Annotated in this window: 50 protein-coding genes, 2 tRNA genes, 1 other RNA gene and 1 pseudogene (1 of these 54 only partly in view); 30 read left to right on the top strand and 24 right to left on the bottom strand. The window is 71.2% G+C overall.

All coding sequences use genetic code 11. From position 1 onward, the window contains the following. Window positions 1-39, top strand: the 3' portion of a protein-coding gene (locus PPSIR1_RS10615; protein ID WP_006971041.1) for a PH domain-containing protein. 543 nt of this gene lie to the left of the window's left edge; 39 of the gene's 582 nt are visible here — the last part of the coding sequence; its start codon lies beyond the left edge, outside the window; it ends in the stop codon at window positions 37-39. After that, window positions 36-1280 (top strand): penicillin-insensitive murein endopeptidase, encoded by a 1245-nt coding sequence (locus PPSIR1_RS10610; RefSeq protein WP_157595410.1) that lies wholly within the window; start codon window positions 36-38, stop codon window positions 1278-1280. Before PPSIR1_RS10615 ends, PPSIR1_RS10610 begins: the two co-directional genes overlap by 4 nt. Window positions 1281-1430: 150 nt before the next feature. Here the strand turns inward: PPSIR1_RS10610 and PPSIR1_RS10605 are convergent, their stop codons facing one another. Continuing rightward, window positions 1431-2879, bottom strand: coding sequence for a UDP-N-acetylmuramoyl-tripeptide--D-alanyl-D-alanine ligase (locus PPSIR1_RS10605; protein WP_006971039.1), 1449 nt, complete (start codon window positions 2877-2879; stop codon window positions 1431-1433). A 419-nt stretch (window positions 2880-3298) separates the two neighbouring features. Between PPSIR1_RS10605 and PPSIR1_RS10600 the strand changes: the two genes are divergently transcribed. Beyond that, window positions 3299-3826, top strand: coding sequence for an HNH endonuclease (locus tag PPSIR1_RS10600; protein ID WP_232296459.1), 528 nt, complete (start codon window positions 3299-3301; stop codon window positions 3824-3826). 28 nt (window positions 3827-3854) lie between these two features. Here PPSIR1_RS10600 and PPSIR1_RS10595 read toward each other — a convergent pair whose 3' ends face one another. The 3 genes from PPSIR1_RS10595 to PPSIR1_RS10585 all read right to left on the bottom strand — a co-directional run bounded on the left by PPSIR1_RS10595 (window position 3855) and on the right by PPSIR1_RS10585 (window position 7312). Further along, entirely contained in the window at window positions 3855-5066 is a 1212-nt protein-coding gene (locus PPSIR1_RS10595) for a leucine-rich repeat domain-containing protein (RefSeq protein WP_006971037.1), read from the bottom strand. Next, window positions 5063-6550, bottom strand: a complete 1488-nt coding sequence (locus PPSIR1_RS10590) for an FAD-binding oxidoreductase (protein WP_006971036.1) — start codon at window positions 6548-6550, stop codon at window positions 5063-5065. The genes PPSIR1_RS10595 and PPSIR1_RS10590 overlap by 4 nt, the downstream gene beginning before the upstream one ends. Window positions 6551-6976: 426 nt before the next feature. Beyond that, the gene (locus tag PPSIR1_RS10585) at window positions 6977-7312 is read right to left on the bottom strand and encodes a hypothetical protein (RefSeq protein WP_006971035.1); all 336 of its coding nucleotides are present in this window, start codon (window positions 7310-7312) and stop codon (window positions 6977-6979) included. A 75-nt stretch (window positions 7313-7387) separates the two neighbouring features. Here PPSIR1_RS10585 and PPSIR1_RS45895 point away from each other — a divergent pair, with 75 nt between their 5' ends. Both PPSIR1_RS45895 and PPSIR1_RS10575 read left to right on the top strand, forming a co-directional pair. After that, window positions 7388-8218: a TatD family hydrolase gene (locus PPSIR1_RS45895; RefSeq protein WP_086001204.1), complete on the top strand. Its 831-nt coding sequence runs from the start codon at window positions 7388-7390 to the stop codon at window positions 8216-8218. A 12-nt stretch (window positions 8219-8230) separates the two neighbouring features. Then, the gene (locus tag PPSIR1_RS10575) at window positions 8231-9970 is read left to right on the top strand and encodes a leucine-rich repeat domain-containing protein (RefSeq protein WP_157595408.1); all 1740 of its coding nucleotides are present in this window, start codon (window positions 8231-8233) and stop codon (window positions 9968-9970) included. A 7-nt stretch (window positions 9971-9977) separates the two neighbouring features. Here the strand turns inward: PPSIR1_RS10575 and PPSIR1_RS10570 are convergent, their stop codons facing one another. Together PPSIR1_RS10570 and PPSIR1_RS10565 are read right to left on the bottom strand one after the other, a co-directional pair. Next, window positions 9978-10877, bottom strand: coding sequence for an alpha/beta fold hydrolase (locus tag PPSIR1_RS10570; RefSeq protein WP_006971032.1), 900 nt, complete (start codon window positions 10875-10877; stop codon window positions 9978-9980). Between the two features lie 65 nt (window positions 10878-10942). Then, window positions 10943-11866, bottom strand: a complete 924-nt coding sequence (locus PPSIR1_RS10565; RefSeq protein WP_006971031.1) for an alpha/beta hydrolase — start codon at window positions 11864-11866, stop codon at window positions 10943-10945. A 45-nt stretch (window positions 11867-11911) separates the two neighbouring features. On the opposite strand from PPSIR1_RS10565, the gene PPSIR1_RS10560 reads away from it, so the two are divergent. Both PPSIR1_RS10560 and PPSIR1_RS10555 read left to right on the top strand, forming a co-directional pair. Next, window positions 11912-12274 (top strand): thioredoxin family protein, encoded by a 363-nt coding sequence (locus PPSIR1_RS10560; protein ID WP_006971030.1) that lies wholly within the window; start codon window positions 11912-11914, stop codon window positions 12272-12274. Between the two features lie 15 nt (window positions 12275-12289). Next, complete coding sequence (locus PPSIR1_RS10555) at window positions 12290-14113, top strand: CRTAC1 family protein (protein ID WP_157595407.1); 1824 nt, start codon at window positions 12290-12292, stop codon at window positions 14111-14113. A gap of 768 nt (window positions 14114-14881) precedes the next feature. On the opposite strand, the gene ffs is transcribed toward PPSIR1_RS10555, so the two are convergent. The 4 genes from ffs to PPSIR1_RS10540 form a co-directional block, all read right to left on the bottom strand. After that, window positions 14882-14966: signal recognition particle sRNA small type (ffs, locus tag PPSIR1_RS45890), an RNA gene on the bottom strand. A 23-nt stretch (window positions 14967-14989) separates the two neighbouring features. Next, a tRNA-Ser gene (locus PPSIR1_RS10550) sits at window positions 14990-15074 on the bottom strand. Window positions 15075-15158: 84 nt separating this feature from the next. Continuing rightward, a tRNA-Ser gene (locus PPSIR1_RS10545) sits at window positions 15159-15243 on the bottom strand. Between the two features lie 113 nt (window positions 15244-15356). Then, entirely contained in the window at window positions 15357-17078 is a 1722-nt protein-coding gene (locus tag PPSIR1_RS10540) for an ATP-binding protein (protein WP_006971028.1), read from the bottom strand. A gap of 253 nt (window positions 17079-17331) precedes the next feature. Here PPSIR1_RS10540 and PPSIR1_RS10535 point away from each other — a divergent pair, with 253 nt between their 5' ends. From PPSIR1_RS10535 to PPSIR1_RS10510, 6 genes and pseudogenes are all read left to right on the top strand, one after another. Further along, on the top strand, window positions 17332-18891 hold the full coding sequence (locus PPSIR1_RS10535) for a YifB family Mg chelatase-like AAA ATPase (protein WP_006971027.1): 1560 nt from the start codon (window positions 17332-17334) through the stop codon (window positions 18889-18891). A 41-nt stretch (window positions 18892-18932) separates the two neighbouring features. Then, a pseudogene (gene nth / locus PPSIR1_RS10530) lies at window positions 18933-19559 on the top strand (endonuclease III); the annotation flags it as partial. A 264-nt stretch (window positions 19560-19823) separates the two neighbouring features. Further along, window positions 19824-20552: a site-2 protease family protein gene (locus PPSIR1_RS10525; protein ID WP_006971025.1), complete on the top strand. Its 729-nt coding sequence runs from the start codon at window positions 19824-19826 to the stop codon at window positions 20550-20552. A 164-nt stretch (window positions 20553-20716) separates the two neighbouring features. Further along, window positions 20717-21064 carry a hypothetical protein gene (locus tag PPSIR1_RS10520; protein WP_006971024.1) on the top strand — a complete coding sequence of 116 codons (348 nt, stop codon included), beginning with the start codon at window positions 20717-20719 and terminating at the stop codon, window positions 21062-21064. Window positions 21065-21159: 95 nt separating this feature from the next. Next, window positions 21160-21807 carry a hypothetical protein gene (locus PPSIR1_RS10515; RefSeq protein ID WP_157595406.1) on the top strand — a complete coding sequence of 216 codons (648 nt, stop codon included), beginning with the start codon at window positions 21160-21162 and terminating at the stop codon, window positions 21805-21807. A 98-nt stretch (window positions 21808-21905) separates the two neighbouring features. Further along, window positions 21906-22511, top strand: a complete 606-nt coding sequence (locus PPSIR1_RS10510; RefSeq protein ID WP_006971022.1) for a hypothetical protein — start codon at window positions 21906-21908, stop codon at window positions 22509-22511. A gap of 247 nt (window positions 22512-22758) precedes the next feature. Here PPSIR1_RS10510 and PPSIR1_RS10505 read toward each other — a convergent pair whose 3' ends face one another. Further along, window positions 22759-23862 carry a S1C family serine protease gene (locus PPSIR1_RS10505; protein WP_086001202.1) on the bottom strand — a complete coding sequence of 368 codons (1104 nt, stop codon included), beginning with the start codon at window positions 23860-23862 and terminating at the stop codon, window positions 22759-22761. Between the two features lie 52 nt (window positions 23863-23914). Next, the gene (locus PPSIR1_RS10500) at window positions 23915-24286 is read right to left on the bottom strand and encodes a hypothetical protein (RefSeq protein ID WP_006971020.1); all 372 of its coding nucleotides are present in this window, start codon (window positions 24284-24286) and stop codon (window positions 23915-23917) included. Between the two features lie 261 nt (window positions 24287-24547). Between PPSIR1_RS10500 and PPSIR1_RS10495 the strand changes: the two genes are divergently transcribed. The 12 genes from PPSIR1_RS10495 (at window position 24548) to PPSIR1_RS10445 (ending at window position 37743) form a co-directional block, all read left to right on the top strand. Then, window positions 24548-25552, top strand: coding sequence for an AAA family ATPase (locus tag PPSIR1_RS10495; protein ID WP_045115777.1), 1005 nt, complete (start codon window positions 24548-24550; stop codon window positions 25550-25552). Window positions 25553-25567: 15 nt separating this feature from the next. After that, window positions 25568-26545 carry a DUF58 domain-containing protein gene (locus PPSIR1_RS10490; RefSeq protein WP_006971018.1) on the top strand — a complete coding sequence of 326 codons (978 nt, stop codon included), beginning with the start codon at window positions 25568-25570 and terminating at the stop codon, window positions 26543-26545. Next, window positions 26542-27846 (top strand): hypothetical protein, encoded by a 1305-nt coding sequence (locus PPSIR1_RS10485; protein WP_006971017.1) that lies wholly within the window; start codon window positions 26542-26544, stop codon window positions 27844-27846. Before PPSIR1_RS10490 ends, PPSIR1_RS10485 begins: the two co-directional genes overlap by 4 nt. Then, a complete protein-coding gene (locus PPSIR1_RS10480) occupies window positions 27843-28895 on the top strand; it encodes a VWA domain-containing protein (RefSeq protein WP_006971016.1) in 1053 nt (350 codons plus the stop codon). Before PPSIR1_RS10485 ends, PPSIR1_RS10480 begins: the two co-directional genes overlap by 4 nt. Further along, window positions 28892-30157: a VWA domain-containing protein gene (locus PPSIR1_RS10475; protein WP_006971015.1), complete on the top strand. Its 1266-nt coding sequence runs from the start codon at window positions 28892-28894 to the stop codon at window positions 30155-30157. Before PPSIR1_RS10480 ends, PPSIR1_RS10475 begins: the two co-directional genes overlap by 4 nt. Then, entirely contained in the window at window positions 30154-31065 is a 912-nt protein-coding gene (locus PPSIR1_RS47665; protein WP_006971014.1) for a tetratricopeptide repeat protein, read from the top strand. Before PPSIR1_RS10475 ends, PPSIR1_RS47665 begins: the two co-directional genes overlap by 4 nt. Further along, on the top strand, window positions 31062-32912 hold the full coding sequence (locus PPSIR1_RS10465) for a BatD family protein (RefSeq protein ID WP_006971013.1): 1851 nt from the start codon (window positions 31062-31064) through the stop codon (window positions 32910-32912). The genes PPSIR1_RS47665 and PPSIR1_RS10465 overlap by 4 nt, the downstream gene beginning before the upstream one ends. A gap of 41 nt (window positions 32913-32953) precedes the next feature. Beyond that, window positions 32954-33817, top strand: a complete 864-nt coding sequence (locus PPSIR1_RS10460) for an SH3 domain-containing protein (protein ID WP_006971012.1) — start codon at window positions 32954-32956, stop codon at window positions 33815-33817. Window positions 33818-34097: 280 nt separating this feature from the next. After that, window positions 34098-34259: a hypothetical protein gene (locus PPSIR1_RS47660; protein ID WP_006971011.1), complete on the top strand. Its 162-nt coding sequence runs from the start codon at window positions 34098-34100 to the stop codon at window positions 34257-34259. A 56-nt stretch (window positions 34260-34315) separates the two neighbouring features. Further along, window positions 34316-35554: a class I SAM-dependent rRNA methyltransferase gene (locus PPSIR1_RS10455; RefSeq protein ID WP_006971010.1), complete on the top strand. Its 1239-nt coding sequence runs from the start codon at window positions 34316-34318 to the stop codon at window positions 35552-35554. 286 nt (window positions 35555-35840) lie between these two features. After that, complete coding sequence (locus PPSIR1_RS10450) at window positions 35841-36731, top strand: tetratricopeptide repeat protein (protein WP_157595405.1); 891 nt, start codon at window positions 35841-35843, stop codon at window positions 36729-36731. Between the two features lie 7 nt (window positions 36732-36738). Further along, window positions 36739-37743: a hypothetical protein gene (locus PPSIR1_RS10445; RefSeq protein ID WP_006971008.1), complete on the top strand. Its 1005-nt coding sequence runs from the start codon at window positions 36739-36741 to the stop codon at window positions 37741-37743. Between the two features lie 7 nt (window positions 37744-37750). On the opposite strand, the gene PPSIR1_RS10440 is transcribed toward PPSIR1_RS10445, so the two are convergent. Beyond that, entirely contained in the window at window positions 37751-38833 is a 1083-nt protein-coding gene (locus PPSIR1_RS10440) for a DUF4185 domain-containing protein (RefSeq protein WP_045115776.1), read from the bottom strand. 376 nt (window positions 38834-39209) lie between these two features. Between PPSIR1_RS10440 and PPSIR1_RS10435 the strand changes: the two genes are divergently transcribed. From PPSIR1_RS10435 to PPSIR1_RS10425, 3 genes are all read left to right on the top strand, one after another. Further along, the gene (locus PPSIR1_RS10435; protein ID WP_006971006.1) at window positions 39210-40970 is read left to right on the top strand and encodes a zinc metalloprotease; all 1761 of its coding nucleotides are present in this window, start codon (window positions 39210-39212) and stop codon (window positions 40968-40970) included. 52 nt (window positions 40971-41022) lie between these two features. Beyond that, complete coding sequence (locus PPSIR1_RS10430; RefSeq protein ID WP_006971005.1) at window positions 41023-42519, top strand: M20/M25/M40 family metallo-hydrolase; 1497 nt, start codon at window positions 41023-41025, stop codon at window positions 42517-42519. Between the two features lie 84 nt (window positions 42520-42603). Beyond that, entirely contained in the window at window positions 42604-43257 is a 654-nt protein-coding gene (locus PPSIR1_RS10425) for a hypothetical protein (RefSeq protein ID WP_157595404.1), read from the top strand. A 178-nt stretch (window positions 43258-43435) separates the two neighbouring features. On the opposite strand, the gene PPSIR1_RS10420 is transcribed toward PPSIR1_RS10425, so the two are convergent. After that, entirely contained in the window at window positions 43436-44227 is a 792-nt protein-coding gene (locus PPSIR1_RS10420) for an SIR2 family NAD-dependent protein deacylase (RefSeq protein WP_006971003.1), read from the bottom strand. A 40-nt stretch (window positions 44228-44267) separates the two neighbouring features. On the opposite strand from PPSIR1_RS10420, the gene PPSIR1_RS10415 reads away from it, so the two are divergent. Further along, window positions 44268-44480 (top strand): hypothetical protein, encoded by a 213-nt coding sequence (locus tag PPSIR1_RS10415; protein WP_006971002.1) that lies wholly within the window; start codon window positions 44268-44270, stop codon window positions 44478-44480. A 723-nt stretch (window positions 44481-45203) separates the two neighbouring features. Here the strand turns inward: PPSIR1_RS10415 and metF are convergent. The 5 genes from metF to PPSIR1_RS10390 form a co-directional block, all read right to left on the bottom strand. After that, window positions 45204-46136, bottom strand: a complete 933-nt coding sequence (gene metF, locus PPSIR1_RS10410) for a methylenetetrahydrofolate reductase [NAD(P)H] (protein ID WP_006971001.1) — start codon at window positions 46134-46136, stop codon at window positions 45204-45206. Continuing rightward, window positions 46115-46993 carry a biotin--[acetyl-CoA-carboxylase] ligase gene (locus PPSIR1_RS10405; protein ID WP_006971000.1) on the bottom strand — a complete coding sequence of 293 codons (879 nt, stop codon included), beginning with the start codon at window positions 46991-46993 and terminating at the stop codon, window positions 46115-46117. The genes metF and PPSIR1_RS10405 overlap by 22 nt, the downstream gene beginning before the upstream one ends. 16 nt (window positions 46994-47009) lie before the next feature. After that, the gene (locus PPSIR1_RS10400) at window positions 47010-48056 is read right to left on the bottom strand and encodes a polysaccharide lyase family 7 protein (protein WP_198154488.1); all 1047 of its coding nucleotides are present in this window, start codon (window positions 48054-48056) and stop codon (window positions 47010-47012) included. A gap of 136 nt (window positions 48057-48192) precedes the next feature. Next, window positions 48193-49869, bottom strand: a complete 1677-nt coding sequence (locus PPSIR1_RS10395) for a two-component system sensor histidine kinase NtrB (protein WP_006970998.1) — start codon at window positions 49867-49869, stop codon at window positions 48193-48195. A gap of 73 nt (window positions 49870-49942) precedes the next feature. Next, window positions 49943-51409 (bottom strand): dihydrolipoyl dehydrogenase, encoded by a 1467-nt coding sequence (locus PPSIR1_RS10390; protein ID WP_006970997.1) that lies wholly within the window; start codon window positions 51407-51409, stop codon window positions 49943-49945. A 115-nt stretch (window positions 51410-51524) separates the two neighbouring features. Here PPSIR1_RS10390 and PPSIR1_RS10385 point away from each other — a divergent pair, with 115 nt between their 5' ends. Continuing rightward, window positions 51525-52520, top strand: coding sequence for a ribonuclease Z (locus tag PPSIR1_RS10385; protein WP_006970996.1), 996 nt, complete (start codon window positions 51525-51527; stop codon window positions 52518-52520). 5 nt (window positions 52521-52525) lie between these two features. Here PPSIR1_RS10385 and PPSIR1_RS10380 read toward each other — a convergent pair whose 3' ends face one another. From PPSIR1_RS10380 to PPSIR1_RS10360, 5 genes are all read right to left on the bottom strand, one after another. Then, complete coding sequence (locus PPSIR1_RS10380) at window positions 52526-53479, bottom strand: DUF4846 domain-containing protein (RefSeq protein ID WP_086001199.1); 954 nt, start codon at window positions 53477-53479, stop codon at window positions 52526-52528. A gap of 70 nt (window positions 53480-53549) precedes the next feature. Beyond that, window positions 53550-54032, bottom strand: a complete 483-nt coding sequence (locus PPSIR1_RS10375) for a hypothetical protein (protein ID WP_006970994.1) — start codon at window positions 54030-54032, stop codon at window positions 53550-53552. A gap of 36 nt (window positions 54033-54068) precedes the next feature. Further along, window positions 54069-55211 carry a tRNA-queuosine alpha-mannosyltransferase domain-containing protein gene (locus PPSIR1_RS10370; RefSeq protein ID WP_006970993.1) on the bottom strand — a complete coding sequence of 381 codons (1143 nt, stop codon included), beginning with the start codon at window positions 55209-55211 and terminating at the stop codon, window positions 54069-54071. A gap of 11 nt (window positions 55212-55222) precedes the next feature. Next, window positions 55223-56041 (bottom strand): alpha/beta fold hydrolase, encoded by an 819-nt coding sequence (locus PPSIR1_RS42380; protein WP_006970992.1) that lies wholly within the window; start codon window positions 56039-56041, stop codon window positions 55223-55225. 190 nt (window positions 56042-56231) lie between these two features. Continuing rightward, window positions 56232-56703: hypothetical protein (locus tag PPSIR1_RS10360; protein WP_006970991.1), on the bottom strand; the 472-nt coding region annotated here is incomplete at its 5' end.

Raw genomic sequence — 56703 nt, 5'->3', positions numbered from 1 at the left:
CAAGAGGGCGAGGACGGGGCGCTCGAGCAGCTCGCGTGAGCGCGCGTCGCCGGGTGCTGGCCGGGCTCGGCCTGGCGGGGGCGGTGCTCGCCTGTGACGCGCAGGCGGCCTCGGACGGGCCGCGAGGTCGCGCCGCGGTCGAGCTCGCCGCGGTGGTCGAGGCCCCGCTCGCGGTGGAGACGGCGACGGTCGAGCCGGACGCTCCGAGTCTTCCGGAGCCCGCGGTCGAGCCCGAGCCCGCGGTCGAGCCCGAGCCCGAGCCCGAGCCGACCTGGCGCATGCCCGCGCACGATCCGGGCGAGCTGCCCCGGTGGATCCGCCACGAGACCCTGCCCCGGGAGACCGTCGCCCAGCTCGCGATTCGCTACGGCGTGCGCGAGTCGAGCGTGCGCAACTGGAACGAGCTCGGCGACGACGAGGAGCTCCACCCACGCAAGCCCGCGCGGCTGCGGATCTACGCCCAGCGCTTCCCGCCGCCCCGCGAGGCCCTGAGCCACCGCGTCGTCGAGGGAGACAGCTGGGGCTCCATCGCCCGGCGCTACGGCGTCGACACCTCGCGGCTGCGCGCCTGGAACGTCGGCGCGATCGGGCGCAGCCTCGAGCTCGGCGAGGCCGTGACGGTGTGGATCGATCCCCTCGTCTACGCCTCGATCGTCGACGACGTGCCCCAAAACGCCCGCGCGGCCCTGGTCCCCCCGGGCGCCCACGGCATCGGCACGCCCCAGGCGGGGGTCCTCGTCGCCGCCGTGCAGCTCCCCCCGGGCCCGGGCTACGAGCGGCGCTACCCCAACTCCGCCTGGGGCACGACCTGGGCCGTGCGCCACACCGTCGCCGCCCTCGACCACTTCGCGGCGCGCTCCGACTACCCCAACCCGATCCGGGTCGGGACCATGAGCCGGCAGCGCGGCGGGAAGATCGGCGGGCACATCTCGCACCAGAGCGGCCGGGACCTCGACATCCGCCTGCCGCTGCGCCCCGAGGTCCCCCAGAGCCTGCCGCCGACGCTGCGCCGCGTCGACTGGCCCGCGACCCTCGAGCTGATCCAGGCCTTCGCCGACACCGGCTTCGTGTCGGTGATCTTCCTCGACTACAAGGCCCAGCGCCGGCTCTACAAAGCGGGCCAGGAGGCGGGCCTCGACGACGCGACCCTCGGCGAGCTCATGCAGTACCCGCGGGGCTCCGCGGCGAGCCTGGGCCTGGTCCGCCACTCGCCGGGCCACGCCGACCACATCCACGTCCGCTTCCCCTGCGGGCCCGCCGAGCCCGAGTGCGGCGAGTAGGCTCTGGCCATTTTGAATCCACGCCCCCGCTTACGGGGGCGACCACGAGCCTTCTCCAAGGCACGAACTGCATTGCCCACCAAGCCAAAGCGGAGGAGCGGAGCGACAAAGCGCCCCCGGTCCCAGCCGGCTGTGGGGGCAAAACAGCACTCAGCCGCGCAGGGCCTCGACGACGCGCTCGAGCTGGATGCCGCGGCTGGCCTTGAACAGCACGGCTCCGGGCTCGCTGGCGCCTTCGAGGCGGGCACGGATCCACGCGCAGGCCTCGTCGACGGCGTCGCGCTCGACCGCGTGGGCGACCAGGCCAGGCTTGGCGTCGGCGGCGGCCTCGGCGATGGCGCGGGCCCGGGGCCCCACTCCGAGGACGGCGTCGATGCCCAGGCGCGCGGCCTCGGTCCCCACCTCGCGGTGCAGCGCGTCCTCGTCGGGTCCGAGCTCGAGCATGTCGCCGAGCACGGCGACGCGGGGGCCGTCGAGCATGGCGAGGCTGCCCAGCGCCGCGCTCATCGAGCCGGGGTTGGCGTTGTAGCAGTCGGCGATGAGGGCGTGGGTGTGGCCGCCGAGCTCGAGCTCGAGCAGGCGCCCGCGGTCGCCGACGGGCTCGACGGCCTCGAGGGCTCGAGCGACGGCGTCGAGGTCGAGGCCGAGGTGGGCGGCGACGGCGACGGCCGCCGCGGCGTTGCGGGCGTTGTGGGCCCCGAAGGTCCGCAGGCTCAGGCTCAGCGCCCGGTCTTCCTGGCCGTCCTCGCCGCGCAGGCGCAGCACGGCGCGGGTGCGGGCGCCGACCTCGACGGCGACGATCGCCACGTCGAGGGGCGCTCCGATGGCGGCGTCGGGCGAGCCAAAGCGGAGCACTCGCAAGCCCGAGTCAGGCCCGGGCAGGTGCGGCACGAGGGCCGGCTCGTCCCCGGGCAGGACCGCGAGGGGGCGGTGGCCTCCGCTCGCGCGCAGGTGGGCGAGGGGCTCGGCCTCGGCGGCCGCGATGGCCTCGAGGCTGCCCATGAACTCGAGGTGCTCGAGGGCGATGGAGGTGATCACGTGGACCGAGGGGCCGGCGACCTGGGCGAGGTGGTCGTTCTCGCCGGGGGCGCTCATGCCCAGCTCGAGCACGGCCGCGCGCGGGGGCTCGGTGCCCGCCACCCCACCCACCAGCGTCAGCGGCAGGCCGAGGTGGTTGTTGAAGTTGCCCTGGGTGCAGATCAGCGGGTCGAAGGCGGTGCGCAGCGCAGCCTCGACGAAGGCCCGGGTCGTGGTCTTGCCGTTGCTGCCGGTGATCGCAACCACGGGCCCGTCGAGCTGCGCGCGAGCGTCCCGGGCCAGCTGCGTCAGCCCCTCGAGGGTGTCGCCGACCTCCACGACGGTGAAGTCACCCTCGGGCACGGCCTCGCCGCGGCCGGGGCCGACCAGGGTCGCGCTCGCTCCCGCGGCCAGGGCAGCGGGGATGAAGTCGTGGCCGTCGCGCGCGGCGACGATGGGCACGAACAGGCCGCCCGGGGTGGGCGTTCGGCTGTCGATGAAGGCCGCTTGGATGGGCCGCGTGCCCGCGCGGAGCAGGCGGCCAGAGGCTGCGGCGGCGAGGCGTTCGGGGCTCCAGCGCACGGCTCACGATAGCCCGCGATCTGTCACCTTGCACCGCCCGAGCACGACCCCCGAGCGCAGCCGGAGCCGGCGCATGTGTCGGAGCAATTCCGAGTTGCGCTGTGTAGCAATTCTCTTTCAGGCTCGTCGCGGGCGTCGGGCGCCGCGGCTCGAATCGTCTCCAAACATGCACACGATGCATTGGAGACAGGCTTCGTGTGTGACGCTCGGCGCCCTCGGTCGGGCCGGGAGGGCGCCCTGGAAAAGCCTCGATTCGTCCGTGCCCATTTGGATTCGCATGCTAGAGTCTCGACGCTCGTCGGGATGGATGTCGTTCACAGAGTCCTCAGGGACGCTTTAGACAGACCGCGTGTCCGGTTCATGGGAGCGCCCACAGGGCGAAACGGACACGCTGACCTCGCTCCTGGATGGTTGAAATCGTGAGTATCCGAGACACCTTGTTGCTCGATCAGGGCTACCAGCCGCTGCGCGTGATCCCATGGCAGCGGGCGATCTGCATGAACTTTCTGGGCAAGGTCGAGCTCGTGGCCGCCCACGCCCGCCCCGTCCGCACGGTGAGCCGCGACTACCCGGCGCCGGCCGTCGTTCGCCTGCTCGGGCCTTACCGTCCGCAACAGTACATCGTCCGCTTCTCTCGCCAGGGCGTGCACGTCCGGGATCGTCACACTTGCCAGTACTGCGGCGTTCGGCTGCCGCGCCGCGAGCTGACCCTCGACCACGTCATCCCCCGGCACCGCGGCGGCCCGACCAACTGGGAGAACATCGTCAGCTCGTGCTCGCCCTGCAACCTGAAAAAGGGCGGGCGGACCCCGGAAGAGGCGGGCATGCACCTGGCGAGCGAGCCCCGTCGGCCCCGCTGGACGCCGCCCAACATGTCCGGCCTCGACGAGGTCCCGCCGCCGTGGCTCGACTGGCTGCCCAAGAGCGCGAGCACGGACGCGGCCTGAGCCGACCGCCCGAGCAGACCAATGGCTGCTACACGCCGAAGATCTCGACGGGCCGGTTGACCTCGGCCCGGGCCTTGCGGAAGCGATCGATCAAGCGCTTGACGTCGTCGCGCAGGGGGATGCCGTAGACGCTCAGCCGCGACAGGTGGTCGTTGGAGTACAGCGACTCCGGGAGGCTCGAGATCGGGTTGCCGTCGAGGCGCAGGGAGACCAGGCGAGGCAGCTCGAACAACCACCCCGGGACGGTGTGGATGTTGTTCTTCGAGATGTCGACGTTGGTCAATTTGCTCAAGCGGTTGCCGCTGTCGGGGAGCTCGACCAGGCTGCGCGTGTCCGAGACGCTGAGGATCTTGAGCGAGTGCAGCCGCCCGATGTCCGCCGGGAGGTTGCGCATCCGGCTGCCGTCGACGTCGAGGCGCTCGAGGTGGCTCAGGGCGCCGATCTGCGGGGGCAGCTCGTAGATCGGGTTTTGGCCGAGGACGAGCTCGCGCAGGCTGACGAGGCCGTCGATGGCCGGGGGCAGGGTAGCGAGGCGGTTCTCGGACAGGTCGAGCTTGCGCAGCCGGGCGAGGCTCACCCAGCCGTTGGGCAGGTGGTCGACGCCGCAGCGACGCAGGGTCAGGCTGCGCAGCTCGGTCAGCTTGAGCAGGGCCTTGGGCAGGCTCGACATCCGCCAGTTGGAGATCGCCAGCTCCTCGAGGTGGCGCAGCCCGGGGAGCGCCGCGGGCAGGCCCTCCGGGGGCTGCTTGCTGCTCACCGCCTCGATCACCAGCACGCGCAGGTTGGGCAGGGACAATAGGCCCATGGGGATCTGCTCGAGCCGGGAGACTCGCAGGCGCAGGACCTCGAGGCGGTTGAGCTCGGCGAGGGCCGTGGGCGCCGTCTCGACCGTCGACACCTCGAGCTCGAGGTCTCTGAGTCGAGTCAGCTTGGCGATGACCGGCGGGAAGGCGCCGGAGCTGCGCAGCACCAGGCGACGCAGGGTGTCGAGGTCGCCGAGGCTCTCGGGGATCTCTTCGAGCTCGCCGTCGATCTCCAGGGTCTTGAGCCCGCGCATCCGGCCGATCCACGGCGGGAGCTGCACGGTGCCCTGGGGGCAGACCACGCGCAGGGTCTCCAGCTCCGTCAGCGCGACCAGCTCCGTGGGGAAGCTGTCGCCGTACTCGAGCACCAAGTCGAGTTCGCTGCAGGTCTCCTTGGACTCGAGCGCGGCTTGGAGATCGTCGAAGACGGCGGTCATGCAGACTCGGGGGGCAAGAGCTTACCGGGGTTGAGGATACCCTGTGGATCGAAGACTCGCTTGATCCCTCGCATCAGCTCGATCTCCCGCGGACTGCGCGAATGACCAAGGTAGTCACGCTTGAGCAGGCCGATGCCGTGCTCGGCCGAGATGCTGCCGCCGTGGGCCTGGACGAGGGCGTAGAGCTGGCCGTCAAAGCCATGGCAGCGTCCGAGGAAATCCTCGAGCGCCATGGTCGGCGGGCGCAGCAGGTTGAGGTGCAGGTTGCCGTCGCCGACGTGGCCAAAACACAAGGCCGGAATCTCGGGCAGGGCCTCGGCCACCGCAGCGCGCCACCGCTCGACGAAGCGCGCGACTTCACGCACGGGTACGGACACGTCGGCCTTGTGGGGCGTAGACGGGTGCAGGGACTCGGAGATGTCCTCTCGCCAGGCCCACAGCTCGCGGGCCTGGGCCGCGCTCGCGGCCAGGACGGCGTCGAGGAGCTCCTCGGCCTCCATGGCGTCGCCGAGCACGGCCATCAGCTGTTCCCGGGGGCTGTGGGTCTCTCCCTCGCCCTCGTCCCGTTGTTCGTCCTCGTGGACGTCTCGGTCCGAGAGCTCGATCTCGACGAGGACCTGCATGGGCCCGAGCTCGGCGAGCGGGCCCGCCTGGTCGACGCCGCGGTGGGCGATGACCTGGTCCACGCAGCCGCGGTCGAAGCACTCGAAGGCCGAGAGGGTCAGCGGAGACCGGCGCAGGCGGGCGAAGAGCTCGAGCACGGCGGCGTCGCTGGCCACGGAGCACAGCGCGACGAGCTGACCTGCAGGTCGGGGGCTGAGCTTCAAGGTCAGCTCGACGAGGACGCCGAGGGTCCCCTCGGAGCCGATGAACAGCTGGCGCAGGTCGTAGCCCGTGTTGTCCTTGATCAGCTCCCCGCCCACGCGCAGGCGCTCGCCGTCGGCGAGCACGACCTCGAGGCCGGAGACCCAGTCGCGCGTCAGCCCGTGGCGGATGACCTTGACCCCGCCGGCGTTGGTGGCCACGGAGCCCGCGATGTGGGCCGAGCCCTTGGCCGCGAAGTCGACGGGGTACATCAGCCCGTGCTCGGCCGCGGCGAGCTGCACCGCCTCGACCGTCGCCCCGGCCTGGCACCGGAGCATGCGGCTGGCGGGGTCGACCTCGAAGATCGCGTCGAGGCGCTCGAGGGAGAGGACCAGCTCGCCCGCCGTGGCCGTGGCCGCCCCGGTCAGGCCCGTGCGCCCGCCCGAAGGCACGATCGCCACGTCCCACTGGGCGCACAGCCGGACCAGGCCCTGGATCGCCTCGATGTTCTTGGGCAGCACCACGACCCCCGGCGCGACGGGCCAGCCTCCCTTGCAGCGGTCGCTCCCGTAGTGCTGGAGGTCGTCCCCCTCGGAGATGACCCGCACGTCGACCTCGTCGCCGAGGGTGCGGAGGGCTGCGAGGAAGTCGGGGTCATCGGCCCGGCGCTTGGCGGACATGCCGGGAAGCTACGCCAGCTCGCCGATCTGCCGAACTGCCGCTCTCGCCGTGCTCGAAGAAATCCAAATATGCAGTCTGGAGCACCTTTTTCAGGGCATCTAAACGAGCGCGCGCGTTCAACCCAAAGCTGCGGATGCTCACGTACCAATGGCCACTAAAAACGCTTTTTTTGGGTCGAGCGTTCAACACATCGAGGGTGCGCAAGATCCTCCGGTTGATCGCCTCGAATTCGGGCCAAAGACCAAGTGGCCGGCCCTTCGGCCAGGTCGCAGTCGGTGGCCGTCGATGGTGGATGACCCATCCGCTGATGCGATTCGACCCACCCTCTCAAAAAACGAAACGCGCGACTCGGGGCATGAGTCGCGCGTTGATCGTTCGGTTGATCCCGTCCTAGGACCGCCCGAAGGTTGGGGCAAAAGGTGGATTCAGACAGTCGCCGTGGGCTTGGGCTGGCGGGGACGCAGAAGCTGCCTCACCATGCGCACGACCGACTTCACGACCGGATGGCCCTTGATGAAGACGACGCCGACGACGTGCTTGTCGTCACCGGAGACGAGGACGGCGTGGTCGCCCACGAGGACGCGGACGGAGGGCTCACCGGCGATTTGACGGAGCTTCACGGCTTCCATCACGATGGGGTTCCAGCGATCATCACCCACCCACTCGGGCTCGCCGCCACCTTGGGCGGGATCAGTGAACCAGTCGAGGACGGCGATGATGCCGTCGTGGCGGAGAACGCGTTCAATCTTGCTGTTGGCCATTTCAGAACTTCCTGGGCTGAAGGACAGGGACCTTTTACAGCGGCTTTTTCGTAGCGTCAAACGCGCGTACATTCAGTGAGAGTGTATTTTTTTGACACACATGCACACATACAGCGTTCGCGGCGAGCGCATGTGCAGGAATTGCCTAACCTGCTCCAAAATGCCACAGATGCCGGGGTACGCGCGATTTTAGTGCCAGCGGTGTCACCGGAGGACTGGCCAGAACTGCCCAAATTGGTCCAATTGACAGGACCCAGGATGGTCTTCTCGTTAGGTTTGCACCCATATTGCGTGAGTGAAATCAAGTCTGAAGCGCTGGGAGATCTCCTTTCGAAATTACAGTTTCAGCTGAGTTCGGTGCTTCCAGCTGCCCATGCAGTGGGGGAGTGCGGACTCGACTTTCGACAGGCGCCGGGCGCTCCGGCCCGGGCGCACCAGGTGGCCTGCTTCCGCGGCCAACTCGAGATCGCCCGGACCCTCGGTCTGCCCCTGACCCTGCACTGCGTCGGCGCTCACGGGGCGATGCTCGAGCTGCTGCGCGAGCGGCCGACCCCGCCCTCGGTGCTGCACGCCTTCTCCGGGAGCGCCGAGGTCGGTCGCCAGCTGGTCGCGATGGGCCACTACCTGTCCTTCGCGGGCAACCTGTGCATCCCGGGGGCGCGCAAGGTCGTCGAGGCGGCGAGGTCCGTGCCGGCCGAGCGCATGCTCATCGAGACCGACGCGCCGGATCAGACCCCGCCTGGGCGACGTCCAGCGCCAAACGAGCCCGCCTTCGTCGTCGACGTCGCCGCGCGCCTGGCCGAGGTCCGGGGCGAGAGCCTCGAGTCGGTGGCGGCGCAGACCTGGACCAACGCCTGCCGCGTGTTTGGACTGGCAGATGATGATCTCGCCGCGCGAAACGAGTAAAAGCGTGCCTCCGTGGCCTGGCTTCGCCCCATCCCCAAGGCGCCCGGGAGGCGCCGCGCCGCCTCCCGACTTGGGCTGTGCCTGCTGCTGAGCTCGACGCTCGCCGCGAGCGCGTGTCGCTGCGGGGTGGACGAGGGCGAGGTCGGCGAGGCGGACGGTGCCCCCGCGGCCGAGGCTGAGGCCGACGATGGTGCGGCTGCAGACGAGGCGGGGGGCCGGTCCGAGGGTGAGGTCGAGACCACACCGCGGAGCCTGACGATCGAGCACGCCAGCGAGCTCGAGGGCGTGGACCTGTCGAAGGTCGAGCGCCTGGACCTGGCCCTGTCCGAGCGGGACATCCACGTGCGCTCGGGGGCGAGCCAGGGGGACAGCTCGGGCGAGGACAGCGGCTCGGGCGAGGACTCCGAGGGCACGGGGGTCGAGGTCGCGCGCCCGTCTCACCCGCGCTGTGAGGGCCTCGATCTCCACGCCCTCGCCGAGGCCACGCCGCGGCTCACCGCGCTGCGCATCAGCGGCTGCCAGGGGGCCGTGCACGCCGGCTTGTCTGCCTTTGGCGCCCGGCTGCGCGAGCTCGAGCTCGTCGACATCGAGCTCGACGCCGTGACCGTGGCCCGGCTCTCGCAGCTGCACGGCCTCGACACCTTGATCTTGACCCGCGTGCGCGCCGAGGCCGAGGCCCTCAACCCCCTCGCGCGCAAGATCTCGCCGAGCACCGTGACCCTGCGCGAGCTCGACAAGGACAGCGCCGTCGTCGAGCTGGTGACCCTGCTCCGGGATCTGCACCACCTGCGCCTCGAGGGCGCGTGGGTCGGCCACAACACCATGCTGCGCGTGGCCAAGGCCAAGAGCCTGCAGAGCCTCGCGGTCATCGACACGGCCCTGACCAACTACTCGCTGCACCCCCTCAAGGGCCTCGATCACCTGCACCGCATCGAGTGGAGCGGGCAGGGCTGGTCGAACACGAGCCCCCAGTACCTCCGCGACCTGCCCATCGACGAGCTGATCTGCGACTGCCCGCGCTTTGGCGACCGCGGCCTGTTCATGCTCCGCTACCTCGAGGGGCTGCAGGTCCTCGAGCTCGAGCGCTCGGCGGTGACCTCCGCGGGCCTGGTCCACCTCGCCGAGAACCCGGCCCTCGAAGACCTGACCCTGCGCGGCTGCGACCTGGACTCCGAGGGCTTCACCGCCCTGGCCGCGCTCCCGCGCCTGCGTCGGCTGATCGTCGGCCCGGCGAGCTTGCTCGACGGCAAGGCCGAGGGCCTGGGCCTGCTCGTCAGCCTGCGCGAGCTCGAGCTCGGCCTCGACGGCTTTGGCGACCGCGCGGCCCAGGAGCTCGCGCCCCTGGTCAACCTCGAGCGACTGGATCTCGGCAACACCGCGGTGTCCGACGAGGGCCTCGAGCACCTCGCCGGCATGGTCCGGCTGCGCGAGCTCGAGCTGCACCACACCCGGGTGACCCGCCACGGCCTCGAGCACCTCCAGGGCCTGAGCGCCCTCGAGATCCTCGAGCTCGACCACACCGACGTCGTCGACGAGGGCGTGGCGCACCTTGCCAAGCTCGGCGCGCTCCGGGAGCTGCGCCTCGACAACACGCTGATCACCGACGTTGGCGTGGCGCACCTGGCCAAGCTCAGCGACCTCGAGCGCCTCAACCTCGCCAACACCGTGGTCACCAGCGAGGGCGTCGAGGTGCTCTCGGCTCTGCCCCGCCTCGAGGTGGTCAACCTCGCGGGGACGCGGGCGCGAGATTAGCAGGCTGCTAGCCCCGAAGCAGTTTGTCGAGCACTTCGTCGGCGATCGCCAGGCCGCCCAGGTGGCTGTGCCCGGGCTGGATCGTGAAGCTCGACTCGCGCACGAGGGCGGCCTGGTGGCGGCCGTGCTCGAGGGGCACGAAGGGGTCGTCGTCGCCGTGCCAGAAGTGGACGGGCGTGTCGATGTCGACGAGGCGAAAGCCCCAGTCCCGGGAGAACAGCAGGTAGTCGTAGATCAGCGAGCGCAGGCCCTTGCTGCTCGCGCGCAGCATGTCGTCGAGGAACATCTCCTTCATGCCCGGGGAGCCGAACACCTCGCGGTCGCCGGGGCGGGAGAAGCTCATGAACAGGTCGAAGGCCGGGGAGGCGAGGGGATGGGCCGAGCGCACGGCCAGGGACAGGGCGGCGCCGAGGGGCTCGTGCAGGGCTTCGATCAAGGGCGCGAACAGGGCGAGGGTCGTGACGCCGCCGGCGATGGCCTCGGGTCCGCGGGAGGGGGCCACGCCGCCGAGCACCCCGCAGGCCTCGACGCGATCGAGGCCGTGGGCGCAGGCCAGGGTGTAGGGGCCGCCGCCGGACAGACCCACGACCACGGCGTGCTCGACCTCGAGGTGGTCGAGGACCGCGCCCACGTCCTGGGCGAAGCCGCGGATGTTGAGGTGCAGGTGCGGCGTGGAGTCGCCGATGCCCGGGCGCTCGACGCCGATCACGCGCACGCCCTCGCGCTCGGCGAAGCGCCGCGCGGCCGGGGGGATCTGCCGCCGCCCGCCCGGGGTGCCGTGGAGCCAGACGACCGCCGGGGCGCCTCGGCTGTCGGGGGGGTCGCCGAACACGGCGAAGCCGAGGGTGCGACCGTCGGCGAGGCGCAGGACCTCCTCGCGCGTGGGCTGGGGCAGGGGGGCGCTCACGAAGGGCAGCCTACCGCGCTGCGCTGGCGCGCGAGAGGGTCGCCGCCGCTTCGACGTGCCTCGACCTAGCGCGCTGCGGTGGCGCGCAAAAAAGCAGCGACTTGTTCGGTGTGCCGCGGCCCGCTGAGGTGCCCCTCGTTGTGGTCGCCGCTGAGCTCGACGTAGATCGCCTCGGGGCTCTGCCCGCCCTTGGCCGCCTCGAACAGCGCCTCGCCGTGGCTCACCGGCACGAGGGTGTCGTCCTTGGAGTGGGCGACGAGCACGGGGGCGGTGACCGTCGAGATCAGGTCCTTGGAGGGGTAGTCGAGCTTGCGGCCGAGGGTCCGCACGGGCAGCCAGGGGTAGACGGCCTCGCCGATGTCGAGGGTCGAGGTGAAGGTCGACTCGACGATCAGCGCCCGCGGCGGGGTGCCCTGATCGCTCACCCGGGCGGCCTGGTCGATCACCACCGCGCCGCCGAGGGAGCGCCCCCACAGCACGATCGAGTCGGGCTCGTGGCCGCGGATCGCCACGAGGTGCATCCACGCCGCGTCGATGTCGAGGCGCGTGCCCTCCGTCGTCGCCCGGCCGGTGCTGTCTCCAAAGCCGCGGTAGTCGAAGATCAAGATGGCCAGGTTGAGCTCGTCGAGGGCGCGCAGCCCCTCGAGCACGCCGAGGCGGTCGCCGATGTTGCCGGCGTTGCCGTGGGCGTAGAGGATCACCCCCTCGGCTGCTTTTGAGGGGGAGGGCGGCGGCAGGTACCACGCGCCGAGCGCTTCGCCGTCCTTGGTCACCAAGGTCACGGCCTCGTAGTCCCAGCCCCGGGCCTCGGGGGTCTGGGCGACGTGGGGCTTGGGGTGGAAGAGCAAGAACTCGGGGCGCGCGGCGAGCAGGCCGAGGGCGGAGACGATCAGCACCGCCGTTGCGACGAGCGACCAGCGGAGGAACTGTCGCAGCAAGCTCTTGGGCGCGGCCTGGTGATCCGGCGGGGTCTGCTCGGCTGGGGACACGCCAAGGCTTTACCCCAGCCGCGCCGTCTCGCCCATACTGTCGCCATGGCCCTCGCCATCGAGCCCGCGGACCCCGTCGATCCGGCCGCCTTCTACGGCGCCCTCGAGGCCGCCCCCGTGGCCCTGCTGCTGCTCACCCGGCGCAGCTGCGGGGCCTGTCGCGCGATGAAGCAGGCCCTGGTCCAGCTCCCGGCGAGCCTCGGCGCGCACGGGGCCCTGCGCGTGTTCGAGGCCGACGTCGAGGACAGCCCGGAGCTCGTCGAGGAATTCGAGATCTTCCACCTGCCCGGGCTGATCGCGTGGCGCGGGGGCGAGTACCACGCCAAGATCCAGGCCCGCGCGACGCCGGCGGCCCTCGAAGCCGCTTTGCTCGAGGCCCTCGCGCGACCTGCCGAGCCCGAACCCTGAGTTAGACTGAGACCAGTGCTCCGCGCCCGTTGGTCTGTTTTCGGCGTCGCCGCGTTGCTCGTCGCGTGCCGGGGCCCGAGCCTCGGCCTGGACGACGAGGCCGGGAGCAGCACCGACCCGACCGGCGTCGAGGCGGGCACGGACACCGGCGTCCCGGGCTGCGAGCCCTGGCCCGAGCCCCCCAGCGCCCTCGGCATGGGCCCGACCATGCCCCTGAGCTTCGTCGACGTGAGCGTCGAGGCGGGCCTGGTCGGCGTCGACTACTACGAGGGCACGTGGCCCGACGGCTGCGACCCCAACGGCACCGGGGTCGTCGAGGCGCCGTGCAAGATGATCCTCCAAGGCGGCGGCGCGGCGGCGGGCGACGCCGACCTCGACGGCTGGCCCGACCTCTACCTGACCCGCCTCGGCGCGCGCGATCAGCTGTGGCTCAACCAGGGCGACGGCAGCTTCACCGAGCTCGGCGACGCGCTGGGCCTCGACGCCGTGTTCGACGGCAACGGGGCCGCGTGGGTCGACGTCGACGCCGACGGCGACCTCGACCTCTACGTCACCACCTTCGGCGACCCCGAGCGCTACCGCTTTTACCGCAACACGCTCATCGAAGACGGCGCCCTCGCCTTCGTCGAAGAGGGCAGCGAGCGCGGCCTCGCCCTCGACGACGGCCTCCCGCACTGGGGCTTCTCCGTCGCCGTCGGCGATTACGACCGCGACGGCTGGCTCGACCTCTACACCAGCGAGTGGCGCCCGGGTCCTTCCGTCCTGCCCGAGACCAGCCACGCCCGCCTGCTCCGCAACCGCGGCGCCGCGGCCCCGGGCGTGTTCGAAGACCAGACCCTCGACGCCCAGGCCTCCACCCTCGCCATCAACCCCGCCGGCACCTACGTGTTCGCCCCCGCCTTCGTCGACCTCGACGAGGACGGCTGGCTGGACCTGGCCGTCGTCGCCGACAACGGCACCAGCAAGCTGCTGTGGAACGCCGGCGACGGCAGCTTCATCGACGGCACCCCGACCGCCAAGGTCGGCATCGAGCGCAACGGCATGGGCAGCGCCTTCGGCGACCTCGACGGCGACGGTCACCTCGACTGGTACGTCAGCGCCATCTTCTCCCCCGACGACGAGGACACCGACTGCGGCAACTCGGTGTGCGGCAACGGAGGCAACCGCCTCTACCGCTCCTTCGGCCCGCGCTGCTTCGAAGAGACCAGCCGCGACCTCGACGTGCACGTGGGCGGCTGGGGCTGGGGCACGGCCGCCTGGGATCCCGACAACGACGGCGACCTGGACCTCGTCGAGGTCAACGGCTTCCACGTCCCCCACGGCCCGCCGGGGGGCGCCTTCCTCAACCACCCGATGCGCCTGTGGCAAAACGGCTCCGAGTTCATCGGCGAGACCGCCTTTAGCCATGTCGCCGACGCCTCCGGGCTCGACGACCCCGGCCAGGGCCGAGGCCTGCTCACCTTTGACTACGACCGCGACGGCGACCTGGACCTGCTCGTCGTCGACAACAAATCCGGCGCTCGCTTGTGGCGCAACGAGCTCGGCCAGGAGAACGCCTGGCTCGACGTCGAGCTGCGCGGCGATCCGAGCTCCGGCAACCTCGCCGGCGTCGGGGCCCGGGTCGAGCTCATCCGCGACGTGGACGCTGCGACCCAGGTCCGCGTCATGGGCGTCGACACCCACTTCCTCGGCCAGGGGGAGAACCGCGTGCACTTTGGATTGGGGCCGAGCGAGGCGCCCGTGACCGAAGTGCGGGTCGTGTGGCCGACGACGGGGGAGGTCAGCGTGCGGACGAACGTCAGCGCTCGGCAGGTGCTGGTGATCGACGAGGCTGGTTGAGCCGGCCGCTCGAGGGGGCTGAGGTTGGGTTGGCGGGGAGCTGGGCTTCGATGGGGTCGGGCACGGGGCGGGAGGGTCGGATTTCCCGCTGTCGCCTGTGGGAGAGGGGTGTTGCGATCTCGGGGGATGTCTTTGGTGTGGGGTTGGGCTTCGAGGGTCGTTGGATCGGCTCCCAACGCCGGGAAATCCGACCCTCCCGCCCTTTTTGTGCCCGCTTCGTTGGCGAAGATCTCGGTGGTTTTGCTCGAAGGGGCGACGTCTCGTGTCTGTTGCTCGTCGAAGCTCAGACCGACGGGGGCGCGCGGACTGTTTGACGACGTCCTTCCTCCGAGTGGCCTACTTTGGGTTCGCAAGGGAACGCCTGGTTGGTTGAACCCGTGCTGTACTAGTGGCGAAGTTCTCCGGGCCGTTCGGGCGCTGTTGCATGCGGCGGGGTTGTCCGACCACCGCTGCATGCTGCCCGAGTTGGAGAGCAGGATTGTTTTGGCGGACCTCCAACTGGCAGTGGTTGGCGAGCCCGCCAACGAACGCTTCCTCGCTTCCTCATCCCCGTCAAAGAACGCCAGACAACGCCAGACAACGCCCCCTCACCCCCGCCAAACCAACACCCCCCGAAGGGGGGTGACCACATGCCCCCTAGAAGGCACGAACCCCATTGCGGACAACCCAAAGCGGAGGAGCGGACAGCGACGAAGCGCCCCCGGTCCGAGGAGACTGCGGGGGCATGACAGAGAGCGCCCCCGGTCCGATCCCCCTGCGGGGGCATTAAAGAACCCCGGGTACCCGCCCTCCCCGTTACCGTTGCTGCCGTCAGGCCCTGGCGGAGTTGGGGGGAGAAGCGTCACCCGGGGCATGAACAGTTCCGTATGGAACCGGCGGAGAGGGCGGGATTCGAACCCGCGGTGGGTTGCCCCACACATGAATTCCAGTCATGCACCTTCGACCACTCGGACACCTCTCCAGAGACCTGGCACTTGGGGTGCCGCGGTCCGAGCTGAACGCCGCTTCTCAGGCGACGTTCGTCGGGTTTCTTGTTTTCAGGTAGCGGAGAGGGAGGGATTCGAACCCTCGGTGACTTTCGCCACACCAGATTTCGAGTCTGGCACCTTCAACCACTCGGACACCTCCCCGAGGTGGGCGCGGAACATAGCAACTGTCGTCGTCCCTGCCAAAGGGTCGCGGGCCTTTCCGGTCAACGCGCATGAGAGCTTGCGCATGTTGGCCCGGCGCGTCTGGCTGGCGTCTAGCTGGCCTTGGCCTCGTCCTGGGAGGCCGCGTGGACGTGGGCGAGGAGCTCCTGGGGAGAGAAGGGCTTGTGCAGCAGGGGGAGGCCCTCGCGGCGGACGAGGTCGCGGAGCTCGGGCTGGTCGGCGTAGCCGGTGAACACCAGCGCGGCGCCCTCGGGGATGCGCTGGCGGTAAGCGCGGAGCACATCGGCGGCGGTGCCATCGGGGAGCAGACCGTCCGTGCACAGGAGATCGAAGCGAGCGGTCGGGTGATCGGCCAGGTGCGAGTCGAGCAGGGCGCGCGCTTGGCCGACGCTGGTGGCGAGGCTCGTGGTGCACCCGGCGGCGTGGAGGCTGCGCTGCATGACGCGGGCGACCTCGGGCTGGTCCTCGACGAGCAGGACGTTCAGGTCGAGGCGCAGGGTCGAGCGAAGCCGCGCGCTGCCCTCGGCTTCGATGATCTTGACGATCTCGGGCCAGGCGAAGGTGAAGGTCGAGCCCTCGCCGGGCGCGGTGTCCAGGTGGATCTGCCCGCCGGACTGGCGGACGAGCTCGTGGATGGTGGCCAGGCCCAGGCCCGTGCCGCCCTCGCCCTTGGTCGAGAAGAAGGGCTCGAACACGCGCTCGGCGACGGCGGGGTCCATGCCCTCGCCGGTGTCGCGGACGATGAGCTGGCCGTCGCCGTTGGCCGCCCGCGCGCAGCCGACGAGGATCGTGCCCTGGCCGTCGATGGCGTCGCGGGCGTTGAGCACGAGGTTGAGGATGATCTGGTCGAGGGTCGAGGCGGGGATCGGCAGGTCCGGGCAGGGCTGGACGGCGGCGGCGAGGCTGACGGACTCGGGCAGGACCCGGGCCATGGTCCGCACGAAGCGCTCGATCACCGGGCCGGGGCTGCACGCGCTGAGCTCGGCCCGCTCCCGACGCACGAAGCCGAGGAGCTGGCGGGTGGTCGCGGCGGCGGCCGAGATCGCGGCGACGCCCTCGGACACGAGCTGGCCGCGCTCGTCCGCGGGCATGGGCTCCTCGAGCATCTCGATGGTGCCCTGGAGGACGAGCAGGGAGTTGTTGAAGTCGTGGGCGACCCCGCTGGCGACCCGGCCCACGGCCTCGAGCTGCTGCGCTGCGCGGGCGGCCTCGAGGGCCCGCTCGCGCTCGCGCCGGGCCTGGTCGCGCTCGTCCTCGGCTTTGAACTCGGCGATCACGGCCTGGCGCATGAACTGCTGCAGGCGCGAGTTGACGAACACGATCGAGGTCAGCACGCCGAAGGTGGTGAGGTTGAGGCGGATCCAGTCCTCGGGCCCGGTCGGCGCGTTGCGGATGCTGAACAGCTCGAGCTGGCTGCCGATCGCCGAGGCCAGGACCACGCCGCTGAGCGCGGTCAGGCTCGCGAGGGCGCCGCGCTTGCCGTGGAGAAAGCTGACCAGCAAGGCCGCGCCGGCGAACAGCAGGCCGACGCCGAGCAGGGGGCCGAAGTGGAGGTAGGCCCCGAGGGCGTAGCTGACCAGGCCGACGCTCACGGCCGTGGTCGCGTGGGCCTTGCCCTGCCCGCGGATCGCGAGGGCCATCACGATCGCCGCGGCGACCATGAGCGGCAGCCACGGGGAGCCCGAGCCGCGGAAGAACTCGAGCGCCGCGAAGGCGACCGTGCCGGGGACGGCGAGGGTGAGCAGGACGGGACGCAAGGCGCGGATGACCTGCGCCTCGGTCTTGGCGATCACCGCCTCCGCGCTGTGCTCCACACCATCCATCCCCATCGTTCAGAGTAGCCCCGTAGACCACCAAATGCGACGTGAGGCGCGGCGCCACAGAGGGGCAATCTGGTCATTTAAATCGTCATAGTTCAATTGCGCTCGGGCGATTGGTGCTCGTCACCTGGCCCGGTTTTGGGACGGGTGGCCGGCCAGCTGGACGCGGCGACCTTGGCGTCCCTCGCAACTATCTGAAATCACGCGACTGGCCCCAGGCACGGCGCTCGCAATCCCTGCGTCGCCCATGCTCAGCCGCACCTATTCCGCAGGCATCCTCGGCGTCGAGGGCTACGTGATCACCATCGAGGCCGACGTCGGCCTCGGCTTGCCCTGCCTGACCCTGGTCGGGCAGGTCAGCGGTGCGCTGCACGAGGCGCGCGAACGTGTCCGCAGCGCCCTGAGCCACTGCGGCCACGCGATCCCGCCGCGCAAGCAGATCGTCAACCTCGCGCCGGCCGAGGAGCGCAAGGACAGCCCGGGGCTCGACCTGGCCATCGCCTGTGCGTTGCTGGCTAGCCACGGCGTGATCCCGGCGGAGGCGCTGGCGGGCAGCTTGCTGTGGGGGGAGCTCGCCCTCGACGGCGTGCTGCGGGCGGCGGCGGGGGCCCTGGTCGTCGCCGACACGGCGCGGCGCTCGGGCTTCGAGCGCGTCTTCATCGCGGCGGACAACGCGAGGGAGGCCGCGCTGATCCCCGGGCTCGACGTCGCTCCGGTGCGCTCGCTGCCCGAACTCATCGCCCACCTGCGCGGTGAGGGGGCGCTCGGGCCCGCGCCGGAGGCCGTCGAGGCTTCGGGGGCGGGCGCGGGCGAGACTTCGGCGGCTTTGCAGGGCCTGCCGGACATGGCCGACATCCGCGGCCTGGCCCTGCCCCGGCGCGCCGTCGAGGTCATGGTCGCGGGCGGGCACAACCTCTTGCTGCACGGGCCGCCGGGGGTCGGCAAGAGCATGCTCGCGCGGCGGGTCGCGGGCTTGATGCCGCCCCTCGACACGGAGTCGGCGCTCGAGGTGACCAAGGTCCACGGCGTCGCGCGGCGGCGCATGCCCGGGGGCTTGCTGCGTCGGCCGCCGATCCGCATGCCGCACCACACCGTCTCGACCGCGGGCCTGCTCGGCGGGGGCAGCCCACCCCGGCCGGGGGAGGTGAGCCTCGCGCACCGGGGGCTGCTCTTCCTCGACGAGCTGCCCGAGTTTCCCCGGGCGTGCATCGAGGGCCTGCGCGAGCCCCTCGAAGACGGCGACGTGACCCTGGTCCGGGCGCGCTACGCCGTCCGCTATCCCGCGCGCTTTCAGCTGATGGCGGCGATGAACCCGTGCCCGTGCGGGTGGCTCGGCCACCCCGAGCGCGCGTGCACGGACAGCCCCCACGCCGTGCGTCGCTACCAGGGTCGGGTCTCGGGGCCCTTCCTCGATCGCATGGACCTGGTCGTGCCGGTGACCCCGCTGAGCCCCGAAGAGCTGGCCCAGGCGGCCCCCGGAGAGCCGAGCGCGGTCGTGCGCGGGCGGATCGTCGCGGCCCGGGAGCGCCAGCGCGAGCGCCTGGCCGAGACGGGCTGGGTGTGCAACGCCGACGTGCCGGCGAGCGGGGAGGCGCTCGAGCGGCTGTGCCCCCTCGAGGACGACGCGCGGGCCCTGCTCGAGGCCCTGGCGACGCGGCGGCAGCTGAGCATGCGGGCCATGCATCGCCTGCGCCGGGTCGCGCGGACGCTGGCCGACCTCGACCCCGACGCGGATCCTCGGGCGCCCATCACCCGGCCCCGGATCGCCGTGGCCGCCCGGCTGCGCCAGCTTCCCGAGAGCTTGTGAGCCGGCTTTGTTCGGCGATCGAGACCAAGTAGGCTCCCTCGGTGCGCCGCGCCGACAAGGCCCAAAAGATCCTCGCGCAGCTCGACGAGCTCTACCCCGAGCTGCCGATCCCCCTCGATCACCGGGACGCCTTCACCCTGCTCGTGGCGGTGCTGCTCTCGGCCCAGACCACCGACGCGCGGGTCAACGAGGTGACCCCGGCGCTGTTCGCCGACGGCCCCGACCCCGCGACCATGGCCGCCCTGCCGGTCAAACAGATCCTCGGCCACATCAAGACCCTGGGCCTGGCGCCGACCAAGGCCAAGCGGGTCAAGGCCCTCGCGCAGCAGCTCGTCGACGAGCACGACGGCGAGGTGCCCCAGGACATGGCCGCGCTCGAGCGCCTGCCGGGGGTCGGGCACAAGACCGCGAGCGTGGTCATGGCCCAGGCCTTTGGCGTGCCGGCCTTCCCCGTGGACACGCACATCCACCGCCTCGCGGCGCGCTGGGGCCTGTCCAACGGGACCACCGTCGAGCGCACGGAGGCCGACCTCAAGCGCCTGTTCCCCGAGGACCGGTGGAACGACGTGCACCTGCAGTTCATCTTCTTTGGCCGGGAGTACTGCCCGGCCCTCTATCACGAGCTCGCCGACTGTCCGATCTGCGGGTGGGCGGCGACAAAGAAGCGGGTGCTCGAGGAGCGCCGGGCCAACGACGCGGCCCGGCGCGAGGCCGCGGCCCGGATGGCCAAGAAGAAGGCGGCCAAGAAGAAGACCGCCAAGAAGAAGGCGGCCAAGAAGAAGGCGACCAAGAAGAAGACCGCGAAGAAAGCGGCCACCAAAAAGAAGGTCGCCAAGAAGAAGACGGTCAAAAAGAAGGCCGCCAAGAAAAAGGCGAGCTGAGCGGCGCGAGCCCGCCGTGGGATCCCCGGGTCGAGCTGCTAAGCTCCCCGGGTGTTCGCCGAACCGCCCAAGTCCGACTTCGACGTCCACTTTCGCGTGGGCAAGATCCCCGTTCGGGTCCACCCGCTGTTTTGGCTGATCGCCATGGTCTTCGGCGCCCTCGCGGTGCGCGGCTCGAACACCCACGTGTTCGTGGGCATGGCGCTGTGGGCAGCGGCGACCTTCGTGTCGATCCTCGTCCACGAGCTCGGCCACGCGATCGCGGCCAAGCTCCACGGGTGGCCGCCGCGGATCGTCCTCTACAGCATGGGGGGCCTGGCGATCTACACACCCACGCGCATGAGTCGCAGGGCTCGGATCCTCATCGCCTTTGCCGGACCCGGGGCCGGGTTCGTGCTTGGCGCGCTGATCCTCGTCGCGGTTTTGCTCACGGGACACAGTGTGCCCTTGCCGGGCTTGCCGCTGACCATCGGGAGTGGTGAGGCCTTTACCGCAGGCGGGGGCCGGCTCGAGCTCTTTGTCGTCTTCCTGCTCTACGTCAACATCTTCTGGGGCCTGCTCAACCTCGCGCCGATCCAACCGCTGGATGGAGGCGCGATCGCCAAGGCCGTGATGGACGAACGCCGTCCTCAGGACGCCTGGCAGATGACCTGCAAGGTGGGCGTGGCGACTGGAGCGATCCTCGCGGTGGCCGGCTTTTTGGTCTGGAACAGCACCTTCTTGGCGATCATGTTCGGCATGCTCGCCTACAACAACTGGCAGATGATGCAGCGCGGCTGAGCTTGCGCGAGTTGCACGAGCTCGCGGGAGGTCCAGCGGCGAGTCGCGCAGCTTCGATCGCGGGGCCGATGTAGGGTCGTATCCGGTCGCGTACGGGAGAATCGACGCGTATGCTCCCGACTCTCGACCGGCGTCGGGCCGGCTTCGAGTTCCCGAGATCAACGATGAAACTCCCCAAGTTCCTGACCACTGGCCTGCTTGCGTTCGCCCTCGCCCTTCCCCTCGCTGCCTGTGACGGCGGCGACGACGAGGGCACCTCCGACGAGAACGCCGACGAGAACGCTGACGAGAACGCCGACACCGAAGAGGGCACGATGGACATCACCTGCGACGTGTTCTGCGAGGCCTACATCAGCGGCTGCGTCCAGGCTGACCCGCCCTCGGACGAGTTCGAGACCAACGACATCTGCCTCGAGGCCTGCGGCATGTGGGACCAGGCCGGCGTCAACTGCCGCTTCGAGCAGATCCCCGCCGCCTGCGACCAGGCCGGCAACATGGGCTCGGCCTGCTGAGCTCGCGCCGCCCCGCCTAGGGCTTTCGAGGGCCGCTTCCACTGCTGGGGGCGGCCTTTCGCCTTGGTTCCAGGTCCTGACGCTATGATGGGGGCGTGCCTGCTTTGCGTCTGCCGTCGAGCCTCGCGCTGACCCTCGGCGCGCTGCTCGTGCTCGCGCCGGGCTCGGTCCTCGCGGCGCCGCCAGAGCAACCCCCGGCGCCCTTTGGCAAGGGCACGATCGTCCCGCGGCTGGGCCTGGGCGTGAACCTCGGGGACGACGTCAGCTCGGTCAACTGGGCCCTCGGCGCGGGCTACTTCGTGGTCGACGGCCTCGAGGTCGGGGCGCGCGTATCGGGCCTGCACCTGATTTGGGACGCGGGGCTGAAGTCCGAGCTGCCGGGCATCGAAGACGAGCTGCCGGGCACGCTGGTCGACGTCACGCCCCTGCTGCGCTTCGTGTTCTTCCGCAGCCCCTACTTTTCGCCCTACGCCTTCGGCGGCGCGGGCCCGACCTTCGTGACCAACAACGCCCCCGCGCCGGTCATTGGCCACTGGACCGCGGGGCCCGGCGTGGCGATTGGCTTTGGCGCCCACGTGTTCCTCGACATCTCCGTGAGCTTCTCCGGGCGCATGACGGTGGCGACCTGCGAGGAGGCCTTCACCGACACCTTCGAGTCCGCCGAGGGGCCGGTGGAGTTCGAGCTCGGGGGGCTGTGCCGGTGGCGGTGGAGCCCCGGCATTGGCCTGGGCGTCGCGTTTTAGGGCCTCGATACGGAGATCTCGAGCACACCCATGGCTGCGCCTGCGCGTGGGAGATGTAAGGTGTTCGTTTCTGGCCTCGGTTGACGAGGCAACGGTCCATGATGCGTCTGCGAATCGCCCTCCTCCCCCTCGCCCTCCTCCTCGCCGCTGCCTGCACGGGTAAGGAAGACACGAGCTCCCATGAGCCGGCGGCCCCCAAGGCGGAGGCCGCCTCCGAGAGCCCCGAGAAGGCGCCCGCTGAGGAAGCACCGGCCGCGTCCGCGGACGACGTCCGCTACCTCCGGGCCATGGCCGAGGCCTGCTTCGAAGAGGGCGCCGCCATCCCCGAGTCGCCCGCGACCCTGACCCCTGGCCCCGGCGAAGGAGCTCGGTGGATCGCCGAGTACGCCACCGCCGACGGCAAGGAGTACCGCTTCGAGCTCGATCCGGCGGCGGGGACCTGCAACGGCGAGGCGCTCACCGTCGAGAAGCCCGCGGCCTCGATCGGCGCCAGCGAGGCCGTGAAGCTGTGCTGGGAAGCCGCCCAGGCCAAGGGCGGCAAGGGGATGATGGGCTCAGCCCTGGTCAACGAGGCCCGGCTCTACGTCGGGGCCGGCTCCGTCGGCGTCTCCTTCCCCGAGGAGAACATGAACGGCGCGCCCGCAGGTCTCGACATGGCGGTGAACGTCGGCACCAAGGTCTGCACCGTCGACGTCATGGACTGACCCACAGCCGCCGGGAGCCGGGGGCGCTTCGTCGCTGTCCGCTCCTCCGCTTTGGCTTGGCGGGCAATGGAGTTCGTGCCATTGAGAGGGCGTGTGGTCGTCCCCGCTCGCGTGGGCGTGGATTCGTGGATAGTCGCTGAGTCGCTGAGTCGCGGACGTGGGGGCAGGGAGGGCGTGGCGTCGTCCGCGAGGGCTAAGAGAGTCCGATCTGACGACTTGGGGTTTGGCGGGTTGGCTCAGCCGGGAGCTACCCAGCAATTTCGGGGATCAGCAGGACCTGCTGGGTGCGCAGGTCCTCGCCCCGGGCGATGGTCAGGTTGAGCTTCGCGCCCACGCCCGCGAGCTGGGCGAGGTAGGCGACGTCGGACACCCGCGCGATGGGCTCACCGTCGACGGCGAGGATCAGGTCGTCGACCTGCAAGGACGCGCGGTCGCCCGGGCCGTCGCGGTCGACCCGGGTCACCCGCACGGCCGAGGCGTAGCCCGCGTGGGCGTGGCTGTTCTCGGCTCCGATGCCCAAACGGGTGTGGCGCATGCGGCCGTGGGTGCGGACCTCGTCGATGAAGCGCAGGGCCATGGGCGAGGGGATGGCGAAGGCGAGGCCCTGGCCGTCCTGGCGCACGGCGGTGGTGATGCCGACGACCCGGCCCTCGACGTCGACGAGGGGTCCGCCGGAGTTGCCGATGTTGATCGACGCGTCGGTCTGGATGAAGGACCAGATGCCGTTGGGGTCGAGGTCGCGGGGGCTGCCGAGGTCGGCGTGATCGCGGCGCAGGCCCGAGACCACGCCGACGGTGACCGTGTCGCCGAGGGCGAAGGGCTGGCCCACGGCCATGATCCACTCGCCTGGGCTGGGGTCGATGGACCGAAACTCGAGGGGCTGGAGGCCGTCGACCTCGCGCTCGAGCTGGAGCAGGGCCAGGTCGAGGAGGGGATCGGCGTAGCGGATCGTCGCCGGGACCTGGGTGCGGTCGGGGAGCTGGACCTTGATGTCCCGGGCCCGGGAGACCACGTGCTCGTTGGTCAGGATCTCGCCCTGGGTCGAGACCACCATGCCCGAGCCGATCCCGCGCAGGCGCTCGCCCCCCGCCTCGATCGTCGAGATCACGCCGATCACCGAGGGGCCGACGTCACGCGCGACGGTTGCGAAGTCGGGCAGCGTGACCGCGGCCCGCGGCGGGCTGCGATCGATGATCAGCGAGGGCGGGTCGCGGGGGCTCACCCCGGGCTGGAGCTTCGCGGGCCCCTCTTCGACGGGGCGACAGCCAAGGCACAGCGCGCTCGCCAGCGCCAGAGCGGTCAGGGCCGGGCGGGCCGAGCAGATCTGGCCGGGCGAGGTCGCGTCCACCATCGAGACGTCAGACTACTAGAAGGCCGCCGACGAGGGCAGCCAGGGCAGACGCTCAGCCCAGGGGCTGACCGGGGCCGCCGGCGGGCTGACCGGGGTCGCCGGGCTGATCGGGGTCGCCGGGCTGACCGGGGACGGCGGGCTGACCGGGAGCCGGCGCGGCGGCGCCAGGCTGGGCGGGCTGACCGGGAGCCGGCGCGGCGGCGCCAGGCTGGCCCTCGGCGCCTTGCTCAGCCCCCTCGGGGTTCGCGGCCCGGGCCTCGTAGCCGTCGTCGTCGCCGCCCTCTTCCTTGTCCTTGATGTTCTCGGACGCGTCGGGCAGGGTCTGGACGAAGCTGTCGTAGTCGGCCTCGGACACGTGGCCGCGCTTGATGTGACGCCGGACCGTCCGGTTGTCGAAGAAGCGCTCGGGATCGCGGATCGCCATGGTTGCGCGTTGTAGTCTCTGTGTCCCCCGCCGTCCAGACCCGCGCGGAAAACGCGTGGCTCCCCCGAATTGGGCGTCCGGGGGCGGCGCGGAAAAAATTGGCTCGGGGTCGAAGCTGCCGGGAATAGGACCGGGTCCCTTGGGTTCGGCGGCGCCCGGAATATACTCCCGGCCCCGTCCACGCGAGCTCCGCTGTCCACGACCGGAGCACGCGTTCAGGGCGCCTCGCTCCGACGGGGCCAGCGCACGCCATCCGAAGCCATGAGCTCTGCATACGATATCCGCATGAAAAACGAGCTGGTCGAGCGCGAGAGCGCCTTCGTCGATCAGCTCTTCTCCGAGGTTCAAAAGGTCGTGGTCGGCCAGCGCGAGATGATGGAGCGCGTGTTCATGGGGCTGATCTGTGGCGGCCACGTGCTGCTCGAGGGCGCCCCGGGTCTGGCCAAGACGCTGACCGTCAACACCCTCGCGCGCTGCATGACGCTGGACTTCAAGCGCGTGCAGTTCACCCCGGACCTGCTGCCCTCGGACGTGCTGGGCACGGTGATCTACAACCACCAACAAGGTGAGTTCACCAACAAGCAGGGCCCGGTGTTCACCAACCTGCTGCTCGCCGACGAGATCAACCGCGCGCCCGCCAAGGTCCAGAGCGCCCTGCTCGAGGCCATGGCCGAGCGCCACGTGACCATCGGCGACACGACCTACCCGCTGCCCAAGCCCTTTTTGGTCCTGGCCACGCAAAACCCCATCGAGCAAGAGGGCACCTACAGCCTGCCCGAGGCCCAGCTCGACCGCTTCATGTTCAAGATCCGCGTGGACTACCCCACGGCGGACGAGGAGCTGACGATCATCGACCGCATCGCGGTGCCCGGCGAGTCCCGGCTGCCCGAGGTCAACCAGGTGATCACGCCCGAGCAGATCGCCAACGTGCGCAAGGTGCTCGAGGAGATCATCTTCGAAAAGCCCGTGCGCGAGTACATCGTGTCGGTGGTCGGGGCCACGCGCGAGCCGGCCAGCGCCCAGCTCCCGGGCCTGGCCCCCTTCATCGACTTCGGCGCCTCGCCCCGGGCGTCCATCGCCCTGTTCCAGGCCGCCCGCGCCCACGCCTTCTTGCGCCGGCGCGGCTACGTCAGCCCCGAGGACGTCAAGGCCGTGGCCCCGGACGTGCTCCGCCACCGCGTGATCCTGTCTTACGAGGCGGAGGCCGAGGGCAAGAGCGTCGAGGAGATCGTCCGGGTGATCCTCGAGCACGTGCACGTGCCCTGAACGACCGAGCGATCGATGGCCACCACGCACGGCAACGCTGAGAACCAGGCGGCGAGGGACCGCGCGGCGACCACGGAGTTGCTGCGCGAGGTCCGGCGCATCGAGATCCAGACCTCGCGGCTGGTCGACCAGCACCTGTCCGGCTCCTACCAGTCGATGTTCAAGGGCCGCGGCGTGGCCTTCTCGGAGGTCCGCGCCTACGAGCCCGGCGACGACGTGCGGACCATCGACTGGAACGTCACCGCGCGCACGGGCGAGCCCCACGTCAAGCTCTTCTCCGAAGAGCGCGACCTGACGGTGATGCTGCTCGTCGACATGAGCGCGAGCTTGGACCTGGGCTCGACGGTGGCGAGCAAGCGCAACCTCGTGGCCCGGCTCGCGGCGACCTTCGCGTTCTCGGCGATCCGCAACAACGACCGCGTGGGCCTGATCGGCTTCACGGATCGCGTCGAGGTGTTCGTGCCGCCCCGGAGCGGGCGCAAGCACGTGCTCTCGGTGGTCCAGCAGATCCTCACCCACCGCCCCAGCAGCCGGCGCACGGACGTCGGCGTGGCCCTGCAGACCATGTCCCGGCTGCGCCGCAAGCACGCCGTGGTCATCTTGATCTCCGACTTCATCGACGTCGGCCTGGGCGGCGCTTCGTCTCAAGAGCAGCGCCAGGCGGCCGCGTTCGAGAAGGCCCTCAAGCTGGTGCGTCGGCGCAACGACGTGATCCCCGTGCGCGTCGAGGACCCCATCGAGCTCGAGCTGCCGGCCCTGGGCCTCATCGCCGTGGAGGACCTCGAGCTCCTCGAGCTCGGCGGCGTGGGGCTCATCGATCTGGGCGGGCGCCGGGCGGCGCGCTACAAGGACGCCGTCGCGGCCGAGCGCGAGGCCTTTGACAAGCTCATGCGACGGCTGCGGCTGGAGACGATGTCGATCCGCTGCGGGGAGAACTGGCAAAAGCCGCTCGTGCAGTTCTTCGAGCGCCGGGCCCGGAGGATGCGGCGATGACCGGCGGGATCACGCTGCAGGTCGCCCTCGCGGGCTTGCTCGCCCTGGCGCCGACGGAGGAGACGGGCGAGACCGGCGAGGCGATCGCGGCCGAGACGGATACGGGCACCGAGACTGGTCTGGAGTCTGGAACGGAGACGGGCGCCGAGCTCGGGACGGAGACGGGCGCCGAGCTCGGGACGGAGACGGGCGCCGAGCTCGACGACGCGCCGCCCCCCGTCGCGGCCGCCCCCGCGCCGACGGCCGCCCCCGACTCCCCGCTCACGGTCACCACCCGGCTGACCCCCGAGCCCTCGCACATCGGCGACCTGCTCACCTACGAGATCATCGTCGCCTTCCCGGCCGACCACTCGGTGAACCTGCCCAGCGGCCTCGACCTGAGCCCCCTCGAGCGCGTGGACGTGGCCAGCGGCGAGGTCGAGCCCACGGGCCAGGACCTGCGCCAGCGCTTCACCATGACCTTGCAGGTCTTCGAGCTCGGCGAGCTCGAGGTGCCGAGCTTCCCGATCACCTGGATCGACCCCCAGGGCGAGGTCCACACCCACATGGTCCCGGCCCACGCCTTCGAGGTCGAGGCCTTGCTGGCCAACGAGGCCGAGCCCGAGCGCCTCGGCGAGGACCCGCCGATCTCCCTCGAGTACCCCAACATCCGGCTGGCGACGATCCTCTACGGCGTGCTCGCGGGGGTGGTGCTCGCGGGCTTGCTGGCGCTTTTGTGGCTGCGCTGGACCCGGCGCGAGCGACCGGTGGTCTTGCCCCCGCCGATCCCGCCCCACGTCGTCGCCCGCGAGGCCCTCGACACCCTGGCGGCCGAGCGCGACGGGCTGATCGAGGCGGGCGCGTACCAGGAGTACTACCTGCGCCTGACCGACATTGCGAAGAGCTACCTCGGGGCGCGCTTTGGCTTCGAGGCCCTCGACCGGACCACCGAGGAGATCGAAGACATCCTCGCCCAGGGCGGGGTGCCTCTCGACCCCCTCGACCCCCGGGTGGTGCTCGACTTCTTGCAGGACTGCGACCTGGTCAAGTTCGCCCGGCTCTCGCCGCCGGCCGAGGAGGCCCACGAGGCCCTCGAGGTGGTGCGCGGCATGGTCGAGCGCTCGACCCCCGTCGCGGGCCCTGCCAGCCCCGAGGCGGAAGGCGCGAGCGAGGTCGTGGTCGGCACCGGCGTCGTCATCGAGGACATCCCGCCCCGGGCCGAGCCGCCGCTGCCGGCCGAGCCCGAGGTCAAGCCCGAGGCGCCCGACGCGAAGTCGCCCGACGTCGAGTCGCCCGACGCGAAGTCGGAGGAGACCCCATGAAGCTCGGCTGGATCCTGCGCGTGTTCGGCTTCGGCGTGCTCGCGGCCGCCGTCGCCCTCGGCGTGCTGTTGGCGGCGCTCGGCGAGGACGTCCGCCACGTCGTGTTCGCCCACCCGCTGTGGCTGCTCCTGGGCGTCGTGCCCCTGGCGGCGCTGATCGTCCGCTCGTTCACCGCCCCGCGCCCGGCGACCATGCGCTTTTCTCGCAAGCGCAGCCTCGAGCGCGTCGGCGGCGGCTTCGCGGTGCACCTCGCCGAGCTCCCCGACGGCCTGCGCTTCGCGGCGGCCCTGCTCTTGGTCCTGACCTGCGCCCGGCCCCAGTCCACGCGCATGACCGAGCGCGTCGAGCACGAGGGCATCGACATCGTCATCGCCCTCGATCTGTCGGACTCGATGAGCAACCCCATGGACGGCCGGCGGGGCCTGGGCCTGGACCGGCTGACCGTGGCCAAGCAGGTCATCGACGAGTTCATCCGTCGGCGCCCCCACGACCGCATCGCGCTGGTCGGCTTTGGCGCCCACGCCTCGACCATCGCGCCCTTGACCCTCGACCACGCGGTGCTCCGCAACCTCATCGTGCAGGTGCGCCTGGGCGTGGTCGACGGGCAGGAGACGGCGATCGGCGCGGGCCTGGGCGTGTCCCTCAACCGCCTCAAAGAGTCGCAAGCCGCGACCAAGATCATCGTGCTGCTGACCGACGGGGTGCACAACGCCGACGGCATGGACCCGGACACGGTCGCCCAGACCGCGGCCGAGCGCGGGGTGGTGATCTACACCGTGCTCATGGGCCAGCAGACCGGCGATCGCAGCTCCGTCGACGCCGGGCAGCTCGAGCGCCTCGCGGGCGCGACCGACGGCTACGCCTACCTGGCCGAGGACACGCAGACCCTCGAGACGAGCTTCCAGGACCTGCTCGACAAGCTCGAGAAGTCGTCCATCGAGGGCGAGCAGATCCGGGCCGAGCTGTTCTATTGGCTGCTGTGGCCGGTGATCTTGCTGCTCTTGCTCGACGTCACCCTGCGCAACACCCGACTGCGGAGGTTCCCATGAGCGGCGCGCTGAGCTTGCTGGCCGAGCAGGGCATCAGCGATCTGGTGTTCGCGCGCAAGGGCCTGGTCTGGGTGCCCCTGCTGACCATGACGCTGGCCGTGCTCGCCTATCTGTGGGGGGCCCAGGCCCGGCGCAAGGGCATCGAGAGCCTCGGCAACCCGGCGCTGATCGAGCGCCTGCTGGCGACCGTGGACCAGGGCAAGCGCGTGCTCCGGGCGGCCCTGGTGCTCGTGACCATGGGCCTGGTCGGGGTCGCCATGCTCCGGCTGCAGTACGGCGGCGTCGCCCGGGTGCTGCCGACCCGCGGCCTCGATATCGTGCTCGCCGTCGACTACAGCAAGTCGATGCTCGCCGAGGACGTCTACCCGAGCCGGAGCGAGCGCCTCGAGGCCGAGCTGACCCGCTTCATCGACGAGTCCGGGCGCCGGGGCGATCGCGTCGGGGTGGTGATCTTCGCCGGCGCTGCGCGGAGCTTCCCGGTGACCTCGGACATGGGCGTGCTCTCGCTCTTCCTCGCGCACGCCGACCCGCGCACGGAGAACCCCGGGGGCACGGCGATCGGCAAGGCCCTCGACAAGTCCATCGATCTGCTCGTCGCCGTGCGCCGCGACGACTCGGGGGCCCGCGCGGACCAGGTCGAGGGCGAGGGCGAGGACGAGTCTGGAGCTCCCGAGGCTGCGCCGGCGCTGTCCGAGGCCGACCAGGTCATCGTCTTGCTGACCGACGGCGAGGACACCGTGGGCCGGCCCGAGGAGGTCGCGGCCCGGGCCGAGCAGCTCGGCATCCGCATCTACACCGTGGGCATCGGCTCGGACTCCGGGGAGCCGATCATGCGCTACGACGCCGACGGCCAGCCCGCGGGCTACGCCACCGACGCCGACGGCAAGCCGGTGATGACCCGCCTCGACGAGGGCACGCTGAAGACCCTCGCGGACCAGACCCGCGGCAAGTACGTGCGCGTGAAGCCCGAGAGCTTCGGCCTCGACGCGATCCGCGAGGAGGTCGAGGGCCTGGCCAAGGCGCAGCGCGAGGCCGCCGTCGAGATCCACCGCGAGGAGGCCTTCGCCTTCTTCACCATCCCCGCCGTGCTCGTGCTGAGCCTGGCCCTGGGCCTGGGGGATCGTCGCCGCCCGCCGGCCCAGGCGCGGCGCACGGCCCACCTGCGCCGCCGGACCCACAGGCAGCCCGAGAGCTTGGCCGCAGCGCCGGCCGGCGAGGCCGGTGTACCCTCGGCCGCGGAGACCCCGGAGGTGCGATCGTGAGCTCCAAGCTCGGTGCAGCCGCGCTGACCCTGACCCTGCTGGCCCCACCCCTGGCCAGCTCGCTGTCTGACTGGGCCCTCGAGAAGCTGGGCCTGGTCGAGGACGACCCCGGCTGGCTGCCCATGGCCCTGGCCAACACCGACGCCGACGTCGACCGGGCCATCGCCGCCTACGAGGCCGGCAACTACGACGACGCCCTCGAGGCCCTGGACCGCGCCGAGAAGCGCCGCGGCGAGCGGGCCGAGCTGCGCTACGACCGGGGCCTGGTGCTGTTCGCCTCCGGCGACCTCGAGGGCGCCCAGGCGGCCTTCTTGCGCGGGACCGAGTCCAAGGACCCGCAGGTCCAGGCCTCCTCGCAGTTCGAGCTCGGCAACCTCGCCATGGAGGGGGAGGACTGGGCCATGGCGATCGAGCAGTACAAAAAGTGCCTGCGCATCCAGCCCGACCACGAGGACGCCAAGTGGAACCTCGAGCTGGCCATGGAGCGCAAGCGCCAGGCCGATGAAGAGCAAGAGAAGCAGGACCAGGAGAACGAGGACCAGCAAGACGGGGAGCAGGATCAGGACCAGGAAGATCAGCAGGGCGAGGACGGGGAGCAGGACGAGCAAGACGGGGAGCAGGACCAGCAAGACCAGGGCGAGCAGGACCAACAGGACCAGCAAGACCAGCAAGACCAGGGCGAGCAGGACGAGCAAGACGGGGAGCAGGACCAGCAAGACCAGGGCGAGCAGGACCAACAGGACCAGCCGCAGCAGCAGCCTGGCGAGGAAGAGCAGGAGCAGGAGCAGCAAGCGCAGCCCGTGCAGGCCGGTGACATCGACGCGGCCCTCGAGGAGCTCGACCGCGCCGACCCCTTCATGTTCGGCCGCCCCCGCCCGACCCGCGGCGAGGTGAAGGAGGACTGGTGAGCTCGCGCCGAGACTTCGTCCACAAGGGCCTCGGCGGCGCCGCGGCCCTGATGCTCGTCGGCGCGTCGCGGACGGCCAGGGCCGCCGGCACGCAGATCGTCGCCAGCTTCGACACCGCCAAGATCGAGCAGGGCGACCTGGCCTACCTCGAGGTCCGCGTGACCAGCGACGGCCGGGACGTCTCGCGGCCCCGCTTCGTCGCCGTCGACGGCCTGTCCGTCGAGGCCCGAGGCACCTCGACGAGCATCTCGTCCACCTTCGGCCCCGGCGGGGGCCAGCGCACGGCCAGCCGGACTTACACCTACGCGGTCACGGCCCTGACCCCCGGGACCTACGCCCTCGACATCGACGTCGAGGTCGACGGGGAGATCCTCCACCCCATCGCCAAGCCCAAGCTCGAGGTCGTGGGCATCGCCGCGATCGAGCCCGAGCAGGGCAAGGCCAGCGACGTGCCCGAGGACCCGGAGCAGGAGGTCATCGTGTGGCCCGTGGTCGACCGCGCCGAGGCCTACGTGGGCGAGCAGATCATCTACCAGCTGCAGATCTGGGAGCGGGTCAACGGCAACCTGTCCATGGCCGGCGCGCCGAGCTTCAAGGACTTTTGGAGCAACGACCTCGACACGCCCAAGAAGGCTCGACCGCGGCGCCAGCTCATCGCCAACGTGCCCTATCGCGTGCACCTGACCACGCGCCGGGCCCTGTTCCCGCAAAAGGCCGGGACCGCGACCATCGGCGGCCCCAAGCTCCAGCTGCAGCCCACCGTCGGGCTGTTCTTTGGCTCGCGCAAGCAGCAGCGCCCGCGGGTCTATACCGGGCGCAGCCTGGCGATCACCGTCAAGCCGCTGCCCGCCGAGGGCCAGCCGCCAAACTTCCCGGCCAACAACGTCGGCCAGTTCACCCTCAGCGCGGCCGTCGACCGCACGCAGATCGCCCAGGGCGAGGCCGTGCGGGTGACGGTGACCGTCGCGGGCGCGGGCAACATCCCGCTCGTCGAGCTGCCGGCGTGGCCGACCATCGAGGGCGTGCGGACCTACGACCCGAAGCCCGAGAGCCCGGTCCTCGACACGGCCGGGCCGCGGCTGGCGGGCAAGCGCGACTACACCATGCTGGTCATCGCCGAGCGCGCGGGCGAGCTGCGCATCCCGGCCATCGAGCTGCCCTACTTTGACCCCGAGGCCGGGGCCTACCGCACGGCGACGAGCGAGGTCCTGACCCTGACGGTGGCCGAGAACCCCGACGCCGTCGCGCCCGAGCCGGGCCCCGCCGAGGCCAAGCAAGGCGGCGACGAGCCGCGCGGCGACGCGGGCTCGCAGCTCGGCGGACGCGACGAGGAGATCCTCGCCGGGCCCGTGGCCAGCGACACCCTCGAGCACACCGGCGAGCTCCGGGAGCGCTGGCTCGACCACCGACGCTGGCGCCGAGCCATGCTCGCGGCGCCGAGCGTGCTCGGCCTGACCTGGCTCGGCGTCCGCGCGGCGCAGCGCCTGGGTCCCGACGAGGCGGGTCGAGCCCGGCGCGCGACGCAGGCCAAGCGGCGCGCCGGCCTGGCCGAGCTGAGCGCGGCCGTCGACTCGGGCGAGGGCTTCTACGCCAGCTTGGGCGCGCTGCTCCAGGCCGTGGCCCTCGACCGCGCCGGGCCCGAGGGCGTCGGCCTGACCCGAGGTCGGCTCGTGAGCTTGCTGCGTGAGCAGGGGGTCGAGGACGCGGCCGTGGACCAGCTGCGAGATCTCCTCGACACCTGCGACGCGGCGCGCTTTGGCGCCGGGGCGGGGAGCGTGGAGGACCGCAAACAGCAACTCGAGCGCGCGCGCTCGATCGTGGACGACGCGCGCTGGAGGCCAAAGTGAGTCGGGTGAGCTGGGGTCGCGCGCGCCGCCCAATCCAGGCGTTGGCGCTGGGCCTCGTGCTGACGCTCGCGGCCAGCCACGGCGTCGCCCGGGCCGACATCCTCGACCAGGCCTACGCCGCAGGTAGCGAGGCCGCGGCGGCCGGTGACTGGGAGGCGGCGATCGAGCACTGGACCGAGGCCGCCGAGTACTTGCCCGGCCGCTCGGCCCAGCTCGACTACGATCTCGGCACGGCCCACGCCCAGCTCGGCGAGCTCGGGCCGGCGACCTACTACTTCGAGCGCGCGCTCCAGCCCGAGGCCCGCCCCAGCTCCGAGCTCGCCAAGCTCGCCCGCCGCAACCTGTCCGTGGTGCGCCGCCAGGCCGAGGTCGAGGCCGAGGTCGAGGGCCGCCAGGTCGCCTGGCGCGAGGGATGGTGGAACCTGGTCGTGGAGATCCTCGCCGGCCAGGCGGTCGCTTGGGTCGCGCTCGTCAGCGCGTGGCTCGTGGTCCTGGGCGTGGGCGGGCGCTGGTGGCTGCGGCGCAGGGACGGTGGCGCGAGTACGCCCCGAGCGCGCACCTTGGGCGCGGCCTCCATCGCCTTCGCCGTGCTCGCCGCCCTCGGCGGGATCCTCCACGGCCTGGCCTACGACGCGGTCCACGGCACGCCCGAGGCGATCACCCTCGAAGCGGGCACACAGCTGCGCGAGCGGCCGGGCGCCCACCTGCCGCTGGCCTTTGCGGTGCAAGGCGGATCGCGGGTGCGCGTGCTCGAAGAGCGCTCGGGCTGGGTGCGCCTGCGCCTCCCCAGCGGTCTGGAGGGGTGGACGCGGCGCGAGTCCGTCGCGCGCTTGGACCAGCCGTGGGTGCGTACTCCAGTGCGCGCCGAGGCCGACGCGGAAACACCTCCAGCGGGCTCTCGCTGAACGGTGTGCTGAGCGTCGTTTGGCTCGACTTCGAACACGCTGCATCCCACATCGGATCACATTTGGAGCCACCCAGGAGCGGCCCGAGATGGGTCCAAAGTGCGGCCTGGGCGTCCAAAAATGCCGTGGCGCCCCTTCACACACAGCGATACTCTACCCATCGGTGTTGTCGGTCATCGCCACGAAGATTCGGACAGCGAAGGACGCGTTTACCCACTCGTCCACCGTCGGCCGGATCTATGAGGGGTACCTCCTCTCGACGCCCGTCGTGGGACGCGGGATGGTCCTGTTTCGTGACCCCAACGGCCGACGCATGGTGACCACCTCGGTGCGTCGCGTGCTGACGACCTCCGACGACGCGGTGCTCTACGTCGAGACCGAAAATAGCGTCTACCGCCTGCGCATCCGCTCGCAAAAGCCCGCGGCCGCCATCGCTGGCTGAGCGCCGAGCAGGCCCCAGAGTTTTCGTAGCCGTGCCGTGTTGGTAAGGATGCGGCGATGGCCGTACGCCTCGAGCTGCGCAAGGACGCCGGGAAGTTGGACCCTCGCTCGGGTCCGTGGATCCGCCGCAAGCAGGTGGGGCGCGTGCTCGGGCCGCCCGACCCGAGCGCCGTCGCGGCCCTCGTCGATCGTCGCGGGAAGGTCCTCGGCCACGGCCTCTACTCGCCCGAGTCGGCCATCGTCTTGCGAATGATCCAGTGGGGCGAGCGAGCCCCCGAGCCGCGCTGGCTCGAGGCGCGCGTCGAGGCGGCCCTGCTGGCTCGGCGTCGGCTGGGCCTGGGCGTGGACGGGCAGACCACCGGCTACCGCGAGGTGAACAGCGAGGGCGACGGCCTGCCGGGCCTGGTCGTCGATCGCTTCGGCGCCTGGCGTGTCTTGCAAGTGACCACCGCGCCCATGGCCGCGCGCATCGACTCCATCCTCGCGGCCCTCGGTGGAGCGGCACAGGGCCTGGACGGCTGCATCGTGCTCGGCCCCCGGTCGGCGGCGGAGCGCGAGGGCTTCCCGGCCTTCGAGCGAGTGCTCGACGCGTCGGGCGGACCCGGCGACGCGCCCGAGGCGCTGCGCTGGCTGGAACACGGCCAGGTCGTCACGGCCCCCGCCCCGCCTGCGCAAAAGACGGGCGCCTATCACGACCAGCGGGACAACCGGCGCGCCTTCGCCAGCCTCGTCGCGGGGCTCCCCGCGCCCCACTTGGGAACAGAGCCAGGAGCGATCCTCGACCTGGGCTGCCACGTCGGCGGCTTCGCGATCGCGGCCGCGCGGGCGAGCACGCGCCGCGTCGTCGCGGTCGATCAGAGCGCGGCCGTGCTCGACTACGTCGTCCGCAACGCCGCCGCCAACGGCCTGGAGCCCGGGCGCGTGAGTTCAGTGCGCGCGGACATGTTCGGCTCTCTGGACGCCCCCGAGCTCGCCGGACCCTTCTCCGCGATCGTCTTCGACCCGCCCAAGATCGCCAGCAGCCGCCGCGATCTGGGCCGCGCGACCGGGGCCATGGCGCGAACCAGCGCGACCTTGCTGCGCCGCCTGGAGCCCGGTGGCGTGCTCGCGCTGTGTTCGTGCAGCCACCACCTCGGGGTCGCCGAGCTCGATCGGGCCATGCTCGAGGCGGGCGAGCGCAGCGGTCGTCCGTGTTCCCGCGTGGCCGTGTGGGGCCCGGGCCCCGACCACCCCGTATGGCCGTGTCACGTCGAGGGTGAGTACCTGCGCGTGGCCGTGTACCAGCGCCGTGAATGAAAGCCGGTCGCCCGGGCACTCCCCGTTCGCTCCAACTCTCGTCGAGACTGTCCCGGTAGTCGCCCACCCCGGCTGCGCCGGGATCCATGAGCTACGAAAGCGTCGTCCACGGATTCAGCTGGCGTTGAACCCGTGGGCGGCTGCCTTTCCGAGTAGTAATCAGATTGCCGGGGTGAGTTACACGCAAAGCCCCCCAGCGAACATCGCGACCGGGGGAGGAATCGACGCGCGAGATTGGAGCCGATCGGCCCCCGTTGATATAGTGCTGGGCGGAGAAGGCTTGCTCTTGACCATCGACCCACGACCCCTTCACGAGCGCGCCCTCGACACGGGTGCGCGCCTGCTCGCTGCCGGCGTGTGCTTATGCCTGGCCTCGGCCCCCCTCCCCGCGCTCGCCGCCCCCGCCGAGGACGAGGGGATCGACACCGAGAAGAAGGCCATGGACGTCTACAACCAGGGCAAGGAGGCCTACGACAGCGGCGACTACGACGAGGCGCTGCAGCTCTTCCTCGAGGCCCAGAGCCTGTTCCCCTCGCCGGTGTTTCACTACAACATCGGGCTGTGCCACGAGTCGCTCGAGAACTTCGAGCAGGCCATCATCTCCTACAAGGCCTACCTGCGCTCTTACGAGAGCGCCTACGGCGAGCAGCCCGACGACCAGGTCAACACCGAGAACAAGATCTCGCGGCTCGAGCAAGCCATCGAGGACAAAAAGGCCGAGGAAGAGGCGGCCGCGGCCAAGGCCAGCGAGCCCCAGGTGATCATCCAGGAGGTGCCGGCCGAGGAGGACGACTCCAACAAAGCGCCCGGTCGCGCGCTGATCATCGCCGGCGGGGCGCTCACGGCCGTGGGCGTGGGCGTGGCCGCGGGCGGCGGCGCGGTGTTCGGCCTCCAGGCCCAGGACTTCGCCAACCAGCTCGACGCCGTCTACACCGGCGGCAACCCCAACAAGGTCACCCTCGAGCAGGCGCGTGGCATCGACAGCAGCGGGCGCTCGGCGCAGACCAACCAGATCGTGATGATCTCGGTGGGCTCGGCCGTGGGCCTGGTCGGCGTCGGCCTGCTCGTCGGCGGCTTGATGCAAAAGAAGAAGGCGGGGTCGAAGGGCGAGACCCCCACGGTGGCGCCCACGGCTGGTCCCGAGGGCGCGGGCTTGATGATTTCCGGGCGGTTTTGAGGGCAGGATGATGCGTCGATTCTTTTCTTCCAGTGCACTGATCCTCATCGGCGGCCTCGGCCTTGGCCTCGGCGCCGGCTGCTACGGCGTCGAGTTCGACGAGGAGGCCTCGGACGCCTACTACTGCCAGACCGACAGCGACTGCGGCCCGACCCAGTCCTGCGCCCAGTTCCGCTGCGTCGACGACACGGGCCCGGCCCTGCGCCTGACGGGGCCCGAGCCGCTGACCCCCTTCGAGCCGTCCACGACCTCGATCGACGTGGTGTTCGACGCCTCGGGCCTCAACCTGGTCGAGAGCAACGACCGTGTCGAGGGTGACGGCCGGGTGGCGATCTCCCTCGACGGCGAGGAGCTGGCGATCGCGGACACGGACGTGCTGTCCCTCGCCCTGCCCTCGGACATCGCCCCGGGCGCGCACCAGCTGAGCGTCCAGGCCGTCTACGGCACGGGCGAGGCCTACACCAACCCCAGCTCGAGCGACTTCGTCACCTTCTACATCACCGACGGGATCCGCCCGCAGGTGGCGGTGGTCGAGCCCGGCCACGGCCACGTGCACGTCGCCGGCGAGCCCCTCAACGTGGCCGCGGCGGTCCGCAACTTCACCTACGTCGAGAACGGCACGGACTGCTTTTGGGCCGAGGACTGCGATCCCTTTGCCGAGGGGGCGGTCTGCGAGCAGTCGGGCGAGATGTGCACGGCGGACGGCGAGCCCAGCGAGGACGGCCACTCCCACGCCTACCTCGACGTCGAGGGCGACGACGACGACGACTACCCGGGCTGCCTGCTCAGCGCGACCACGCCCTGCAACCTCCGCTACGCCCTCAGCATGCGCTTGAGCGACAACATCGAGGGCGACGCCGACGAGGTCAGCGGGGTGATCCCCGGCGACCGCTTCGACGAGCCCGGGCCGGTGACCTTGTCGATCTCGCTGCAGTACAACAACCACGACGCCTACCCCAACGAGGCCTTCGTGATCTACGACCAGGTCACCATCGAGGTGATCGAGCGCTAGCGGCACGCTAGCTCGGGCTCAAACGCAGCTCGAGCAAGCGCAGCTCTTCGACGGCCGGGTCCTCGGGACTCGGCCGTACATATGTGAGGTACTCGAGGGCCCCGGCTTCGCGACGGAGCTCGCCGTGGCCGAGGACCGAGTGGGCCCCGGGCTCGAGCTCGGTCACGGGGAGCTCGGGGGACCACGGCCCCGTGAGCGCAGGCGCGCTGCGGACCACGGCGACGCCTTCCTTGGCGTAGAAGGCGAGCCACAGGTCGACGAAGCCGTTGAGGTGGACGCTGAGGCGCTCGGCGCCGTCGAACAAGGGCGCGGCCTCGTCGATGGCCTCGCTCCACCCGGCGCCGGTCCAAAACCGGTAGGCGTCGCGCTCGAAGGCCTCGCCCGCGGGCACGGAGGCGAGGGTGCAGGGCACCTCGACTTGCCGATCGGTGCACGCCCACACGTGGACCGCACCGTCGACGAGGGTCGGCGCGAGGCCGTAGGCGGGCTCGGGCGCGAGAAAGAGCAGGGTCGGCTCGGGCGCGGCGGGGTCGAACACCGGCCGCTGCGCGCCGAGCTCGACGGCGTTCCAGATGGCCACGGAGGACCCGACCGCCCCGCCCCCGCTCCCGCCGCTGCCCCCGTCGACGCGGGACTTGGCGTAGTAGACGAGCACCGGGCCGTAGAGGCTCTGGCGGGCCGCCCCGAGGGGCTCGAGGCGCACGCGCGCCGGGGGCTCGAGCTCGGCCCCGGCGGCCTCGAAGGCCAGCTCCTCGGCGGTCTTGATCAGCACCTCGGCGGGTCCTCCAGCGGCGTCCGTGGCCATCTCGAACGGGCCCAGGCCGTCGTCGGCGTCGAAGTCCATGGTCGAGGACCACGCGCTCGCGCGGTCGACTCGCCCGTCGGCGTCGGGCTGCAGGCTGGTCGTCGGGCCAAACAGCCACAGCCCGCGCTCGAAGGCGATCAGGCTCACGCCGCCGCGGGTCTGGGCCACGCCCTCGAGGGCCGGCACGCTCGCGCTCGGGCTGACTTCGGCGACGGACTCGATCTCGACCACGGCGCTCCCGCTCGCCCCCGAGCACGCGGCCAAGAGTCCCGCGCAGACGAACACGGGAAGCGGAGCACGTCGATTTCGCCTGGCATTGGCGCGCACCCTCGCGCATCGCTTCGAGCGTCGATGGGCCTTGGATCGCTTCGGCACGAGAGTGAGTGTAGCGCTCCAGACTGTAAGCATTTTATTGTTGCCTTCTTCGCATCAGATCAAAGCCATGGGCTGCATCACGGTCCCAACAAGTCTACTCTCGATCGCTGTTTGGCCCGCAATCCGGCTCGCACTTCATGCTTAGGAACGTTGAAAAAGTTGGATTTTTTTGGCGTATTTCCGTGTATCGAGCTTGATTTTAGGGGTGGTCTATCGCTATCTGAACACCATGGATCGCGTGGCTGCCCCCCGGCACGTATTTGCGTACTCTCTCGCTGGCATCGCGATGGCGTCCCTTTCGGCCTGCTATGTCGGGGTCCCGCAGGACCAGTGGAATGGGGTCTACGGCGAGGGCGAGACCTACGACAGCCTCGGCGACGAGGGGGACCAGGGCGAGAGCGGCGACGGCCAGGACGAGGCCGGCGACAACGGGGGCGACACGACCGGCGGCGGCGGAGACACGACCGGCGGCGGCGGGGACACGACGACCGGCGGCGGAGACACGACGACCGGCGGCGGAGACACGACGACCGGCGGCGGAGACACGACGACCGGCGGCGGGGACACGACGACGACCGGCGGCGAAGAGCCCTCCGGCCTCGTCGGCGACATGGCCCTGACCCGCGTGGAGGTCACCCAGGGCGTGGCCGTGACCATCGGCAACGGCAGCAACCCGATCCCCGCCAACAACCGCAACGCGCGGCTCGTCGGGGGCCGCGACGCGCTGTTCCGGGCCGAGTGGAGCCTGCTCAACGGCTTCACCTCCCGAGACATCCGCGGCGTGCTCGTGCTCGAGGACGGCGGCCAGACCCAGGTCTACGAGGACGTCCGCAACATCTCGGGCAACCCCAACATCAACAGCTACAACGGCACCTTCCGCTGGGAAGTGCCCGGCGAGGACATCGCCCCGGGCACCACCTATTACGTCGGCCTCTACGAGGTCAACGGCGCCGGCAGCAACAACACCGCCGCGCGCCTGCCCGCGACGGGCTCGGCCGACCTGGGCGTGCCCTCGGAGGTCCACGAGCTCGAGGTCCGCCTGGTCCCGATCCGCTGGATCTACGGCGGCGAGGACCGGACCGCGAACATCACCAACAACGTGATCGAGACGATCCGCGCCGAGATCTACGCCAAGAACCCGGTCTCGGCCGTCAACATCACGGTGCGCCAAAACCCGGTGGTCTGGCAAAACAGCATCAGCCTCGAGGGCATCTTGCAGGCCATCTCGACCGCGCGCAGCCAGGACAACCCGGCGGACAACGTCTACTACGAGGGCCTGGCCGACTTCGGCTGCTTCGCGGTCTGGAACGGCAACTGCTCGAACAACGGCGGGACCACGGGGCTGGGCTTCGTCACGCCGGCGGAGTCTTGGGCCGCCAACCAGCGCGCGTCGATCTCGGTGCTCTACGACCTCGACAGCTCCGCAGAGACCCTGACCCACGAGCTCGGCCACAACCAGGGCCGCGAGCACGCGCCCTGCGGCGGGGTGGCCTCCTCGGACCCCGGCTTCCCCTACGGCGGCGGGGGGATCGGCGTCCAGGGCCACCGCCTGGGCACCACGACCTTCTACAGCACCAGCCAGGGCAAGGACTACATGGGCTACTGCGAGCCCGCGTGGGTCAGCGACTACACCTGGGAGGCCACGGCCGATCGCATCGAGTGGCTGACCCCGGGGACCTGGTCGTCCGCGCCCGGCGACGACGAGTGGCTGCTCCAGGGCCTGATCGGCGAGAACGGCGAGGAGTATTGGACCGTCGTCCGCGGCTCCCTCGACCCCGACGCGGCCGACGAAGACTCGAGCGTGGTGTTCCGCGCGGGCGAGGTCACCTGGGACGAGCGCCCGGTCGTGGTCCGGACCATCCCCGACAGCGAGGTCGTGGTCATCGTCACCGAGCTGCCCGAGGGCTACGAGACCCCGGAGGTCTACGGCCTCGACAGCGCCGAGGACTTCCTGGCGGCGACGCAGGTCGAGCTGGTCCACTACGGGTACACGGAGACCGAGGTCACCGAGTTGCACCTCGCCGGCCACTTGACCGACGTCCGCTGACGCGGGTTGAGCCGGGTTGACCTCGGCCCACCGCCGTGCGCAACTGGAGCGCATGGCCGAAGCATCGCGCGCGCGGACCTGGCTGCGACGGGGGCTGATCGCCGCCCCGATCGCGCTCCTCGCCGTGCTGGCCCTGACCCTCGGCATCACCCTGGCGAGCCCCTCCCGTCAGCTCGAGGCCGCGACCACGCCCGCGCTGAGCCTCGACATGGACGGCGCCGCCGCGCGCCTGGGCGAGGCCGTGCGGCTCGAGACGATCTCGCCCGAGGACCCGGCGGACTTCGACCCCGAGCCCTTCCTGGCCTTCCACGCCCTGCTCGAGCGCAGCTACCCCAAGACCCACGCCGCCCTCGAGCGCCAGGTCATCGCCGACTACAGCCTGCGCTATCGCTGGGAGGGCGCGCGCCCGGAGCTGCCTCCGGTGGTCCTGCTCGCGCACATGGACGTCGTGCCCATCGCCGAGCCCGAGGCGTGGACGCGGCCGCCCTTTTCGGGGGAGCGCGTCGACGAGGCGGGCGAGGCCGCCGTGTGGGGCCGCGGGACCATGGACGACAAGGGCAACTTGCTGGCGATCTTCGAGGCCGCCGAGGTCCTCGTGGCCCAGGGCTTCGTCCCCGAGCGCACGATCTACCTGTGCTTTGGCCACGACGAGGAGGTCGGGGGCACCGGCGCCCAGGCCATCGCGGCCTCCCTGGTCGAGGACGGGGTCACGAACGCGGCGCTCGTCTACGACGAGGGCACGGGCGTGCTCCAGGGCCTGTTCCCCGGGCTGCCCGAGCGCGGCATGGCCATGGTCGCGCTGGCCGAGAAGGGCAACATCGTCGTCGAGCTGCGCGTCGAGGGCGAGGGCGGCCACGGCTCGACGCCGCCGGACCAGACGGCGATCGGCGTGCTCGCGGCGGCCATCGCCAAGGTCGAGGCCAACCCCTTCCCGGCCCGGCTCGAGGGGCCTTTTCTCCACACCTTCGAGTACGCGGGCCCCGAGATGGACTGGCCCCTGCGCCTGGTGGCGACCAACCTGTGGCTGTTTCGGCCGGTGCTCCAGGCCGTGCTGCTGGGCAAGCCGCGGACGGCCGCCTTCGTGCGCACGACGACGGCCGTCACCGTCATCGAGGGCGGGGTCAAGGCCAACGTCTTGCCGCCGCGGGCGACGGCGCGGATCAACCACCGGGTGATGATCGGCGAGACGCCCGAGGGGGTCGTGGACTACCTGGAGGCGGTCATCGACGACCCGCGCGTCGAGGTCGAGCACACCGCTGGCCACGGACCGTCGGGGGTCTCGCCGCACGAGGGGCAGGCCTTCGACATCGTCGCCCGCGCGCTCCGGGCCGTGCACCCCGACGTCGTCGTCGCCCCGACCCTCAACGTCGCGGGCTCGGACGCGCGCTACTACGAGGAGGTCAGCGAGGTCATCTACCGCTTCTCGGCCTTTCGCCTCGAGGACCACGACGTCGCGCGCTACCACGGCGTCGACGAGCGCCTGCGGGTCTCCGACTACGAGACGATGATTCAGTTTTACGGCCACCTGATCCAGGCCAGCTGGGACTGAGCGGCCATGTCGGGGGCGCCCTGGAGCGAGTCGAAACAGTGGCACCGGGACGTCGAGGTGGTCCCCGGCAGGCGGCTTTGGGTCTTGCTCCCGCCGGCTCTGCGCGTGCTTCAGCCCACGGAGGTCCGCGTGCCCCCGACGGGCCAGGCGACCCTCCGGGCGCGCTTCGAGCCGCCCGTGACCCTGGCCGGCCTGCGCTTTGTCGAGCTCAGCCTCGAGGCCTCCGTTTCGTGGACGGAATTTCGCCGCGGCGCCTTCGAGAAGCATGGGTACTGGGTCACGGCAGGGGTGCTGGCCGAGGTCGGGCATGTTCGCCTGCCCTGGCGGCCCAGGCGAGTGCGGGCCGCCGCGGGTCCCGTCGGCTTTCGCATGGGCGGAGCCGTGGACTGGTTCACGCCCGCGGATGCGCTGCGCTGGCGAGGCTTGCCCTTCGCCGCTGGCCACCCGCTCACCCTCGCCTATGAGCGTGGGGTCCTGGGCGAGGCGTTGTCGATCGGCGGGGTCGAGCTGCCGGCTGGGACCGCCGTCGAGATCGACCCCGACGACGGCTCGGCCCTGGAGGCTCGCCTGGCGACGCCCATGGTCGCGTACGGCCACGAGGTCCCCGCGGGGGCCTTCGTGGGCTTGAGTCGGGGACCCACACCGCGCTCGATCGTCGTGGGCACGTCGACGGGGCGCTGGACCATCGAGCCCGACGGGACGCGCCGGGACCTCTGCTTTGCCCCCACAGACGTCTAGGACCGGGGGCGCTTCGTCGCTGTCCGCTCCTCCGCTTTGGCTTGGTGGGCAATGGGGTTCGTGCCTTGGAGAGGGCATGTGGTCGCCCCCGCAAGCGGGGGCGTGGATTCGTTCACAGTCTCCGAGTGGACGTGCGCAGGGAGGTCGTGGCGTCGTCCAGGACAGCCCCTGAGTTCGCTCAGGGGGTCATGGCCGCGCGGAGCTGGGTCATGGCCTCGGCCGCGCCCAGGCGCAGGTGGACGTCGACGAGGCTCGAGATCTCGCTGGTGCCGGGGTTGATCTCGATGGTCGCCTTGCCCTTGGCGCGGGCGAGCTGGATGGGGGCGGCGATGTAGGGGAAGACGGCGGTGGTGCCGACCGAGACGACGGCGTCGAAGCCCAGGTCGAGCTGGGCGTAGAGGGTCTCGAGGGCGCGGCTGGGGAGCATCTCGCCGAACAAGATGACGGCGGGGCGAACGATCGCGCCGCACCCCTCTCGAGGACAGCGGGGGACGCCGTCGTCTCCGAAGCCGATCGCGTCGTAGTCGGTGACCCGCGTGGACCACGAGCAGCGGGTGCACGCGAGCTCGTGGGCGTCGCCGTGGATGGCGATGAGCTTTTTACTCCCGGCGGCGGTGTGCAGGCCGTCGACGTTTTGGGTCAAGACCCACACGCGCTCGCGCTCGGCCTCGAGGGCAGCGATGGCGCGGTGGGCAGCGTTGGGCTCGGCGCCCCGACACGCGCGGCCGATCTCGTGCATGTACTTCCAGGTCACCGCGGGCCGAGTGCGAAACATCTCGCCCGAGAGGCAGACCTCGATGGGTAGGCCCTCCTCGGCGTCCTCGCCGTCGTAGAGGCCGCCCACGCCGCGGTAGGTCGGGAGCCCGGAGTCCGCGGAGATTCCGGCTCCGGTCACGAACAGGACGCTCTGCGCGGGCGCGAGGAGGCTCGCCGCGCGCTGCACGGCCTCTCGGTGGGTGTCGTCCGCCACGACTCAAAGTGTAGCGCGGCAGCTGCTAAGCTGAGCGGACATGGACGAGAAGCTCAAGGTCTACGCGGCCCCGGTCATCGGCTTGATCGTGCTCGTTGCTTGGTTCTTTGTCATTCGCCCGATGATCGACGGGGACAGCGGCGACGGGGCAGACAAGGCCGAGGAGAAGACGTACCCCGGCGCGCCGGATCCCAACATGACGGAAGAGGAGCGCCGCCGCGTTCCGGATGATCCGGCGCAGCGGGTGCAGTAGGACCGCGGGCTCTTCGGGCTCCGGCGGTGCAGCGGGACTGCGGTGGCCGGTTGGCTCCGGCGGTACAGTAGGACTGCGGTGTTTCGTTGGCTCCGACGGTGCAGTAGGACTGCGGTGCGCTCGTGGCTCCGGCGGTGCAGTAGGACTGCGATGCGTTCGTGGCTCCGACGGTGCTCCGCGGCCTATTCGGCGGGCTCCTCCCCACTCCTGCGCTCGAGCCGAGCCACACCTCATTGCTCTTCCAAGGCTGTAGGCAGCTCGGTGCTCGTCGCAGGGACCCCTCCCGCCGAGCGGCCTGCTGTGTATGCGCCAGAAAAATGCCGGGCTAACCAACACGAGGTCCGCGGCCGCCGGTTGCATCCCCACCAACCTCCACAACCAGCAAAGTCCCAGCAACCATGGTCTTCACCCCCGCCAAAACATTTCCCCTCGCCGCCCCGTGACCGGAGCCGCAGCGAGCGAAGCGAGCGTGAGGTGGATGAATCGCGCGCAGCGAAGCGAGCACGATTCATCGTCGGGGCGGACGCTGTCGAGGGCCTCCCGATAGCACCTCATGGGGAAAACCAGCCTGTCCTCCAACCCGGGCTGCTTGCAGCAGTGGCCGTAGGTCCGAGAGCGCCTACAGCAGTCGCCGTAGGTCCGATAGCGCCTGTAGCAGTCCCCGCACACCCGAGCCCTCCGGAGCAGTCGCCGCACGCCCGAGCCCGCCCCGCAACAACCCGCTCAGCTAGCCGTCCGGCTCAGTCGCAGGATCTCAAACAGCGCCCGCGTAGCCGGGCTGCGGTTCAGCGTATAGAAGTGAATCCCGTGCACCCCGGGCGTCCGCGCCCCAAAGGGCATCGCTCCGCGCCCGGGATCCAACAGCCCCCGGCACTGATGCGCGGCGTAGCTGACCCCCGCCCAGAACACCTCGTGCGCGTGGGGGCCCCCCTCGGCGCTGGCGATGTCGTCGAGGCGGTGCTGGAGCAGCGGGGGAATGGTCGCGCCGCACATCTTGGTGAACCGGCGGATCTGCTTGATGTTGGTGACCGGCATGATGCCGGGGATGATCGGGACCTCGATGCCGGCGCCGCGGGCCCGGTTCTCGAACTCGAAGTAGGCGGCGTTGTCGAAGAAGAGCTGGGTGATCAGGAAGTCGACGCCCGCGTCGACCTTGGTCTTCAGGGCGGCGAGGTCGGCCTCGGCGTCGCTGGCCTCGGGGTGGACCTCGGGGTAGCAGGCGGCGCCGATGCACAGCTCTGGCCAGCTCTCGCGCAGCCACGCGGTCAGCTCGCTGGCGTAGCGGAAGCCGCCGGGGGTGTGCTGGAACTCGGTCTCGCCCTTGGGCGGGTCGCCGCGCAGGGCGAGGATGTTGTGGACGTCGGCGGCGAGCAGGCGCTCGACGACGCGGGCGAGCTCGTCGCGGGTGGAGCCGACGCAGGTCAGGTGGGCCATGGGCTCGATGCCCAGCTCGGTCTTGATGCGGGCGACGAGCTCGACGGTGCGCTCGCGGGTGCTGCCGCCGGCGCCGTAGGTCACGGACACGAAGTCGGGCTCGAGGGTGCGCAGCTGCTCGAGGCTGCGCCACAGGACCCGCTCGCCCTTTTCGTGCTTGGGCGGGAAGAATTCGAAGCTGAAGACGGGGCGCTTGTGGCTCAGTCGCTCGGAGATCCGCACGGCGCGGGCATAGCATGGTCGGGGCTCAGCCACACGTCGGCGCTCTCGACCCGAAGCTCGCGGCCGTCGTCCTCGCGCACGCGCAGGGCCCCGTCGGGGTCGAGGCTCAGGGCGAGGGCCGACACCCGCCCGCGGCCTGGGGTCTCGACCTCGACGCGGCGACCGAGCACGACGCAGTGGGGCTCGTAGCGCGGGCGCAGGGCGGGGAAGCCCCGGTCGAAGAAGGCGTCGAGGCTGTCCTCGAGGGCGGCGAGGGTCGCCGCGAGGAGCTCGGCGCGCGCGGGCGGGGCAGCACCGAGGGCCAGGCGCAGGCTGGTCGCGGTGTCGGCTAGCGGGCCCTCGAAGCGCTCGCGGCCGACGTTGACCCCAAAGCCCACGACGACGTCGACGCTGCGCCCTCGCCAGCGGCTCTCGCACAAGATCCCGGCGAGCTTGCGGCCGTCGAGGAGCAAGTCGTTGGGCCACTTGAGGCTCAGGCGCTCGGCGAGCTCGGGCCGGCCGCAGCCGCGCAGGGCCGCGCCCACGCCCTCGCGCAGGCCTACCCCCACGGCCAGGGCGAGGGCGCCGAAGCTCTGGCCCGCGGCCGTGCGCGTGGCCCCGGGGCGCACGACCACGCTCGCGTAGATGTCCCCCGCCGGGGCCGAGGACCAGGCGCGGCCGAGGCGACCGCGGCCGGCGGTCTGGCGGTCCGCGGTGACCAGGGCGCCGTCGGGAGCCGGGCTCTCGCCCGAACCGCCGAGCCACGCGAGGGCCCGGTCATTGGTCGACTCGAGGCTGGCGGCGTGCTCGTGGACTCGGCCAAAGCGCCGCGTGGTCAGGGCGGCCGCGAGCGCGGTGGGGAAGTCGGCCGAGGACATCGGGCTGTCCTAGCACTCAGGGGTGGGTGTGGACCAGGCTGTAGAAGCTGGCCTGGACGTAGTCGTCCTCGTCGCCGCCGTTGTTTTGGTTGTAGACGCCAGCCTTGAAGTACATCCACTGGTCGGCGAAGCCGCTGTCGGCCATGGACACGAGCTCGACGACGTCGTCCTTGCCCTCGCGCTCGATGGTCACGCGCAGCTCGTCGCCCTCGACCTCGATGCGGTAGGCCCACGGCTCGCCGAGCTCGATGCCGTCGTCGGGCTCCTCGGCGTCGTCGTCCCGGCTGCCGATCATCTCGTACCACTGCTCGCCGCCTTGGGCCTCGTGGGCGAAGTAGATCGAGCCGCGGGCGTGGCCGGGGAGCAGCCGGTAGTAGAGCCGGATGGGCTCGTCCTCGGGGGCGTGGATCTGGCCGACGATGACCCGGCCGACCTCGTTGCTCGCGCCCGTCGTCGACACGTGGTCCACGGTCAAGGTCGCGCTCGAGGTCCCGTCGACGCCGCCAGCCGCGGCCTGGTTTTCGGGGCTGGAGCTCGAGAACACCCAGTTGTTTGCGTTGACGCCCTGGGTGGGGATGTCGGTGTTTCCGGCGCGCAGCATCTCGCGGAGCTCGGTCCGGGAGTAGCTGCTGTTTTGGGTGCTGCGCGAGTGGTTGGGGCAGCGGAACACCACGGCCCCGGTGTCCTCGTCGAGGTAGAACTCGCTGGGGCTCTCGAAGCCTGCGGCGAGCTCGAGCTCTTTGACCTCCGAGGCGTCGGGGAGGGTCAGCTTCCACGCCGTGAGGTCGAGGAGCTCGCTCGGGAGCTGCGGCTGAGGTCCGCCGTCGTCGTCGTCCGTGTCGCTGCCGGCGTCGGTGTCGGTCTCGCCGGCCTCGTCGGTGGACGAGCCCCCCGTCTCCGACTCCCCGCTCTCGCTCTCCGAAGCGCTGGTCTCCGACGAGCCGTCGGAGCCCTCGTCCGAGTGGGAGGTGTCGCCCGCCCCATGCCCCGCGTCGGCTTCGTCCGCGGCCGCGTCATCGCCCGGCGTCGCGCAAGCCAGCGCGAACGCGAAGCCAGCGAGCACAAAGAGGTGTCGTCCCGTCGAGCCCCACGTCACCATGGACGAGCTGTATCACCGGCCCGGAGGCGTTGTCGAAGTCGTCATGCAGGGACACGGCGGCTCGTGGCCGGCGTGGCGATCGCGGTTGCGCGAACGGCCCTCAGACCCGCGCGGGGAACAGCAGGGACATGGTCGTGCCGACGCCGAGCTCACTGTCGATGAGCAGGTGGCCGCCGCTTTGGGTGACGAAGCCGTAGACCATGCTCAGGCCCAGGCCCGAGCCCTTGCCCTCGCTCTTGGTCGTGAAGAAGGGCTCGACGACGCGGGCGATCATCTCGGGGCTCATGCCCGAGCCGTCGTCGCGCACGCGGACGGCCACGAAGCTCCCGGCGACCTCGCTGGCGTCGACGTCGAGGAGGGGCTCGGGGCTGGGGGCGAGCTCGCTGGACTCGACGACGAGGCTCTCCGTGCGCAGCTCGAGGGTCCCGCACTTGCTGGGCATCGCGTCGCGGGCGTTGAGGCACAGGTTGAGCACGGCGGTGATCAGCTGGGCGGTGTCGACCTCGACGAGCTCGAGCTCGTCGGCGAGGGCGAGCTCGAGGACCACGCCCGAGCCGAGGGTGCGGCGCAGCAGCTCGGCGCTGCGCTGGAGCTCGTGGGACAGGTGGACGACCTCGGGGCGCAGGGACTTGCGGCGGGAGAAGGCCAGCAGCTGCTGGACCAGGGCCGAGCCCGCCGCGCTGGCCTCGCGGGCGACGGCGAGCTCGGTCATGAAGCTCTCCTCGTCCTCGCGGAAGCGCTCGAGCACCTCGAGCACCGTGCCGATGACCGTCAGCAGGTTGTTGAAGTCGTGGGCGATGCCGCCGGTGAGCTGGCCGATCGCCTCCATCTTCTGGGCCTGGCGCAGCTTGGCGTCGAGGGCCTTGCGCGCGGTGATGTCGACGATGCTGGCGCGCACGAGCACGCGCTCGGCGTTGGGCAGCTGGACCAGGCGCAGCTCGGCGGGGAAGGGCTGGCCGTTGCGCTGCATGGTCCACTCGAAGGCCGAGACCTCGCCGACGCTGGCCGCGGCCACGCGCTCGAGCAGGCCGTCTTCGGAGCTCTCGCCGTCTTCGGTGGTCTCGGGCAGGAGCCGGCGCAGGTGGGCGCCGAGCAGCTCGCCGGGGGGCGTGCCGAACAATTTTTCGGCCTCGCGGTTGAAGTCGACCAGCCGCAGGGTGCCCAGATCGATGACCACGATGCCCTCGGGGGCGTGCTCGAACAGGTTGCGAAAGCGGGCCTCGCTCTGGTCCATGTGCTCGAGCATGGCGCGGTTGGTCACGACCTCGGCCATGCGCCCGCTGATCAGCGCGAGCAGGCGGGGCTCGAGGCCGAAGCTCCGGGGCGCGGCGCAGTAGTGCAAGCTGACGGTCCAGCTCGGGCCGACGCGGGGGTTGACCGCGATGATCAGCATGGACTGCACGCCGCACTCGCGGACCAGGCGGGCGTCGCTGGGCAGGGCTTCCTCGTCGGGGTCGGGGCCGGGGCCGAGGGCGTGGACCTCTCCGCTGCTCTCGGCGGCGACCCGGAGCCGGCGCTCGAAGCTGTCGTGGTCCCTGGCGGCGACGGTGTCGGGGGCGAAGCCCTCGCGCGCGGCGTGCAGGGTCGTGGGCAGGTCCAGGCCGCCCGAGCGGTGAAAGTCCAGGGTGACGCGGTCGCAGCCGAACACCTCGATGAAGCTCTCGACCGAGGCCTCGAGGCCCTCGAGCAGGGTGGAGGATCCGAGCAGGCGCGCCGCCACGGTCTCGAGGGCGTCGATGAACGCGAGTTCGGTGAGCTTGGGCTGGACGTCGGTCATGGCTCGGCCACGCCGATCTTGCCTGCTTTGCTGGCTACAAACCAGCGCGCTCGACCGTGGGTCAGTCCGTGGATCAGTCTCCGGGACCGCAGTCGAGGGGCTCGGGCCGCGGACCGAACTCCAGCTTGCGCGCGAGCCGACGCATCGCCGTTCGCAGGCCCTCTTCGACCACGGGGTGGTAGTAGGGCAGCCGCGTCGCTCGCTGAGCGGTGACCTTGGACTCGATGGTCCACGCGAGCAGGTGGGCGAGGTGCTCGGCTCGCGGCCCGATGAGCTCGGCGGCGATCAGCGTGCCGCAAGCCCGGCTGGCGTAGATCCGCGCGCGGCCGCGGTTTTGGCCCATGACCCGGGCGCGGCCCTGATCGCCAAAGTCGACCTCGGCGGCCTCCCAGCTCACGCCCTCTTCGCTGGCGTCCGTGGGCACGGTCCCGACGACCGCGACGTTGGGGTCGGTGAACATGATGCCCAAGGGGACCGTGCGGACCTGGGCGCGGACCTCGGGGAAGCGGGCCGCGTTGCCGCCGGCGATGCGGCCTTCGGCGGCGGCCTCGTGCAGCAGGGGGCGGAAGCCGGTGACGTCGCCGGCGAGGAACAGCGCGCTGTCGCCGATCTGCCCGGTGCGCTCGTCCCAGCGCACCGGCATGCCCCGGCGGTCGAGCTCGACGCCAGCGGCGTCCAGGCCCAGGCGGCCCAGCTGCGGTCGGCGGCCGGTGGCCGCGAGCACGTAGTCGAAGGTCGCCTCCCGGCCCTCGCCCTCGCCCTCGGCCTCGCGCCAGCGCAGCTGCACGCCCGCCTCGACGCGGGTGGCCTCGAGCTCGCCCACGCCGAGGTGCAGGTCGAGCTCGGCCTCGAAGATCGCCCGGGCCTCGGCCTGCATGCCCGGGTCGCTGAGCATCGGCATGCGCGTGTTGATGTCGAAGATCTGCACGGCGACGCCGAGGCGGTCGAGGGCTTGGCCGAGCTCGAGGCCGATGACGCCGGTGCCGACGACGGCCACCGAGCGCGGCAGGGTCGGGAGCTCGAACACGCCTTCGTTGGTCAGCAGCCGGTCTCCGAGGTCGCGCAGGGGCGGGGGGATGAACGCCGCCGAGCCCGTCGCGATGACCACGGCGCGGGCCTCGACCTCGACGCTGCCGCCTTCGTTGAGCGCGACCTCGAGGTGGGTCGCGTCTCGAAAGCGCGCCCAGCCCCGGAGCAGCTGACCCTCGGGGAGCGCCTCGGTCGCGTCGACGACGAAGCCGGCGAAGCGATCGCGCTCGGACTGGACCCGGCGCATCACGGCCTCACCGTCGATGCGTAGATCATTTGCATGAACGCCGAACTGTCCGGCTACGCGGGCGCCGTGGGCCGCGTCGGCTGCGGCGATGAGCAGCTTGGAGGGCATGCAGCCGACCCGGGCGCAGGTCGTGCCCAGGGGCCCACCCTCGATCATCACCACGCGCTCGGCACCCTGGCTCAGGGCCTCGCGTCGGGCGACCAGGCCCGCCGTCCCCGCGCCAATGATCGCCACGTCGACCTGGATGGTGTTCGCTGTGTCCATGCTCCCGGGTCTACGCGGGTCGCTCGAAAAAGCTACGCGAGAAAGTGGGGAGGCGGCTGGCCCTTGGGGACATTGCGGCTATGCTCGGCGCCCTCCCGACCGGAGCGTCCATCCCATGTCCGTCCGCGAGCTCGTCGTCCTCGGTACCGCCAGTCAGGTGCCCACGCGCTACCGTAACCACAACGGCTACTTGATCCGTTGGGATGGTGAGGGCTTCCTCTTTGATCCCGGAGAGGGGATCCAGCGCCAGCTGATCCACGCGGGGGTGTCGTCCACGGACATCACCAAGATCTGCATCACCCACTTCCACGGCGACCACTGCCTGGGCCTGGCCGGGATCTCCCAGCTCTTGTCCCTCGATGGCTGCCCCCACCCGGTCCACGTCTACTTTCCGGCCTCGGGCGAGAAGTACTACCACCGCCTGCGCCGGGCCTCGATCTACCACGATCGCGCCGAGGTCCACGGCCACCCGGTCCCCGAGCCTGGCCCCGAGCGGACCTGCGTGTGGTCCGTCGACGAGGAGCGCAAGGGCCTCAAGCTCGAGGTCGCGTCCCTCAACCACGGCGTGCCGACCATGGGCTACCGCCTCGAAGAGCGCGGCGGCTGGACCCTCGACCCGGACAAGCTGCGCGAGGCCGGGCTGCGCGGGCCGATGATCAAGCAGCTGCAGCAGGCCGGCGAGCTCGAGGTCGACGGCAAGACCGTGACCCTCGCCGACGTCGGCAAGCCGCGGCGCGGTCAGGTCGTCGCCTTCGTCATGGACACGCGCCTGTGCAAGGGCGCCTTCGACCTGGCCGAGGGCGCGGACATGCTGATCTGTGAGTCGACCTACATCGAGGCGGATCTGCAGCGGGCCAAGGACAACGGCCACCTCACCGCCAAGCAGGCCGCGCGCATCGCCAAGGAGGCGGGGGTCGAGCAGCTGGTGCTGACCCACTTCTCGCGTCGCTACGACCGCAACGCGCCCTTCCTCGAGGAGGCCCGGGAGGTCTTCGACGGGGAGATCGTCGCGGCGCGGGACTTCGACGTCGTGCCTCTGCCCAAGCGCAGCAAGGGTAAGAAGGACAAGCAGAAGAGGGACCAGCCCAAGGCCGAGAAGGCCGAGGGCTGAGCCCTTCAGGCGCGCAGGCGGCGGGCGCTGCTGCGCTCGAGCGCGCCCCAGCCCGGCACGGGGATCGCCGCGTCCGCGTTCGCGGGCAGCCTGAACCACACGCCGTCGACGGTCGCTTCGCGGTCGCCCCGGAGCACGTGGAGCTCCTGGGCGGGCATCGAGCCCTGGCCGACCAGGACGAGCTGCTCGCCGTCTTCGGTGGTCGCGACGTCGAGGATGATCACCGCGTGGCCCGGGCTCCCGGGTCGGACCAGGAAGTCGCCGGGCAAGAGCGGCTCGGTCAGCGGCACGGCCTCGCTGTCGAGGGCGAGGGAGCGCGTGCCGGCGTACATGAACACCTGATCGAGCCAGCCGCGGAGGGCCGCGCGGTCGCGGCTCAGGGTCGGGAACTCGCCGGGCTCGGCGGTGCGCACCGCGTTGCCCTCGACGACCTGGCGCCGCCCGGCGAGCCAGTCTTCAAAGCGCGACTCGTCGCCGCTGGTGAAGTGGTAGCGCAGGGCCGCGTCGTCGCCCATCGACCATAGCCACTCGGCGTGCAGGCGCAGGACCGTGTCGGCGCACTGCTGCAGGTCGCGCTCGCCGACGTCGAGGGGGACGACGCCGGCGGACCAGCGCCCGCTGAAGGGGAGGGTGCGCCCGCGGTAGTCCTCGACGGTGCGGCGATCGAGGCGGATCGGGAGCGCGCGCAGCCACGCGGCGTAGCTGTCCGCGTCCACGTCGACGCGCGCGCTGCCCTCGGGGGTGGGGAAGCGCTGCTCGAGCCCGACGCTGGGCGGGACCTCGCCCCAGTCCGCCAGCCAGGTGTAGTCGTCGAGGTCGACGGGCTCGGCGACCAAGGTGGCCGGGCGCGGTCCTGGGGTGTCGGAGCAGGCGAGGGGGGCCAGGCCGACGCTGCTCGTGGCCAGCAGCGCCGCCATCGCCCACGCGCGCAGCCGCCTCGAGTCCCGGATCGCCCGCATGCCTCGGCTACGCGCGAGCGCGGGGAGGCATTCCGAGCGGCCGGTCGTTGGGGCCGGTCGTTGGGGCGGGTCAGCTCAGGCTGCGCATGTGTACGTGGAGCTCCTCGCACTGCGAGGCGAGCAGCTCCGGGTCGATGCCGACCAGGTCCAGGGCCAGCATCCTGGCGCCCTCGTCGATGGACCGGGCCACGTCGAAGCTCGAGTTGCGCAGGATCGACTTCACGCTCTGGGCGCTGTTGCGCATCAGCTTGGACGACAGCCCGTCGCCGGTGAGGATCATGACCGAGGCCAGGCGCGCGGCGAGGGGCTCGAAGAGCTGGGCGGCGTGTCGGCGCACCTCGGGCGTGGCAGGCGGGGTCCCCGAGTGGAACACGTGCAGGAAGCCGACGGCGGGGTCCTGCTCCATCGCGACCTCGAGCACGGGCATCAGCCGGCGGTAGTCCTCGATGGTGGTCGCGCGGCCGTCCATCATGCGGATCACGACCGGACCGGCGACCGCGACCAGCTCGTTCCTCGAGGCGTACTCGACTCTGGCGCCCTTGCTCGCCGGCACCTCTCGTGAGTAACAAATTCACGAGCCCGCGCGGAGCTAAAATCGCGGCGGGCCCGCGGGGCGCAGGAGCTCGCGGTAGCGAGGCAAGACCGCGTCTGCGTGGTGCGGCGCGCTCCATCGTCGGTGGTCGCCTCGGAGCGCTCGCGCGCCGGCCCGCCACGCGCGGATCCAGCCAGCGAGCCGGGCGATCGCGTCGGCCTCGTCGGCGTAGCGGGCCTCGGGCGGGAACAGCTCGGGGTAGGACAGGCGATCGGGCACGAGGACCTGCGCGCCGGCGTGCGCCGCCTCGAGCATGGCGACGCCAAAGAACTCGTGGCGCGCCGTCGACAGGGCAACCTGGGCCTGACCGAGCAGGGCCAGGTAGTCGGCCCGGGACTCGAGGTGACCCCACTGGACCAGGCGCTCGCCGAGGGCCTGGCGCAGGCGCGGCTCGGCCTCGACCAGCGCCGGGGGCTTGCGCCGAAAGCTCTGCCCGCACACCGCCAGGCGAAAGCGCAGCTGCTCGCGCTCGAGCAGGGCGTCGACGATGCGCACGAGGCTGTCGGGGCCCTTGTCGTGCTCCCAGCGGTGGTTCCACACGATCAGCGGACCGTCCGCGCGCGCGCCCGCAGGCAGGTCGCGCAAGCCCGCCGCGTCGATCTGGGGCAGGGCCAGGGGCAGGCCCAGGACCTCGCTGCGCGCCGCGATGGCGTCGACCCAACCCGGGGGCACGGCGTCGGGCATGCGCCGGAGCAGCTCGCGGGCCGCGTCGAGGAAGCTGTCGCGGTTGTGGGCGCTGTTGAACACGCAGCGCGTGGCCGCGAGCGCCGAGACCAGCTGGGTGAAGCCAAAGTGCAGGTCGCGGCGGGGGTCGGCCTTGGACCCGGGCTCCGTCGAGACCGGGAAGGCGAGCTGGTTCTCGTGGAAGTAGAGCACCCGGGGGATCGACGCGAGCTCTGGGCGCAACCCGACGAGCTCGGCCAGGGGCAGGTAGGCGCTGGCGAACAGCGCGTCGAAGGGGGCGCCTGCTCGCTGGCGCAGCTGCTCGGCGAAGTAGACCGCGCTGCCCCGCATGCGCCACTTCCAGTGCCGGCCCGGGAGGGTCAGGGCGGTCCACTCGGCCCACTCGGCGCCCGTGAGGGTCCGGCCAAAGGCGGCGTGGGAGCCCGCGTCGAAGGGCTCGATGTAGAGGACCCGCATCGGGCTCGGGCTCAGGCCAGGTTCGGGCGCAGATCGAGGGCGTGGCGGCGCACGACCTCGCGGTCGAGGAGCGGGATGGCGTGGCCGACGTTGGGCAAGATCTGCAGCTGCGCGCCCGGGATGGCGTCGGCCAGGCGCATGGAGTTGACGGGCACGACGAGGCGATCCTGATCGCCAGTGATCACCCGCGTGGGCGCCTGGATCGCGCTCAGCCGCTTGCCCGTGGAGTGGCTGGCGATGGCCCCGAACTGGCCCAGGAAGGTCGCGCGGCTCGGCCGAGTCTCGCGCATGAGCTGAAACCAGTCGCTCAGCAGCTCCGAGCTGCGGTCGTGCAGCGAGTCGGGCAGGAGCAGGCGGGCGATCAGCTGCGGATCCTTGCGCTGGGCGATGGCCGAGCCGAACAGATCGTTGAGGGTCGCAAAGGAGGGCAGCTGGCCGCTGGGCAGGCCCGGCCAGGTCGCGAGCAAGATCAGGCCCGCGACGCGCTCGGCGTGGCGCAGGGCGACCTGCTGGGCGATCATGCCGCCCATGGAGATGCCGGCGACGATCGCCCGCTGGACCCCCTCGGCGTCGAGCATGGCGACGACGTCGTCGGCCATGTTGGCCATGGTCCACGGCCGCCGCGGTCGGTCGCTCTTGCCGACCCCGCGGTTGTCGGGCACGAGCACGCGCCACGGCGTCTTGGCGTCGCCAGCGAGCATGTCGGGCATGCGCATCCAAAAGCGGCCGCTGAGGCCGAGGCCCTGGATGAGCACGAGGGCGGGGGCGTCGGCGGGGCCGAAGCGCTCGTAGTGGACGCGGTGCTTCCCGGGGCCGATGGCGTAGGGCACCTCCCGGGTCTATCAGCCCGAGCGCCCTCTGACCACCGAGAGCGCTGCGAATCAACCCACGCCCCCGGGAGCGGGGGCGACCACGCGCTCTCTCAAAGGTACGAACCCCATTGCCCCACGACCAAAGCGGAGGAGCGGATGGCGACGAAGCGCCCCCCGTCCCGAGATGCTCGTGGGGGCAAAGCAGTGCTCAGAAGCGGCCGCTGATGCCGACGGCGAACTGCTCCGGGTGGAGCACGAGCTGCGGGCTCAGCTGCGCCGGCGCGCCGCCCAGGAAGGTGCCCTGGCGCCACGACTGGTAGCGCCGACGGCGGAGCAAGCCGGCGGTGAGCAGGCCGATCCCGGTGGCAGCCGAGGCGCCGCCGATGGCCCACAGGGTCGGCGGGAAGGGGCCGCTGTCGATGCCATTTTCGAGGCTCTGGACCCCCGCCGCGACCATGGTCACGCCGCCCACGACGGTCGCCAGGGTCCCGCCGACGACCATGCCGTTGCCCGTGGGCTGGCCCGGTCGCCCGCTGAACTCGCGCCAGTCGAGGTAGTTGGCCCGGGCCTTGGCGCCGCGGATCAGCAGGTAGGTGCCGAGGCCGAGGCCCGCGAGGCCCAGGGGGATGAAGGTCGTGGCGACGAAGGCGGGGTCGCCGTCGGGGAGGGTGCTCTCGTGG

The sequence above is a fragment of the Plesiocystis pacifica SIR-1 genome (assembly GCF_000170895.1).
Classification (GTDB): domain Bacteria; phylum Myxococcota_A; class Polyangia; order Nannocystales; family Nannocystaceae; genus Plesiocystis; species Plesiocystis pacifica.
The sequence above is the reverse complement of the archived record's forward strand: the minus strand, read 5'-3'. Positions and strand labels throughout refer to the sequence as shown.

What these genes read in the sequence shown, in the direction of transcription:
- PPSIR1_RS10485 (WP_006971017.1), top strand. Translation starts at nt 26,542, where the DNA reads ATGACCGGCGGGATCACGCTGCAGGTCGCCCTCGCGGGCTTGCTCGCC.
- PPSIR1_RS10390 (WP_006970997.1), bottom strand. Translation starts at nt 51,409, where the DNA reads ATGGACACAGCGAACACCATCCAGGTCGACGTGGCGATCATTGGCGCG.
- PPSIR1_RS10385 (WP_006970996.1), top strand. Translation starts at nt 51,525, where the DNA reads ATGTCCGTCCGCGAGCTCGTCGTCCTCGGTACCGCCAGTCAGGTGCCC.
- PPSIR1_RS10490 (WP_006971018.1), top strand. Translation starts at nt 25,568, where the DNA reads ATGGCCACCACGCACGGCAACGCTGAGAACCAGGCGGCGAGGGACCGC.
- PPSIR1_RS10435 (WP_006971006.1), top strand. Translation starts at nt 39,210, where the DNA reads ATGGCGTCCCTTTCGGCCTGCTATGTCGGGGTCCCGCAGGACCAGTGG.
- PPSIR1_RS10455 (WP_006971010.1), top strand. Translation starts at nt 34,316, where the DNA reads ATGGCCGTACGCCTCGAGCTGCGCAAGGACGCCGGGAAGTTGGACCCT.
- PPSIR1_RS10445 (WP_006971008.1), top strand. Translation starts at nt 36,739, where the DNA reads ATGATGCGTCGATTCTTTTCTTCCAGTGCACTGATCCTCATCGGCGGC.
- PPSIR1_RS10560 (WP_006971030.1), top strand. Translation starts at nt 11,912, where the DNA reads ATGGCCCTCGCCATCGAGCCCGCGGACCCCGTCGATCCGGCCGCCTTC.
- PPSIR1_RS10520 (WP_006971024.1), top strand. Translation starts at nt 20,717, where the DNA reads ATGAAACTCCCCAAGTTCCTGACCACTGGCCTGCTTGCGTTCGCCCTC.
- PPSIR1_RS47660 (WP_006971011.1), top strand. Translation starts at nt 34,098, where the DNA reads ATGGTCCTGTTTCGTGACCCCAACGGCCGACGCATGGTGACCACCTCG.
- PPSIR1_RS10430 (WP_006971005.1), top strand. Translation starts at nt 41,023, where the DNA reads ATGGCCGAAGCATCGCGCGCGCGGACCTGGCTGCGACGGGGGCTGATC.
- PPSIR1_RS10495 (WP_045115777.1), top strand. Translation starts at nt 24,548, where the DNA reads ATGAGCTCTGCATACGATATCCGCATGAAAAACGAGCTGGTCGAGCGC.
- PPSIR1_RS10380 (WP_086001199.1), bottom strand. Translation starts at nt 53,479, where the DNA reads ATGCGGGCGATCCGGGACTCGAGGCGGCTGCGCGCGTGGGCGATGGCG.
- PPSIR1_RS10480 (WP_006971016.1), top strand. Translation starts at nt 27,843, where the DNA reads ATGAAGCTCGGCTGGATCCTGCGCGTGTTCGGCTTCGGCGTGCTCGCG.
- PPSIR1_RS10510 (WP_006971022.1), top strand. Translation starts at nt 21,906, where the DNA reads ATGATGCGTCTGCGAATCGCCCTCCTCCCCCTCGCCCTCCTCCTCGCC.
- PPSIR1_RS10475 (WP_006971015.1), top strand. Translation starts at nt 28,892, where the DNA reads ATGAGCGGCGCGCTGAGCTTGCTGGCCGAGCAGGGCATCAGCGATCTG.
- PPSIR1_RS10405 (WP_006971000.1), bottom strand. Translation starts at nt 46,993, where the DNA reads ATGTCCTCGGCCGACTTCCCCACCGCGCTCGCGGCCGCCCTGACCACG.
- PPSIR1_RS10370 (WP_006970993.1), bottom strand. Translation starts at nt 55,211, where the DNA reads ATGCGGGTCCTCTACATCGAGCCCTTCGACGCGGGCTCCCACGCCGCC.
- PPSIR1_RS10535 (WP_006971027.1), top strand. Translation starts at nt 17,332, where the DNA reads ATGCTCAGCCGCACCTATTCCGCAGGCATCCTCGGCGTCGAGGGCTAC.
- PPSIR1_RS10595 (WP_006971037.1), bottom strand. Translation starts at nt 5,066, where the DNA reads ATGACCGCCGTCTTCGACGATCTCCAAGCCGCGCTCGAGTCCAAGGAG.
- PPSIR1_RS10585 (WP_006971035.1), bottom strand. Translation starts at nt 7,312, where the DNA reads ATGGCCAACAGCAAGATTGAACGCGTTCTCCGCCACGACGGCATCATC.
- PPSIR1_RS10500 (WP_006971020.1), bottom strand. Translation starts at nt 24,286, where the DNA reads ATGGCGATCCGCGATCCCGAGCGCTTCTTCGACAACCGGACGGTCCGG.
- PPSIR1_RS10505 (WP_086001202.1), bottom strand. Translation starts at nt 23,862, where the DNA reads ATGGTGGACGCGACCTCGCCCGGCCAGATCTGCTCGGCCCGCCCGGCC.
- PPSIR1_RS10415 (WP_006971002.1), top strand. Translation starts at nt 44,268, where the DNA reads ATGGACGAGAAGCTCAAGGTCTACGCGGCCCCGGTCATCGGCTTGATC.
- PPSIR1_RS10590 (WP_006971036.1), bottom strand. Translation starts at nt 6,550, where the DNA reads ATGTCCGCCAAGCGCCGGGCCGATGACCCCGACTTCCTCGCAGCCCTC.
- PPSIR1_RS10395 (WP_006970998.1), bottom strand. Translation starts at nt 49,869, where the DNA reads ATGACCGACGTCCAGCCCAAGCTCACCGAACTCGCGTTCATCGACGCC.